Origin of the sequence: Mycobacterium sp. E3251 (genome assembly GCF_001666835.1) — a bacterium.
GTDB lineage: Bacteria > Actinomycetota > Actinomycetes > Mycobacteriales > Mycobacteriaceae > Mycobacterium.
Map to the genome: position 1 here is coordinate 1 of NZ_LZJF01000184.1, position 57049 is coordinate 57049.

A 57049-nucleotide genomic window follows, 5' to 3' on the forward strand; every position below is an offset into this window, starting at 1 on the left:
ATGGCCAGGTGCGCCGACCCGAACACGAGCATGAACACCAGCCCGTAACTGATGACATTCCAACGCAATTCGCGGTCCTGGTTCGCCTCCACAATCAGCAACGCGGCGACGGTGATCACTGCGGCGAAGCACAGCAGCAGCAGCTCGGCGTTGCGACGGGTGGGCAGCGGAGGTGTGACCGCGACTGGCGGCTGGAGTTGTGTCGTCATGCCACCGTCCGGCAATCAATGCCCGGTTGCAGTGGAGGCGCTGGAAGCGCGGTGACCGTCTGGGAAGTGGTCGTGGGGCCCGCCGGCGACGGGGTCGCGGGGCCGGCTGTGGCGCTGGTGGGGCCGCTAGGGCCGGGGGAAGCGGTGGTCGGTGCGGTAGTGGGGGTTGGCGATGCAGCGACACTTGATTCGGGGGTGCCGCTCCCGGTGGGCGGGGAGCCCGGCGGCGACGTGGCGCGTGGCGACGGACAAGTAGGAAGCAGGTATTCCGCCAGCAACTGTCGTAACTGGGATTCGGCCTGGTCCAGGCTGCCGCCCGGGAGCCCGGTCTGAACCTGAACCTGGCCCGGCCGGCGAAGGTCACGCAGCGTCATCAGCTGGCAGTTCGGATGACCGGCTTCGTTGTAACCGATCAGGGACAGCTCATTGCGGGCGCTCAGGCACGCCACCAGGTACGGCTGCTGCAGGGGCACGCCCAACAGGGATCCCTGAATGCCGCGGACGACCGATACCTTTCCGTCGTATTCGGCGACGTAGTAATTGCGCTGGATGACCCACCATCCGATGGCCATGCCGGACAGAACGAACAACACCGCCAGTGTCGCGATGAAGAACATCCGCCGCCTGGGCCACCGCGGCCGGCTGGGCGTTTCAGGTTGCGGCGCAACACGTTTGGCGGCCTCTTCGCGGGGCCTGATCGCGGAGGCGCGGCCCGCGGAGGTGTTCGGCAACGTCATCTGGTCGTCGTCGCCGGAAACCGCGCCCGCCAGAATCGGCTGGGTTTGGCCGTAGTCGTAGTCGACGACGTCGGCGACCACCACCGTCACGTTGTCCGGGCCGCCGCCGCGCAACGCCAATTCGATGAGGCGGTAGGCGGCTTCGGCCACGTCGGGGATCTGCAGCGCCTCGAGGATGGTCTCGTCGCTCACCGGATCGCTGAGCCCGTCGGAGCACAGCAGGTATCGATCACCGGCCCGGGCCTCGCGCATGGTCAGGGTCGGCTCGACCTCGTGACCGGTCAGCGCGCGCATGATCAGAGACCGCTGCGGGTGGCTGTGTGCCTCTTCGCGGGTGATCCGGCCTTCGTCGACCAACGTCTGGACGAACGTGTCGTCCTTGGTGATCTGGGTGAGTTCACCATCGCGCAACAGATACCCACGCGAGTCACCGATGTGTACCAAGCCAATCCGGTCGCCCGCGAACAGGATTGCGGTGAGCGTGGTGCCCATCCCCTCGAGCTCGGGCTCGGCCTCCACTTGCGCGGCGATCGCCGCGTTGCCGGACCGCACCGCGGCGTCGAGTTTGGCGAGCAGGTCGCCGCCGGGTTCGTCGTCGTCGAGATGGGCCAGCGCGGCGATCACCAACTGGGAGGCCACTTCACCGGCGGCGTGGCCGCCCATGCCGTCAGCCAGCGCGAGCAGCCGCGCACCCGCGTACACCGAGTCTTCGTTATTGGCGCGCACCAGGCCGCGGTCGCTGCGCGCGGCATATCGCAGAACCAGCGTCACGGGCGCAACTCGATCGCCGTTTTGCCGATCCGAATCGGCGTTCCTATTGGAACTCGTACCGCAGTGGTCACCTTTGCCCTGTCAAGGTAAGTGCCGTTGGTCGATCCTAGATCCTCGACATACCATTCCGAACCGCGCTGAGACAGTCTGGCGTGCCGCGTCGAGGCGTAGTCGTCGGTGAGCACCAGGGTCGAGTCGTCGGCCCTTCCGATCAACACCGGCTGCCCGCTGAGTGTGATGCGCGCACCCGCCAACGCCCCTTCGGTCACCACCAGGTAGCGCGCGGCGGTGCGGCGTTGCCGCGAAGGCAGCAGGGTGCTGCGCAACGCCAAGCCCCGGCGCACCATGACGGCGCCGGTGGGTGCGTAGATATCGGTCCGCAAGATCCGCAACACGGACCAGATGAATACCCACAACAACATTAAAAATCCGGCACGCGTCAGCTGCAGTACGAGTCCCTGCATCTGGCGTCCTTTCCGTACTGCGTCGTCCCCCTGGCGCCCGTGACCCCGAGCACATCGGCAACGTCACGATACTTGGACGGCGGTCGACGCGGGGCGAAGCACGGCAGCGTTGAGCCCAGCGGGTTTAGTGGATCCGGACGATGATCTCCGAGTGGCCCAGACGGATCACGTCGCCGTCCGCCAACTGCCACTCCTGCACCGGCGCGTTGTTCACCGTGGTGCCGTTGGTCGAGTTCAGGTCCGAAAGGAGCGCCACCTGCCCGTCCCAGCGGATCTCGAGGTGCCGCCGGGACACCCCCGTGTCGGGCAACCGGAACTGCGCGTCTTGTCCGCGGCCCACGATGTTGGAGCCCTCACGCAGCTGATAGGTCCGGCCGCTGCCGTCGTCGAGCTGGAGGGTGACCGTCGTCCCGGCCGCGCCGTAACCGCCGCCGTAGCCGCCGTAGCCCCCGGCCGGCTGCCCGTAGTCGGCGGGCTGGCCGTACTCACTCGGCTGGGCGTAGTCGGCCTGCTGGCCATAGTCGTAGTCACGTTGGGCGGGCTCGGCGTATCCGCCTTGAGCCGGGTATCCCCCGCCGGGGACGTTCTCGGCGTACTGCGTGTAATCGCCGGGGCCGTAGTCTTGCCGGCCGTATCCGCCGCCCTGCTGATAGCCCTGCTCGTAGCCGCCGCCCTGCTCGTAGCCGCCGCCCTGCTCGTATCCGGCACCCTGCTCGGGATAGGCGGGCCGCTGTTCGGGCGGAGCGTAACCACCCTCTTCGGGGCGGGCCGGTGGGCGACCGTATTCGCCGTACCCGCCGTAGCCCTGCTGGCCGCCCCCGGGCGGGCCGCCGGCGGGCGGGCCGTACCCGCCGCCCTGGCGGTACCCCTGGTCGTAGCCTTGACCGCCGTACCCACCGGGCGCAGGAGGACGCTGTTCGTACTGCGGGGGGTAACCGCCCTGCTCGGGGTAGCCGCCCTGGCCGCCCTGGTAGCCGCGCTGTTCGGGGTAGCCGCCCTGGCCGCCTTGGTAGCCGCGCTGATCGGGGTAGCCACCGCCCGGGGCTTGGTAGCCACCTTGCTCGGGGTAACCGCCCTGCTGCTCGGGGTAGCCGCCCTGCTCGGGTTGGCGGGGTGGCGGGTAGCCCTGCTGCGGCGGATAGCCGCCCTGCTCGGGCGGATACCCACCGCGTGGATCAGGTCCCCCCTGCGGTTCCGCGCCACCCTCTTGCGGACGCCCGTAGCGGTCGTCGTAATACTCATCGCCGGGCCGTCCCGGCCCCTGAGCCCCGCGGTAGCTCGAATCGTCAGTCATTGGTGCTACTCCTCGTTCTGCGCCGAACGCACTATTTGATTGTGGCCGGACGGGATCGTCGACCGTCGGGCGGGGCTGCACATCGGGGTTGACAGCACCACGGGCGCGGTACTGGCCGGTTCGCAGGTTCGACGACTGCTCGAACCGGACGACCACCTCACCATACGTTTGCCACCCCTGTTCATGGATGTAGTCGGCCAAGTACCTAGCGAAAGCGCCCGACGTGAGATCTGGGTCGGCGCCCACCTTCTCGAAGTCGTGCCTACCGAGGGTAATGATGTATTCGTTGGGGGCCAAAAGGCGATTGCCCTGCAGGGTCTGGACCCCGTCGCGGGCTTCGCGGCGCAGCAGGGTCTCGACCTCCTGCGGAACGATCGAGCCGCCGAACACCCGGGCGAACGCGTTGTCGACGGTCGCCTCGAGTTTGCGCTCGATCCGCGCCGCCAGCCCCCGTTGGCTACTCATGCGCCGGCGTTGGCCCGCACTTGCCACGGCCTGTCGCCGGTGCGCGGCAAACGATTCACGCCGTCAGCTCCCACTAGAGCATCGTATCGGGACAGCACGATGCGGCGGCACCGTCGAAACTCTGAGAACTGCGTCGGCCCTGTTCAGACGCGTTGTTCCCCAGCGCCCCATGGCGTCTGGGCCCGACCAGGCGGGTTGGGGAATGCGGCTATTAAAGTGGTATGGTCCATCGGTTGTTTTTCCGGGCGAGTGGCGGAATGGCAGACGCGCTGGCTTCAGGTGCCAGTGTCCTTCGGGACGTGGGGGTTCAAGTCCCCCTTCGCCCACATTTGAGCGGTTCTACGAACTGCGGTGCTAAAAGGTCACGAGCTCGAAAGAGGTCGTGACCCTTTGCGTTAGTGCGGATCAGCGGTCTCTCATGCCCGCCGCAGGCGGAGTGCTTTCGGTAGGTCGTGGGCTCAGGGCGCTCGGCCAGCGTCGGGGTGCTCGTCGCCGTCCTCATCCCAGTACGCCCACTCCGGGAGCGGTGTATTCGGCATCGTGCCGTGGGCGGAAGCCACGTAGCCCGGTTGCGTGCCGCCCACCTTCCAACGGGGATCCAATCGGTTCGCCCGCGAGCGCCGGACCGCGCGAACGACCAGAGCGACGGCGCCCCCAACGATGAAGGCGATCAACAAAACCTTGAGGGCCAGCAACAGCACCGCCATAGCCTCGGCTCCTCGGGATCGGGTGAATTGACGTCTGCAATCGCATTAGTAGCGTAATTGCCAGCTCCTGAAGGGTGGCAATGATCGTGCGGCGCGTGACGCTGCGCAGCTACGGGTGATGCGATGCAGCTGCGGTATATAAGCATTGCGGCGCTTATCGCCGAGGCCGGCGGTGATCCGTGGGCGATCAACAAGAGCTTGCAGTCCGGGAGCCCAGGGCAGATCTCGTCGCTGGCGGAGGTCTTCCACCGGGCCGGCCGATGTACCTCTGAGGCGCAGCACGCCTTCGAGCAGGCCCGCAAGCGCTTCAGCGCTGCATGGGACCGCCGGGATGGCGGTCATCCGATCAACGACTCCGCCGAAGTGCAGCGAGTGACCCAGTCGCTCGGCACGCAGTCCCTGCAGTTGCCCAAGATCGGCGTAGACCTGGAAAACATCGCCGCATCCTTGGCTGAGGCGCAGAAGTCCGCAGCGGCAGAGGTCGCGACACTCGAGGCGCAGTTGCAAACGCTCGACGGCTTAATCGGCCAGGCCGTCGAAATGGAGCAGAGCGGCCACCTCAGCACAGAGGATAAGCACACCCTCGATGCTCTTATTCGCAATTGCGAGAGGGATGCCATCGATGACACCAAAGCCGCACTCGCACAGCTGCATTCGATACGCAATGGCTACTCCGATGGCTTACGCAATGCGCTGGGCAACTTGCGAACCGACGGATACGATCCCGCTCCCCTCCGCGATGTCGACGCCGACGGTTCGCCGAAGCCCACCGAACTCCAGCTACAAGCGCTGGCCGATCTCCGTCGGATCACCGACCAAGCGGTGGTCGATCAAATCGGTAAGGTACGTGCCGCGCAGGAAGCCTTGAACAAGGCGATGGCTGACCTCTATACCCATGGCCCTGGGTCACCGGAAGGGGAGGCCGCGAGCGGGAGGCTGCCCAAGCTGAAGGCCGACCTGGCTCACGCGCTCGACGACTTGGGCAAGATCCCCGACTACAAGGACGTCGACCCCGCGTCGATAACGATCACTCCCGACGGCCGTTTTATGTTCACCCACACGGTGGATGGGCAGCCGGTGCAGGTCTATGGACAGCTCAAGAACGGCGCGGGCGAATTCTTTGATCAGGCCATGAGCACGTCCTATACCTTCAGCGGCGGCAAGTTGACCGGCATGCGCACGCTGGATCCCGGGAAGGTAGAAGCCACCCCCGAGCCGCTGTGGAGCGCCATCACCTTGGCCGTCGGCGGGCCTGAACTCAAGGCCGGCGGGGAGGTGGCCTGGCAAGGCCTGAAAACACTTTTCAGTCGCGAAGCGCTGCAAGGCCTTTCCGCCGACAACGTCCTCCCCCGGGCACTGAGCGCGGCCGAGATGCGCGCGGCAATGGCCGAAGCGGACCTTCCCCCGCATGGCTCGCCACTACCGGATGTCAGCGGACAACCCGTGCCGGGCGTCGCCCATCCAGGACCACCACCCGTGGTTGAGCACGCGCCGCATCCGGCTGGTGGTGACATTCCGCCCGAGCATGCTCCCGCGGGCCCGCATGTACCTGTGGCACCAGACAGCGCCCCGACGCCGACGGCACCACTCGAGCCGCCGCCGCCGCTGCCTTCCGACCACGAGTTGTTCCACGGGTACCACCCGATCGACCCAGGCCCGGAATTCAGGAACCCAGACGGGAGCCTGTTCTATCCCGATGACACGCTGCCGACCAAGCCCTACGCGGTGCCGGGCACCGTGATTCCCGACGCGCCTCTCAAACCCGGGGCGGTGCTCGGCCGTTTTGGTAGCCCGTTTGGTTCCTACTTGGCCCCTGAAGGAACACCATTTGCTGAACTGTCGCTCCCGCCCGAAAGCGCTCTCAAACCCTATTATCAATACGTAGTTAAGGACCCGACTGCCCTACCACCCGGCTACCACGTTGAACAATCCCAAGTGGCGCCTTGGTTCCATCAGCCGGGCGGCGGAATCCAATACCGAGTGATTGGACCAGATGGAAACGACGCCCCAGTACAAGCCCTAGAGGACTCCGGATTCTTAGGAGACATGCGCAACCAATGACCGACTTTTCGCGAATTTCTGCAAGCTGGATTGAGTGGTCTAGCCTCGCACGCCTGCCCGACGCGGCGGTATCGACGAAATGCGATGATTGCGAAATCGCTTTCACTTCTACGGATTTCTCGGTGCACCTTCGCCACGAGGCTGACTGGTGGATCGTTGATACGGTTAATGACCGCGGACAACGTCGCAATGACACAGCCAAGCTATCTTCACTCGAACTCGCTGAAAAGTACCTGCTCTGGATTTGGTCCTCGCTTGCCCGCGGGGCCGTCGGTGCACCCCCTTTGGGGCCGGAGCTCTATTCTTCTGGTTTCAGTCCGGACGTGGAAGTAACCCCTATAACTGAGGGCATCGCAGAACTGCGATCACCAAGTGGAAAAGCAATTTTGATGGAGCCGTACGCGACCATTTTCAGCCACCTTATGTCCAAGTCAGTAGGCGAACTCGGGCGCATGGTTGCGGCAGGACTTGCGTGAGCTGTCTTGGAATCTGGCCCAGCATGGCCCCTTGAAGGACGTAACCAATCAAGCAACGTATGCCAAGGGTGCGGCTGGACTTAATTTTGCTACGACGACTGCAACCACCGCTGAATATCCGGCGTCACGGCATCGGTGATGTCGTCGTACTCGGGATGCTTTTTGAGCACCGTGCCGATCATCGAGCACACGGGGACGATGCGCTTGCCTTCGCCCCGAGCCTCGTTGAGCGCCTCCTCGACGAGGATGGTCGCCAGGCCGCGTCCGCCATACGCCGGGTCTATTTCGGTGTGGTAGAAGACGCGCTGGTCACCGCGGTCGGCGAAGTCGGCGAGGCCGACCTGCTTGCCTTCTACGGCAATGGTGTACCGGCCCTCCTCGAGGCTGACGGTCGCTTCTGCTCCGGTCTTATCGGCGGTCATAGTTGCTTTCCTTTCCTTGCGGTACGGGTCGGGGACGCAGCCGAGCGGTCGGCAGCGGCGGGGCGGGCAGTCGGGTGAGCGAACCCCGGTAGCCATGGACGGTCCCGAAGCGTTCGTCGCCGTCCTCCCACTGTTCGCGGTATCCCACGATGTCGTCGTGGCTTCGCCCGACGAAGTTCCACCACATCACCAATTCTTCGGTGAACGGTGTTCCGCCGAGCAGCAGCACCCGGGCGGGCTGATCCCCCGCGTTGCTCAGCCGCAGCGACGAAGCGCCGGGACTCAGGTAGGCGAGCTCGGCAACCGACAGGGCGGTCTCTTCCACACGGACGGCGCCCAGATCGCAGAGCACACCGTGCTCGAATGCCGGGTCGACATCGACGTCCAGGTGAGCGCCGGCATCGAGATCGATCTGGGCGCCCAGCAGGGGTGTGAAGGTGCGCACGGGCGACCGGCTACCGGCCAGCCCGCCGAGGAACACCCGCGCCGTCGCGCCGGCAAGCGACACCGGCTCGGGCACGTAGTGAGCGAAGTCGCGGCCGGTGTCGCGATCGGAATCGGGAAGCGCCACCCAGAGCTGGACACCGTGCAAGGCGGCCGGCGACATCACCGACACCTCGGAATGACAAATTCCGGCACCCGCGGTCATGAGGTTCAGCTCGCCCGGCCGCACAGCGGCATGCACTCCGGCGCTGTCGTTGTGCTCCACTTCACCACTGAACAACCAACTGACCGTTTGTAGTCCGGTGTGCGGATGGGGTGGAACGTCCATGCGCGCCGACGTCGGGCCGTAATGGTCGATGAAACACCACGCACCGATCAGCGAACGGTGCCGTTGCGGAAGCGTGCGTTGCACCCGCATGGCCCGCGGGCCGCCCAGCGGAACTTCCCTGGGCGCCAGCACCTCGGTGCCCCCGCCTGGTGCGGTAGCGCAGGCGAGTTCGGCGGGTGTCGGCTCAAGGTTGCTCATGGTCCAATCGACCGTACCCAGCACTCGCTACTTGCGCGGCGGTCGGAGCACCTTCATCGCCAGCCGCATGACGGGTTCGGGCACCCGATCCTGCATGGAAAGCGCGGTGTCGGCGACGCGGGAGCGCAGCGGAGTGCCGCGACCGAAAACCCGGTTCAGCGGACCGCCGGACGGCTCGAGCACCACATGCAGTGGCGGCGTGCCGACAGCGGCACCCAGCGCGTTGGCGATTACCATCCGCTGAATCTCGCTCGTGCCCTCAAAAATGGTGTACAGCTTGGCATCCCGATACCACTTCTCCACCGGGTGGTCGGTGATATAGCCCCAGCCGCCCATGGTCTGAATGGCGCGTTCCGTGGCCTTGACAGCCACCTCGCTGGCGGCCATCTTCGACATCGAGCCCTCCCCGCGCTCGAAGGGAATGTTGTTGGCCGCCATCCACGACGCACGCCAGGTCAAGAGCCGCGCCGCGTCGATCTGGGTGGCCAGCTCCGCGAGCGGGAAGGCGATGCCTTGGTTGTCGATGATCGGTCCGCCGAAGGCCTCGCGCTCGGTGGCGTACGCCGTCGCGTACTCCAGCGCGGCGCGCGCGATTCCGATTGCCTGGGCGGCAACCATCGGCCGGGTCTGCTCGAACGTGCCCAATGTCGCGGAGCCCGACCGCTTTGCGCCCGCGACCACTTCGCGCGCTTTGGCGAGCTTGTGCTCTAATTTGTCCTGTCCCCCAAGCAGATTGGCGCCCGGTACGCGGACGCCTTCGAACAGCAACTCCGCGGTGTGTGACGCACGGCAGCCCAGCTTGTCCAGCTTGCGCACGAGCTTGAGCCCCGGCGTGCCACCGGGCACCACAAACAGCGCCTGACCGCGATGACCCAGCTCCTCGTCGACCACCGCGTTGACCACGTGCACGTTGGCGATCCCGCCGTTGCCGATCCACATCTTGTGGCCGTCGATGATCCAGTCGTCACCGTCCCGGCGCGCGTGAGTGCGCAGATTCCGTACGTCGCTGCCTCCCTCGGGTTCCGAGATCGCCAGCGCGGCGAGCTTGAGATCGCCTGGGGTGCCGAAGCATTCGGGCGCCCATTCCAACATCTGCTCCGGCGATGCCGCCTGTCCGATCGCCGACAGGGCCAACGCCGGCATCACGATCGCCAACCCGATCCCGGCGCAGCCCCAAAACAGCTCCTCCATGAACATCGGCAAGGAGAGCCCGGTCGGATCGCCGATCAGGTCGCGGTAGAACAGGGGGCTATAGAAGCCGCGCTGGGCCGCCTCCTCCAGGACCGGCCACGGAAACTCCTGCCGTTGGTCGTAGTGGAGCGCCACGGGGCGGATCACTTCTTCGGCGAACTCGTGGGTCCGCCGGGCCAGGTCGTGCTGCGCCGCCGTCGGGGTCAGGTCGAACGTCATGGATCGCGCCTTCGGGTCGACAGACTCGTTTGTGCCGAAGCTCTACCCCGTTGGCTGAGTCGACAAACGGCCTTACCCGGGATGGACCGTCAGGCCGCGGAACGCGGGCCCACTTGCGCGAGGGGCAGGTGCAACACCACCGCGGCCACCGGAACGGCCTCATGTTCGTGGTTGGCGAGCAGGGCCGCATTCTCCGGCAGCTGGCGGGAGTTGATTTCGCCGGACGCGATGCGCCGGAGGACATCGTGGGCCTGGGCCAGCTGCTCGCGCTTGCGGTACTGGCCGCCGGGAAGTTTGACGCCGGCCCACACGCCGTACTCCTCGCGGTGCGCGATGGCATGTTGGGCGCACCGACGCTGCTGCGCCAACGGGCAGCGCCGCAGGCACTGGATGCGCGCCTCGACGGCCGACCGCTCGTATGCACGGGCCTTGGCCGCGCCGTCGCCACCGTCGTCGTCGGGGTAGCCGAACCACAGTTCCGGGTTGCTAGCGCAGGGGTGTCCCATGTCGGTCTCCTTGTCGAGCTTGAAACGTAGGCAAAAGCGTATACAGACATGAGCGCCTAGCGCAAGAGAAACGTGACAAAAACGTATATACAGAGCGATACGCGACTGCGTGTGTACTATCCGGCCTATGGCCGGAGCCTGCGGTGAGCCGTGAATCGGCAGGCGCGGCGATCCGTGCTTTGCGAGAGTCGCGCGACTGGTCGCTAGCCGACCTCGCCGCCGCGACCGGTGTCAGCATCATGGGGTTGAGCTTTCTGGAGCGCGGCGCCCGTAAGCCGCACAAAAGCACAGTTCAGAAGGTTGAAAATGGTTTAGGCCTTCCGCCGGGGACCTATTCCCGGCTGTTGGTGGCGGCCGATCCGGACGCCGAACTGGCCCGGCTGATGGCCGCGCAACCGCCCGCCGCCGTCCCCGCCAGGCGCACCGGGCCGGTGGTTGTGGACCGGCACAGCGACACAGAAGTGCTGGAAGGCTATGCCGAAGCCCAACTGGAAGCCCTCAAATCCGTCATCGATCGCTTGCCTGCGACAACATCAAACGAATATGAGACGTATATTCTGTCTGTGATCGCTCAGTGCGTGAAGGCAGAGATGCTGGCCGCCGGCTCCTGGCGGGTCGCCGTGAATGCGGGCGCGGACTCGACGGACCGGCTGATGACGCACCTCCAAGCCCTCGAGGCGACGCGCACGGCCCTGCTGAAACGAATGCCGACCAGCTTGAGCGCCCGCTTCGACGGGGCATGCGCACGGTCATCCCTGCCCGAGACGGTCATCGCCGCATTGGTCGGTGTCGACGTCGAGGAAATCTGGGACATCCGCAACCGAGGGGTGATCCCGCCGGGGGCACTCCCCCGCGTGCGTGCCTTCACCGACGCCGTGGAGTCGGGAGGCCAGCTGGGCGAGGGGGCGACGTGACCCAGAGCGAGATCGAGGTGCTGAGCCGTGCTCATGACATGTTCGCCGGCGGTGGCCGCCCGTCGCCGGTGGACGCGGGCACCGGGCATTACCACAACCTGCTGCAGAGGGCGGCCGGGCTGAACGACGTTGTGGCGCGCGGCCGATATCGGCTCGCGGTCGACCACAGCCGGCAACGGCTCGCGGCCGCCGCCGCCACGGACGCCGCAGCGGCGGGCGTCATCGCCCGAGCCCACCGCGATCGGGCCGAGGCTCACGATCTGACGAGGGGCGTCCTTGACGCAGCCCGCGCCGACGCCGGGGAGGTTCCGGCGACACCCATGGCGCAACGCGAGGCGATGCGTCGTCGGGCGGCGCGACTGCGGGCCCAACGCGCGCATGTCCTCTCGGCCCGCTTCAGGGCGCGCCGGCGCCTCGCCGAACTGCGGGCACTGCGGTACCAACTCCTGCGACACCGCCCCGCCGGATTGAACGGGCGTGCCGCCCTCGCGGTGCGCGCCGCATTGTCGCGCCTGGGCCGGCCTTACGTGTGGGGCGCGACGGGCCCCGACCAGTTCGATTGTTCGGGGCTCGTCCAGTGGAGCTACGCACAAGCGGGAATTCACTTGGACCGCACCACTTATCAGCAGATCAACGACGGGATCCCGGTGTCCCGTTCGCAAGTCCGGCCGGGTGACCTCGTCTTCCCGCACGCCGGCCACGTCCAGCTGGCCATCGGCAACAATCTGGTAGTCGAGGCGCCCTACTCGGGCGCCTCGGTGCGGATCAGCCCGCTAGGCCCCAACGTTGCGATTCGCCGACCACTATGACAAACAAGGTGAGCCGATGACGGAACAAGCAGGACCTTCAGTGGCCGCCATGCAGGCGCGGCAGGCGGCTCTGGCCGGCCAGCATGGCACGACGGCCGACGCCGACCGCGTGCTGGCAGAGGTGCTCACCAGCGCGCATGCCGCAATGCGAGAGGGCGCCAGGCGTCTGGATGCCATCGCCGAGCAGATCGACCACGCCACCGTGCACCAAGCGAACCTCGCGCTCGATACGCCCATGGGCGCCCGCGAGTTTCAAAGGTTCCTACTGGTCAAACATCGCGAGATCACTGCGGTCGTCGAGGGGGCGCGCGAACTGAGCCGAGCGAAAAAGGCTGTGCTGGAAAGCCTCCGGGACCGGTACGCCGCGGGCAACGCCTAGCATTGGCGGCGATTTCGGTGTCATCCACAACGGCCCCGCATAGTGAATTGTTGGCGGGGAAAGGCATGGGTACTGTCGCCGGGCATGGAGGGGTCGCAACGCATTCCGCGAGGACTTGCGTAGCTGATGTCGGCGCACGAGGAGTTGCTTGCGGCGGTGCAATATGTCCGAAACCGTACCGGTGACCCGAACGCGTGGCTGGCGGGTCTGTCCAAAGGTGAGCTGGCCGCGGTGATCACCCCGACGACGCGTCCGGAACAGCTGCGGGCGATCGCGGGCAAGATCCGCGAACAAGATACGGCTGCACCGGACCGGGAGGCGGGTGAGGCGGCGGAAGCCATCGCGCACGCCGAAGTTGCTCTGTCACACCAGAATTCGGCGAGCTCTCAGCTGGACATGCAGGTCATCACGGCGATCTTGAACGCCCACCTCAACGCCGTCGAAGGCAGCCAAGCGCTGACCAAGCTGCAGCAAGACACCGAAGCCGCGGTGCGTACGCGATCGGACCTGGACACTCCGGCCGGAGCGCGCGACTTCCAGCGGTTCCTTATCGGCAAGCTCAGAGACATTCGTGCGGTGGTCCTCAACGCCAGCCTCGACGACACATCGAAGTCGGCGCTGATGGCCGCTTGGACATCGCTATACGACGCCTCCAAGGGCCAACCGAGCGGTCCCGACGAACGGCCGTCGGCCCAGACGGTCGGCGCCGACGCCGCTACGACCGAGGACCCCGGGTGGGACCCGCTGCTGGATTCGTTGTTCGCCGACGATCCGGGCGCCGCGGCGGACGAGCTGTCGGCAGGCGCTGCGCCGGACGTAGCGACCGCTCCGGCGCCGCCCATGGCTCCGGTGCTGCCGCCGATGCCGAACTTCGGCTCGGGACTGCCGAGCTTCGGCGCGACGCCGGCCGGGCTACCACTTCCCAACCTGCAGGGCGACAACGCCACGGAGCCGGAGTTGCAGGGCCTCGACGACGAGGGCGTGCCGGATTCCGAGGACCATGCGGATCCCAAGAACGACGGTTCGTCAGATCAGCCAGGCGACACCAACCAGGACGCTGCGACGGTCGAGGACGAATCCCCACCGGCGGGCCCCACCACGGTGACTTTGCCCGATGGTGAAACGGTGACGGCGGCCAGCCCTCAGCTGGCCGCGGCAATCAAAGCCGCGATTGGCGGAGCTGCGATACCAGATGCCTTCCAACAGCAGGGAATAACGATCCCACCGCCGGGCACCGCGGTCACCCACCCGATCGACCCCGCGCACGTCACTCCGGCCGATATCGGAATGTTCATCGACCGGCACGCGCTCGCCCTCGGCCCCGGAAAAGCCCTTCTCGATGGCCAAATTCAAGACATCGCCACCGTGAGCGGCCCGAGCTTTCTAGGCTGGGAACATCCGCCGGGCGCGGCCGCGACCGCGCCGGCGAAGCCCGACACACCGACACCCACGCGGCCGGCGACCTCGTCGACCACCTGACAATAGTGACCTCGCCGGTCTGGCCGGCGCCGTGAACAGGAGACAGCGGATGGCAGATTCGATCCATGTGGTCCCCGCGCACTTGCGTCAAGCCGCTGCGCGGCACCAGGAAACCTCCGACTACTTGCGCACAGTCCCGTCGTCGCACGAGGCGATCCAGGAAAGCCTGGATTCGCTGGGACCGATCTTCGGTGAACTTCGCGACGCCGGCCGGGAACTGCTTGAGCTCAGACGACAGTGCTACGAGCAGCAAGCGGCGGACCACGCCGACCTGGCGGACAAGTTAGCGGCCTCGGCGATGATGTGGGAACAGCACGAGCAGGATGCGGCGCGCAGCCTCGGCGGCATCGCTGACCGCGGTCGATGACGGACGCGAATCCCGCTTTTGACACCGTTCACCCGAGTGGGCACATCCTCGTCCGCTCCTGCCGCGGCGGGTACATGCACAGCGTTGCGCTGAGCGAGGAGGCGATGGAGACCGACGCCGAGACGCTGGCACGAGGCATTTTGCTGACCGCCGACGTCTCGTGCCTGAAGGCATTGCTCGAGATTCGCGACGAGATCGTGGCGGCCGGACACACCCCCTCGGCCGAGGTACCGACCCCGCGAGACCTCGATGCGGCGATCGAGAAGCTACTGGCGCACAAACTGCGCCGTCGCCACAGCGCGATCTAGACGGTCTACAACAGCCAGGTTTTGGCCGCCTCGGGGTCTGGAGCGATGTCGGTGGGCGGCTCTACGGGGTTGGGGCCGAACAACTCTCGTGCGCGGGCGAGTAAGGCCCGCACCTCATCGAGTTGCTGCTGCAGGGCAGATTCAGCCATATCTGCACGGTACCCAGGCCGTCAAAGCTGCACAATTCACTGACCGAATAAGCCATCCCTCGGATGCCGGTACGCTGAGCCGGTGGCGATCTTCGGTCGGATGACGGCGCGTCAGCGCCTCCGGAGAGCTACCCGGGAATCACTGGCGATGCCGGCCTTCAGCTCTCCCATCGATTGCACCCCGTGGGTGATCGGTGGGCTTTGGCCTGCCGAGTTGTCAACGATCACCGCCGAAAATGCCCCGCTTGCAGACTATCTGAAGACGGACCTGCAACGGATTGCCGACAGCGCCAACGAGCAGTTGAAAATGATCAAGCGGGCGGGTTTGGCCGATCTCGCGCGTCAGGCGCAGGAGGCCCGGGTCATCGACGAGGCGCGTGCCCGCGCCGCGCGCCGAGTCGAATCGACGATTCGTCAGCTGCAGGCGGCGAAGTCCGGGGTGATCGCCGGACATCCCCGCCCGCAGGCCAGCGAACCGCAGTCATCGGACATGGACCAGACCCAGGTCATCCCTGCCGTCCCGAACCCGCGGCCTTCCGAAGCGCCCACCAGGGACGTGCGCCGGCCGCGCTGGCGGGTCGCCGACAAACCGGCCCCTTCGGTGCCGCAAGGCGTGGACGAGGCCGAGGCACCTGTTGATGACACCGTCAGCGAAGAGAACGCCCTCGCGCCGGATATGGAGGAGACGCAAGTCATCCCCGCTCTCACGGAGCTGGAGCCGACGGTCGACGCGCCGGTCGATAATGCCGAGCCCGATTGGGAGGAGGCCGCCAACGGTCGCCACCACTTGGAGCTGGAGGAGCCGGCAACCCACCAGGATCAGCCCGAATGGGGATCCCAGATCGAAGCCGAGGAGGCTGCTGCCCCGCTGTCCTCGATGGAGGAGACGCAGGTCATCCCCGCCATCGCCGAGGCCGAAGCCGTGGTTGACGTGCCGGATCGCCAACACGTCACCGAGGACGAGACCCCGCCGTCCTCGATGGAGGAGACGCAGGTCATCCCCGCCATCACCGAGGCCGCACCCGCGGTTGACGAACCCGTCGCGAACGGTCGCCACCACGCCGTGCCCGAACAGCAGGCACCGGCCCAGGACGAGGCGCTACCGCCAGCACCCGTCGAGGAGCCGGTCGCCTCGATGGAGGCGACGCAGATCATCCCCGTGATCACCGAGCCCGAGCCCGTGGTCGACCAACCGGCCGAACCTTCCGAGCCCGCCGTCCAGCCTCACAGGGAAAAGGCCACCACCGCAACGAGTTTCGACATCGACCGGCTGAATCGGCTGCTCGAATTCGTGGTCCGCCAAGAGTCGCGGCTCAACTGGGCGGTCGGCGATCTTTTGGATGGCACGACCGTCCTGGTCACCGACCTCGCGCACGGCTGGATACCGGCAGGTATCAACCTGCCGGCCGGCGTGCGGTTGTTGGAGCCCGAGCGACGTACCGGCAGGGTGTCCGACTTGATCGGCGACGCGGCCCGCGTCGTGACCTACGCTCCTGGTGATTCGCTGCGCCGCTCGCCCGATTTCGCCGCCACGAAATCGTCGCTGGAACCGCGCGAGCTGCCGGCCATCGAGGATCTGGCCAGGGTGCTGAGCGAAACCACGCGCCGCTTCGACGGACTCCCCCGCATCGTGCAGAGGCTGGCGGACGCGGCCGCCGCGGACGCGGTTGTCATCGACCAAGAGGTCGACGTGCTGCGCGTGCACCTCGATACGGCGCGCTACCAGCTTTTGGTCCAGTCCCCGACCGTGAACCCGGCCCTCCTGCTCAAGTGTCTGTTGATGGCCGCCACCGAAGGCATCGCGAGCGGAGACACGGTATCGGCCAACTATCACCTCGCCTGGTACCAGAAACTCGCCACTCAGCCGCCGGGCCCGTAGCCGCCACGGGTGCGCCGGTCACCCGCGAGTTTGAATTGACGCTGGTTGGAGGGGGCGACGATACTGTGATCGTGTCGGATTCGGGCGGTCGCGCGAATCTCAGCGACAAGGACCTCGTCGAATCAGTTCTCCGCGAACTCAGCGAGGCGGCCGACAAATGGGAAGCCTTGGTGGCAGAGGCCGAGGCCGTCACCTACAGCGTCGACCTCGGTGACATTTATGCCGTGGCGAATGCCGACGGCCGATTGCTCAAGCTGACTCTGCACCCCGGCGTGATGACCGGATACGCGCACGGCGAGCTCGCCGACAGGCTGAACCTCGCGATCTCAGCGCTGCGCGAAGAGGCCGAAGCCGAGAACCGGGCAACTTACGGCGGGCCGCTGCATTAACCCCGCGCTCATCGACCGGCGCTTGGGTCGGATGGGCGCCGGCTCTCTTCGCGCGTGCGCGCTCATCGGCCGGCGCCGGGAGGGCCCGCGAAAGCTTGTGCAATCTCCAGCCAGCGCTGCGCGTCGGGCCCATCGGCGGTGATGTCGAGGGCGCTGAGCGGACGCCGCTGAGTGACCAGAAAGCAGAAGTCTTCGGCGGAACCGGTGACCCGTTGCGAGGCGTCCGGCGATCCCCAGCTCCAGGTGTCGCCGCCGGGTCCGCGCAGCTCGACCAGGAACGGCTCGGCCGGAGCGGGGAGATTGTTGACGGCGAAGGCGTAGTCGCGCGTGCGCACCCCCAAGTGGGCGATGGAGCGCAGCCGGTCGGTGGCCGCCCGTTTGATACCCAGCGCGTCGGCGACGTCCAACCCATGCGCCCAGGTCTCCATCAACCGCGCGGTGGCCATCGACGCCGCACTCATCGGTGGCCCGAACCAGGGGAGCTTGCGTCCGGCAGGAACCATCAGCAGCTCTTCGTGCAGACGCGCACGGGTCGAGCGCCAGTCGGCGAGCAGCTCGGCCGGCGCCAGAGCTGCCAATTCTTCGGCACCCGCGTCGACGAAGCCTGTCGGGTCGGCGGCGGCGGCCTTGAGCTCGTCGGCGAACCCGGCCTCGTCGGTGACCGCGGTCAGCGCGACGCGGTCGGTCCACAACAGGTGCGCGATCTGATGCGCGATGGTCCAACCCGGCGCGGGCGTCGCTTCGGCCCAGCGTTCGGCTGGCAGCGGCGCGACCAGGGCGTCAAGCTCGTCGCTTTCGGCACGTAGGTCGGCCACAATCTGTTCCGGACCCGCCATCATTGCCTCCGATCGTCGCTCGCCCCTGCCGGGTAGCGATTATTCGCCTGTTCGCCGCGCCGGCCCAAAACGCCGTGCATCGCCAGGCCGGCCAGGTAGAGCCCGGAAGCGACCAGCACGAATACTGGCGCATGCCCATCCGCGGGAATCAACGCCGCCGCCGCCGTGATCGCGGCGATGAAAGCCACCCAGAACAGCGCGTCTTGGACGGCGAACACGTGCCCGCGAAGGGCGTCGTCGACGTCCATCTGCATTGCCGAGTCGGCACACAGCTTGACCATCTGGCCGGTCACACCGAGGAAGAAGCCGCACCCCACCATGATCGGTAGCAGCAAGCCCGCGCCGGCGACCTCGATGATCGCCGAGGCCGCGAGCGCGCCGTTGACCGTGGCGTAGCGGCCCCAGCGACGAACCGCCGGCGGGGTCAGCACGTTGGCCAGAAAAGCGCCCAATCCGGTGGCACCGAAAAACACCAGCGCGGTACCCAGTCCCCCGACCGCGGGGTCGGTCAGGTGGTGCACCAGCAGCAAGACCAGCAGCGAGTTGATGCCGATCACCATTCGGTGCGCGGCCAGGCCCGACAGCGTGGCGGCGACCGTCGGTCGCTGTGCGACCGTACGCGCACCGTGCAGCCAGCCGGTGACCACGGCGTAGAGGACCGGTCCGTGGATCGCCCGCTTGGTGTCGTCCGGGCCCAGCACGCGGGACCCGAACCGTAGCGACAGAAACAAGGCGATCGACACGGGGACCGCGGTGAGGAAGATGATCGCCGAGGCGCCCTTGTCGCCCGCACCGACCAGGAACCGCGGAACCAGCATGAAGTTGGCACCGATGAAGGCGGCGACGGCCCCGGACGCGTTGGCCAAGGCGTTCATGGTCACGACCTGTTCGCGGGGCACGACGTGCGGCAGCGACGCCGACAGCCCGGACGCGACGAACCGGGCCAAGCCGTTGGCTAAGAGCGCGCCCAACAACAGCGGCAGGTCGCCGGCTTTCACGGCGAGGATCGTGCCGATGGCGGCGATCAGGATGAGGCGGCCGACGTTGGCGCCGACGAGCACCAGCCGCCGGTCCCAACGGTCCATCAGCGCGCCGGCGAACGGCCCCAGCAGCGAGTACGGCAGGAAGAGCACGGTAAACGCCCGTGCGATGGCCATCGGATCGGCGGCACGGTCCGGATTGAACAGCAACGCTCCGGCCAGACCGGCCTGGAACAGGCCGTCACCGAATTGACTCGCCATGCGCACCTGCAGCAGCCGCCAGAAGTCTGGCAAACCCCGTACCGACCGCCAGATTTCGACGGGTGCGCTTGAGTGCATCCGGGATTGGATCACGAAACCGACTTCCAAAGTTGGGGCTAGCAAGCTCGTCACCGTCCGAGCCGACGTACCAACAGTACAAATCTTCGCGCCCCGCGCTCGATTCCCCCGGGCGGCAGGCGCCGGATGCGATGATGGTTGGGTGCCGCCGCCCGAGGACCCAGAGGACTATGTCGCGCCGGCCGCGCAGCGGGTGCGCGCGGGGACGTTGCTGCTTGCCAACACCGATCTGTTCGAGCCGACTTTTCGGCGCAGCGTGATCTACATCGTCGAACACAACGACGGAGGCACGCTGGGGGTCGTGCTCAACCGCGCCAGCGAGACCGCGGTGTACAACGTGCTGCCGCAGTGGACCAAATTGGCGGCCAAGCCGAAGACGATGTTCATCGGCGGTCCGGTGAAGCGGGACGCGGCGCTATGCCTGGCGGCGTTGCGGGTTGGCGCGGATCCGCAAGGGGTGGCCGGGCTGCGGCATGTGGATGGCCGGGTGGTGATGGTCGATCTCGACGCCGACCCCGACACGATCGCTCCCATGGTGGAGGGCGTCCGGATTTTCGCGGGCTACTCCGGTTGGACCATTGGGCAGCTGGAAGGTGAAATCGAACGCGACGACTGGATCGTCTTGTCCGCGTTGCCATCTGACGTTTTGGCGGGGGCGAGGTCCGACCTGTGGGCGCAGGTGCTGCGCCGCCAGCCGTTGCCCTTGTCGTTGCTTGCCACCCACCCGATAGACCTGAGCCGCAACTAGCGCCCCTCCCCCGCCCGCGGGGGTCCAGCGGGCTTCAGTGGCAAGACTGCGTGCAGCCGGCGCAGGTTCCCCCGCAGCCGGGCGCCGCCGCCTCTCGCTGCAACGCGAAGCGCGCACTCTGCCATGACCCGGCGCCCACCGTTCCGAAGGCGCCCGCGACACAGACGATCAACACCACGAGTGCGGTGTGTGGGGAGGCTGCCAGCGCCACCACACCGCCCGCGGCCAGCATGATCGCCGCCGCCAGTTGCGCCGGGGCCATGGACCGCAGCGCGAGCGAGGTCGGGTCGACGTTCTGGGTGCGCGCCAACGACCAAGTTCCGAACCCGGCGGAGGCCACCGCCGCACACATGCACAGCACTCCCGCAATAAGCATGGCCTCACAATACGAGCCCGGACACCGGTCCGCTCAGTGGGCTCCAGCGGAGCCGCGGCACCGCTCAGTGCTGCAAGAACGAGAAATTGGGGAGTGGGGGGAGGCCGGGGACCAGGGCTAACAGGTTCGGCGTGGGCTGACGGCTGGGCATCGGCGCCGGGGGGAGGCCCACCGGGGGAGCCGTTGCCGATGTTTGCCGGAGCGGAGCCACGGCGGGAGCCTGAGCAACCGGAGCTGTGGCGGGCGCCTGCCCGACCGGAGCGGTGGCCGGTAGCTGGCCGACCGGAGCCGCGGCGGGAACCTGCGGAGCGGGAACCTGCGGGGCGGGAGCCTGGGCCGGGGTCAGCCCGACCGGCGAGGCCGCCGGGGTCTGGACCGGCGCCGGCGCCGGGGCCCCGGGAACGGTGATGCGGAAGCCGTTCACGATGGCGTCGGTGGCCGGTGCGTCGGCGACGGCTACCGCACGATCGGTGGTCACCGCGAGCGACACGAGGTACTTGTCGCGCCCCGAGGTGGCGATGACGTGGCGCCGCGAGGTGTTCAGCGTCATGTCGCCGTCGCGGTATGTGCCTTCGACGATCGAGGACGGGAAGCCGCCGAAATCGGCCATCGAGGCGTTGGTGGGCTGCCAGGCCAGCAGCTTCTGGCTGTCGACGTAGCCGTGGCTGATGGCCTCGCGAGGATCGAAATCGCCGACCAGCTTGTACACCACCACTTGGGCATTCGACGAGTAGATGCTGCTGCCCTGCCGGTCGGCGATCACTGCGAACGCGTCGGGCACGTTCGGGTCGGGCACCTGAGTCCAGCGGGCCGGCACCGGCAAGGTGATGTCAAGTGCCTTGAGGTCCTGGGGTTTTTGCGCCTCGAGCTTGACGCCCTTCGACTGCAGGTATTCACGGATGGTCCCGGAGGTGGCCGGAGCCGGAGTGACCGCGGGGGCCACCGGCGCGGCGGGCGCGGCCGCCGCGGGCACCGTTGCACCCGGGGCCGTCGGAGATGCGACGGGATTCTGCGCCGGCGGGGCGGCAAGGAACCGGTTGGTCGGCGCCTGCCCGGGCGCGGCTGCGACGTTCTGCGGCGCCGGGACGGCGGGAGCGGGTGATGGCGCGGGAAGTAAGGGGTCTGCCGATGCCTGGGCGCCCGTGACAACCGCCATGCCGATCAGGCCGGCGACCATACCCCCGAGGAGCGCACGGCGGGCGGGGACGATCTCAATCATCTGCCTCGGTCCTTCCAATGGCGCACTGCCAGGTCATTAGAGGCCGACTGTAACTACAGGTCAAAGGCCATGGATAGGCTCGAAATACAGCTGGGATGAACCCCTGATCGGTGCGCAACGGAACCGAGATCATCCTGTGGCCGGCGGTCGGCTCGAGGCGTCCCTTATACCCTGTTCAGGTGACCGAATCCCCGACCACCGCCGCCGAGAGCAACTCCGGTGCCGTTCAGACGGACCCCGATGCGCCGACGCATCGCTACACCGCGGCGCTGGCGGGCCGTATCGAGAGCACCTGGCAGGAGAACTGGGCGAAGCTCGGGACGTTCAACGTGCCCAACCCGGTCGGTTCGTTGGCTCCGGCGGACGGCAGCCCCGTCCCCGCCGACAAGTTGTTCGTGCAGGACATGTTTCCCTATCCCTCCGGCGAGGGACTGCACGTCGGCCATCCGCTGGGTTACATCGCCACCGACGTATACGCCCGCTATTTCCGGATGACCGGACATAACGTCCTGCACGCGTTGGGTTTCGACTCGTTCGGGCTGCCCGCCGAGCAATACGCCGTACAAACCGGCACCCATCCGCGCACCCGTACTGAAGCCAACGTCGTGAACTTCCGGCGTCAACTGGGTCGGCTGGGCCTCGGCCACGACAGCCGGCGCAGCTTCTCGACCACCGATGTCGAGTTCTACAAGTGGACACAGTGGATTTTCCTGCAGATCTACAACGCCTGGTTCGACACCGCGGCCCGCAAGGCCCGACCGATCTCCGAGCTGATCTCCGAATTCGACTCCGGCGCGCGGCGCCTCGACGACGGACGGGACTGGGCCACGCTGTCGGCGGGGGAGCGGGCCGACGTGATAGACGCCCACCGATTGGTCTACCGCGCCGACTCGATGGTGAACTGGTGTCCGGGCCTGGGCACGGTGTTGGCCAACGAAGAGGTCACGGCCGACGGCCGCAGCGACCGCGGCAACTTCCCGGTATTCCGGAAACGGTTGCGGCAGTGGATGATGCGTATCACCGCCTACGCCGACCGGCTCCTTGACGACCTGGAGCTGCTGGACTGGCCGGAGCCGGTCAAAACCATGCAGCGCAACTGGATCGGCCGCTCCACCGGTACCCGGGCGCTGTTCTCGGCGATCAACGCCAGCGGCGAGACGGTCGACATCGAGGTGTTCACCACCCGGCCGGACACCATGTTCGGCGCCACCTACCTGGTGCTGGCCCCCGAGCACGACCTGGTCGACGGGCTGGTCGCCACGAGCTGGCCCGAGGGGACCGACGCCCGATGGACTTACGGCGCCGCGACGCCGGGGGAGGCCGTCGCCGCGTACCGGCGGGCGATCGCGGCGAAGTCGGACCTCGAGCGTCAGGAGAGCAGGGAGAAGACGGGCGTCTTTCTGGGGAGCTACGCCACCAATCCCGCCAACGGCAAGCCGGTGCCGATCTTCATCGCCGACTACGTCCTGGCCGGGTACGGCACCGGCGCGATCATGGCGGTCCCCGGCCACGACCAGCGCGACTGGGACTTCGCCCATGAGTTCGGCCTTCCCATCGTGGAAGTCATTGCCGGGGGCGACATTTCGGAGGCCGCGTACACAGGCGACGGCGTGTTGGTGAACTCCGGCTACCTGGACGGAATGGACGTGTCGGCGGCCAAAGAAGCGATCACCGCCCGCCTGCAGGCGGACGGTCGCGGCTGGGCCCGGATCGAATTCAAGCTGCGGGACTGGCTTTTCGCCCGGCAGCGCTACTGGGGCGAGCCGTTCCCGATCGTCTACGACCGCGACGGACGCGCCCACGCCCTCGACGAGTCCGCGCTGCCGGTCGAGCTGCCCGATGTGCCCGACTATTCGCCGGTGTTGTTCGACCCCGACGACGCCGACAGCGAGCCGTCCCCGCCACTGGCCAAGGCGACCGAGTGGGTGCACGTCGAGCTGGATCTCGGCGACGGTCTGCAGCCCTATACTCGCGACACCAACGTGATGCCGCAGTGGGCCGGCAGCTCCTGGTACGAACTGCGCTACACCGATCCGCACAATTCGGAAAGGTTGTGCGATAAGGAGAATGAGGCCTATTGGATGGGTCCGCGGCCGGCCGAGCATGGCCCGCAGGATCCCGGCGGCGTCGACCTGTATGTCGGCGGCGCCGAACACGCGGTGCTGCACCTGCTGTATGCGCGGTTCTGGCACAAGGTGTTGTACGACCTGGGCCATGTCAGTTCCCGGGAGCCGTACCGCCGCCTGGTCAACCAGGGCTATATCCAGGCTTTCGCCTACACCGACTCGCGCGGGTCGTACGTTCCGGCCGACGAGGTGGTCGAGCGTGGGGGACGATTCTTCCATCCGGGCCCCGGCGGCGAGATCGAGGTCTTTCAGGAATTCGGCAAAATCGGTAAGAGCCTGAAGAATTCGGTCTCCCCCGACGAGATCTGCGACGAATACGGCGCGGACACGCTGCGGGTGTACGAGATGTCGATGGGTCCGCTGGAGGCATCTCGCCCGTGGGCCACCAAGGACGTCGTCGGGGCACACCGCTTCCTGCAGCGTGTGTGGCGACTGGTGGTCGACGAGCACACCGGCCAGACCCGGGTGCTCGACGTGGCCGGACAACAGGAGCTGGACACCGCCACCCTGCGGGCGCTGCACCGCACTATCGCGGGGGTCTCGGAAGACTATGCCGCACTTCGCAATAACACCGCGGCGGCCAAGCTGATCGAATACACCAACCACCTCACCAAAGAACACCGCGACGCCGTTCCCCGGGCCGCGGTCGAACCGCTGGTGCTGATGTTGGCGCCGCTGGCCCCGCATATGGCCGAGGAGCTATGGGCGCGGCTGGGCCACACCACGTCGCTGGCGCGCGGTCCGTTCCCGCAGGCCGATCCGGCCTACCTGGTCGACGACAGCGTCGAATACCCGGTCCAGGTCAACGGCAAGGTGCGTGGGCGAGTGGTGGTGGCGGCCGACGCCGATCAGGACACCCTAAAGGCCGCGGCATTGTCGGATGAGAAGGTCCAGGCATTCTTGGCGGGCGCCAATCCCCGCAAGGTGATCGTGGTCCCCGGTCGGCTGGTGAACCTCGTCGTCTAGCGGGTCGCGAGTCACCGGCCCGCGGGCCGCAGCACCACTTCGTGGACGTGGCCGTCGGGCGGCGTCGCCAGCACGTTGGCGACCGCCGCCGCGACGGTTTCCGGCTTGAGAAACTTCGCCGGGTCGTACGTCCCGCCCTCGAATGCGACGAGTTCGCGCTGCATTTCGGTGTCGGTGCGGCCGGGGTAGACCGTCGTCACCCGCAGCTGCGGTTCGTCTGCTCGCAGCGAGTCGGCGAAGGCGCGCAACGCGAACTTACTGGCCGAGTAGGAGGCCATGCCGGGCGAAACGTTGCGCCCCGCACCGGAGTTGATGAAGACCACTTGGCCGCGGGCACTCCGCAACGCCGGTAGCAGCGCCAGCGTAAGTCCTACCGGTCCAAGCACATTCACGGCGAAGGTGGCGCGCCACTCATCGACGTCGGAATCCGCGACATGACCGGGTATCGACACCCCGGCGTTGTGCACCAGCACATCGAGTTCGTCCACGATCTCGCAGGCGGCCTCGATCTCCGCAATGTCGGTCAGGTCCAGTGGGAACGTCGTCGCGTCCAGTTTCTGGGCAACGGCGTCGAGCCGGTCGGAGGGCCGACCGGCCAGCAGCAGAGTGTGAGTGGGGGCCAGCGCCGTGGCGATCGCGGAACCGATACCGCCGCCGGCGCCGGTGATGAGTGCAGTTGGCATGCACCGCAGTCTACGGGCTCCGCCAAAATCATTGAAGCGCAGGTACTTTCACGCCTCTTTACAGGCGGGTGACTCACCGGCGGGCGCGGACGCCGGCTCGCCGCAGGCCAGCCGCTCGAGCGGCGCCAACGCCTGCATCAGGGTGCCGAGGTCCGACGCGGGCAGTTGACTGAGCATCGCGGCCAGCGAGGCACGCCGGTTGGCCAGGGACTCGCCGTGCACGGCACGCCCGCGCGGGGTGATGTCGACCAGCACCGCCCGCAGGTCGGACGGATCGCGCGAGCGTTTGACCAGGCCCAGCTTTTCCAGCCGGCGGATCGCCACTGTGGTGGTGGGAGTGCGCACCCGTTCATGGGCCGCCAGGTCGGTCATCCGAATCGGTCCCTGATCCAGCAAGGTGACCAGAATCGACAGTTGCGCCAACGTCAATTCGCCCGCGGCCGCGGTGCCGCTCGGGTCTCCGCGCCGCAGAATCGAAAACAATTTGGACAGCGCACGGTGCAAACCTTCCGCAAGCTCGGTCACCTCGGCCGCGGTGGATTCGCTGTCCGCCATAAACGGGGAGTCTAACGCGATATCAGGCGCGTACAAGCTAGCTAAGCCTACTAATTAGTAGCATTGGGGCCGTCAAAGTACTTGGGACAAGAATCGCTGTAGCCGTTCCGTCTGCGCAGCTTCGAAAATCTGCTCCGGGGGCCCGGATTCCACCACCTTGCCCCGATCCATGAAGACCACGGCGTCGGATGCCGAGCGGGCGAAGCCCATTTCGTGGGTGACCACGATCATCGTCATGCCGTCGGCGCCGAGGTCTGCGATGAGTTGCAGAATCCCTTTCACCGTTTCCGGATCCAGCGCCGAAGTCGCCTCGTCGAAGAACATCACCTGGGGCGCCATGGCCAGCGCGCGGGCGATGGCGACCCGTTGTTGTTGGCCCCCGGACAGCATGCCGGGCCGGGCATCGGCCTTGTGCTTCAGGCCAACTCGCTCCAATTGGTTCAGCGCCAGGTCGCGGGCCTCGTCGGCCGGCAGGTGCCGCAACTTGCGCGGCGCCATCGCGACGTTTTTCAGCACGCTCAGATGCGGGAAGAGGTTGAAATGCTGAAACACCATGCCGATGCGCTGTCGTAGTTCGTTGGGATCGTCGCGTAACACCGATCGCCCGTCCAGCAGGATGTCGCCGCTATCGGGTTCGTACAACCGGTTCAAGGTGCGCAGCAGCGTCGACTTGCCCGAGCCGGACGGTCCGATGACCGCGGCGGTGGTGCCCGCCGGAGCCTCGAAATCGACGCCACGCAGCACTTTGTTCCCGCCCAGTGTCTGGTGAATATCCTTGGCGGCCAATGAAACCGACCGACGGGCCGGGGCGCTCACGTGATCTCCTGGCCGAACTTCGTCGCCAGCAGCTCGGCATTGTCGTCGAGGTCGGGGGAGCCCCGGCCCCGGCGCAGGCGCGCGTCGATGTAATTCACCAAATGCGTCAACGGAATGGTCAACATCAGATAGAAGAGGCCGGCGGCCACCAACGGTGAGAGGCTGCCGGTCTGGGCATTCAAATCCCGGCCCACCTGAAAGAGTTCCCGCTGATCGGCGATCAGGCCAAGGAAGTACACCAGCGCGGAGGCCTTCAACAACCCGATGAATTGATTGACCAGTGCCGGCAATACCCGCCGTATTCCTTGCGGCACCACCACCAGCCGCATCGCGGTCGTGTAACTGAACCCCAGCGCGCGGGAGGCCTCCAACTGGCCGGGGTCCACGCTTTGTATTCCGGAGCGCAGGATTTCGCCGATGTAGGCGGCGGCCATCAACCCCAGCGCGGCTATTCCCAAGGGGTAAGGGTTTTTGTTCGTCAGTCCGCCGACCAATGGCCCGATGCCCATCCCGATCAGCAGGATGATCACCACTTCGGGCAGGCCGCGGAAGATGTCGGTGTATACCCGCGCCGGCCAGCGCAGCCAGCGCCGGTGCGAGATGCCCGCCATGGCCAGCACCATCCCCAGCGTCAGGCCGATCACGATGGCGCTGTTGGTCAAAATCAGGGTGTTGGGCAGCCCGGTCGTGAACAGAACGGGAATGGCTCGGCGGTACATCTCCCAGTCGAAGAACGAATCGCGCAACTGTGCCAGCGCCGATTTGGGCGCGGCCGGACCTGTCGGCGCACGGTGTTGGCTCGCGACGATCGCGGCGAAATCCGGCAGATTCGGGACCGGCGCCGCTTTCGACCCGGGCTTCCATCCCGGCGGCAGCGTGCGCGGCACCCAGTCGCAGTACAGTTTGGCCCACGTGCCGTCGGCAATCACCGCGTCCAGCCCGGAGTTCAGCGCGTCGATCAGCGGCTTGTTCTCCTTCGCGACCGCGTAAGCCACGAAATTGCCTGGGCTGAAAGTATTCGCGACGGTCACCGCGGGATCGCGCGGCCGAACGACGGTCGAGGCAAGCGTTCCGGGCGCCACCCACGCATCGATCTGCCGGGTCTTGAGGCTGGCGTACAGGGTGGCGAAGCCGGGATACTTCACCGGCTGCAGATGCAGGGTGTCGACGACGTATGACTCCTCGACGGTGCCCTGGACGACGCCGATGCGCTGGCCGACGGCCAGGTCGCTGAACTTGTGGATCGGTGAGCCCGGGGGCACCACCAGGGAGTAGAAGCCGAAGTCGTAGCCGTTGGTGAACGCGACGGTGTGCCGGCGTTGGTCGGTCGCTTTCACCGACGCCGATCCGACGTCGAAGCGCCGGGACGCCACCTGGGCGAGCAACGCGGAGAAGTCGGTGCTGACGAAGCGCAACTGCAGATGCAGCTTGTCGGCGATGGCGCGCAGCAGCAAGTTGTCGAAGCCGCTGAATTCGCCGGTGGGATTGATGCAGATGTTGGGCGGGGCATCCGACAGCGTGCCCACGGTCAGCACGCCCGGCGTGCCGAGCCCGAGCGCTCCGACGTCAACCGCGGTGAGCGGTTCGACGGATTGTGTGGTGTCCCGGTCTTCCCGGGGCTTGGGCTCGGTCTCGGTCAGATCCTTGGGCAGGGCCCTTGCGCTGTCCAAGCCGGCCGGCGCGCATTGATTCCAGTCGGCAGCCGCGGGTGCGGCCGGCCCGCCTAATGCCATGCCGCACACCAGCACCGTCGTCGCGGCCAGTCCGAACAGCCTTGCGCGGCGCTGGGTGCGCCGGTCCACGCGCGCATTCATCCCTGCCACCGTATCGACAGGGCGGCCGCTTCGTCGGGTGAGCGTGCTTTACAGCGCCAGCGACGGCGCGACGCCTACGGCTTCGGCGTCGACGAGCACCTCGAGCGGCTCGGGCACCACGGGGCCCACGTCGTCGGGTGCGGTGAACACCCTGCGCCTCGAGAGTTCGGCCAGCATGGTCTGGGCCATCAGGTAGGAGCGGCCGACGCACGCGGCCCGGGCGGCCTCGGGGTCGCGCCGGTGTATCGCGGACGTCTCGTCTTCGTAGAACGGCAGCATCTCTTCGCGGCTGCCCTGATAGATCAGCCAGAACACCCGGGGCACCAGGTTTTGCGACGCGCGGATCGTGGCGTGCAGCCTTGGTCCGGCGTATTCGTCGTTGATGGTGCGCCGGTACTCCGCGGCGATGTCGCAGAAGGCCCGCGAATCCTTCGCGGTGCGCAGTGATCGCATGAAGGCGTCGAGCTGACCCAGGATCCGCGGGGTGGGGCTGGTGGCGGCGCGCGCGGAGGCGATGCCGTTGAGCAGACCCTCGAGCTCATGGTGTTCGAGGACGGTGGCTTCGTCGAACCGCTCGACGAACGCCCCGCGGTGATATCGGGTGGAGACAATGCCGTCGTGTTCGAGTTGGACCAGCGCCTCTTGAATGGGGACGCGGCTTACGCCCAGCCCCAGCGCGATCTCATTGCGATCGACGCGGTCACCGGTGCGCAACTTGCCCGTCAGCAAGAGGTGCAGGATGTGCGAAACAACCAGGTCCTTTTCTTTGACCCCGTATTTCTTCGGCATTTCGTCGTTGAGTCTCTTTCAAACAAACCCGATGCGGTCATCAGCGCGAGAAGTTTCTCACGAGCGGGCTCGTATTTTCCGGGGTTTCACCGATAAATGGTTGGCGACGGGGCTAACGACTATCCCGCCACCGGCACAGCGCTTCCGCCGCGCCGAGGTTGTAATCCGGTCCGTCGCACGCGACGGTCAGCAGCGTGACTCCGAGGCCGACAAGCTTCTCGGCATTGTCGACCAGCCCGCCGCCGTCCTGCACGGCGGCCGAGCGCTCGATGCTCGCCGGGTCGCGGCCGACGTCGGCGCAATGCCGGGCCAGGACGTCCGCCTTGGCCGGGAACTCGTCGGCGGAGGTGAAACTGTGCCACAGGTCGGCGTATTCGGCGACCAGTCGCAGCGTCTTGCGCTCACCGCCCCCGCCGATCAGGATCGGGATTTCGCGGGTCGGCCGGGGGTTCAGTTTCGCTAGCCGTGCCTTGATCCGGGGGAGCGCGCCCGCGAGGTCGTCGAGGCGGCTGCCCGCGGTGCCGAACTCGTAGCCGTACTCGTCATAGTCCTTCTGCTTCCAGCCCGAGCCGATCCCCAGCACAAGCCGGCCGTCGGAAATGTGATCGACCGTGCGGGCCATGTCGGCCAGCAGCTCAGGATTCCGGTACGAGTTACACGTGACCAGCGCGCCGATCTGGATGCGCGAGGTCTGCTCGGCCCACGCCCCGAGCATCGTCCAGCATTCGAAATGCGCACCGTCGGGATCGCCGTAGAGGGGGAAGAAGTGGTCCCAGTTGAAGGCGATGTCGACGCCGATGTCCTCGCAGCGACGCACGGCGTCCCGGATTTGGCGATACTGCGGCGCGTGCTGAGGCTGCAGTTGCACGCCGATGCGGATGGGGCGGTCAGGGCTCATGAGACCACCGTAGGCTCAACCCGCGTCGAGCACCCCGCGCAGCAGACCGATGAGGGCGAGGGGCTGGTCGCTTTGCACGGAATGACCGGAATCCTCGACGACGTGCGCCGCGCGGAAATGCTTTGTGCGACGGCTGAGTTCGGCCGCGTCGTCGTCGCTGACGAATCCCGATTTGCCGCCGCGGATAAGTGTGATCGGCGCCGACAGCTTGTCCACGTCCTCCCACAGGACGTCGAAGTCGGGGAACTTGCGGATGGCGTCGTAGCGCCACGTCCAGTTGCCGTTGTCCAGCCGGCGCGAGTTGTGAAACACGCCGCGGCGCAGCGCCTTCACCTCGCGGTGTGGCGCCGCGGCGATCGTCAGGTCCAGCATGGCCTGGAAGCTTGGGAATTCGCGTTCCCCGTGCATCAACGCCACCGTGCCCTGCTGTTCCTTGGTCATCTCCGAGTGCCGCTGCAGCGCCGAAGGGGTGACGTCGATCAAGACCAGCTCGTTGACGAGTTCGGGCGCCACGGCGGCCAGCCGTAACGCGGTCAAGCCGCCCAGCGACATGCCCACGACGAGATCGGCGTCGGAGGCGTGTTCGCGTAGTGCCGGCAACAGGGCGTCGGCGTTGATCTGTGGCGAGTAGTCACCGTCCTCGCGCCATGCCGAATGGCCGTGCCCGGGAAGGTCTACGGCCAGCGCGGGCTCGCTGAGGCCGACGATGACCGTGTCCCAGGTGTGCGCGTTCTGCCCGCCGCCGTGCAGAAAGACGATCCGCGGGGGAGAGGCACCCCAGCGCAGCGCGCTGATTTTGCCCTCGGCCGTGCCCGATTCGACCCGCTGGACGTCGGGCAGCGGACCCTCGACCCCGGCCTGCTCGGCGTTCTCGTGCAGCAGCGAGAACTCAGACAGTCCGTCCAGTTCGTCTCCGGAGATTTCGGTCACGATCTACAGACACTAGCGCCGCCGCTTAGAGGCCGTAACGACGTCGGCCATCGGCGGGCCAGAAGGGGTGCGTCGCTCGGCCATCCGATGGGGCGATCGGTAATCATTCGTGCTTCTGCCGCAACGCCATTCGCTGCAGGGGGCGCGACGAATCGGCTGCAACGACCGCGAGCGTAACGCTGCGGCGAATCCAAAGGAGAAATCGCCGTGGCGTTACGCCCGCGGGTCGGTAGTTCGAACCGAGTTAGCCCTCGATGATGAATTCTTCGAGCTGCGTGCGCGCCACGTCATCGGGCAGCTGCTGCGGCGGGCTCTTCATCAGGTAGGCCGACGCCGGGATGACCGGGCCGCCGATGCCGCGGTCCTTGGCGATCTTGGCCGCCCGCACCGCGTCGATGATGACGCCCGCCGAGTTCGGCGAGTCCCACACCTCGAGCTTGTACTCCAGGTTCAACGGCACGTCACCGAACGCGCGACCCTCCAGTCGCACGTACGCCCACTTGCGGTCGTCGAGCCAGCCGACGTGGTCGGACGGGCCGATGTGCACGTCTTTGGTCTTGAACTCGCGCTGCAGGTTAGAGGTGACGGCCTGCGTCTTGGAGATCTTCTTGGACTCCAGCCGCTCGCGCTCGAGCATGTTGAGGAAGTCCATGTTGCCGCCGACGTTGAGCTGCATGGTGCGGTCCAGTTGCACGCCGCGGTCCTCGAACAGCTTGGCCATCACGCGGTGGGTGATGGTGGCGCCGACCTGGCTCTTGATGTCGTCGCCCACGATCGGCACGCCCGCGTCGGCGAACTTCTTGGCCCACACCGGGTCCGAGGCGATGAACACCGGCAGCGCGTTGACGAACGCCACGCCGGCGTCGATGGCGCACTGGGCGTAGAACTTGTCGGCCTCTTCCGAGCCCACCGGCAGGTACGACACCAGCACGTCGACCTCGGCATCCTTGAGCGCCTTGACCACGTCGACCGGCTCGACGTCGGACAGCTCGATGGTGTCGGCGTAGTACTTGCCGATTCCGTCCAGCGTCGGGCCGCGCTGCACGACCACGTTGGTGGGCGGCACGTCGGCGATCTTGATCGTGTTGTTCTCCGAGGCGAAGATCGCGTCGGACAGGTCGAAGCCGACCTTCTTGGCGTCCACGTCGAACGCGGCGACGAACTTGACGTCGCGCACGTGGTACTGGCCGAACTTGACGTGCATCAGGCCGGGCACGGTGCTGTTCTCGTCGGCGTTCTGGTAGTACTCGACGCCCTGTACCAGCGAAGACGCGCAGTTACCGACGCCGACAATGGCGACTCGTACCTCCGTCGACGCGATTGGCGCGTTCTGGTCACTCATAAGGGCGTTCTCCTAACTCCATAACTCTGTGTCGCAGCTGATGAATTTCGTGCAGGGGTTTTACGTCTGCTCGGAGAGGCCGGGCATCGCCCGCTCCGCAGCAATGAGCTCGTTGAGCCACTTCACTTCGCGCTCACTGGACTCGAGCCCCAGTTGGTGAAGTTGGCGGGTGTAGCGGTCGAACGAGTTACTGGCCCGCGCCACGGCTTCGCGCAGGCCTTCTCGCCGCTCCTCGACCTGACGGCGGCGGCCTTCCAGGATGCGCATCCGCGCCTCCGCCGGAGTCCGGTTGAAGAACGCCAGGTGCACCCCGAAGCCGTCGTCGGTGTAGTTGTGCGGGCCGGTGTCGGCCACCAGCTCAGCGAAGCGCCGACGGCCCTCGTCAGTTAGCTGGTAGACGCGCCGGGCCCGCCGAACGGGCGTTCCGGCCGGGGCGGCGTCCTCGGCGATCAACCCTTCGGCCTGCATCCGCCGGAGGGCCGGGTACAGCGAACCGTACGAGAACGCACGAAACGCACCGAGGAGGCCGGTCAGCCGTTTGCGCAACTCGTAACCATGCATCGGCGATTCGATGAGAAGGCCCAGGATGGCGAGCTCAAGCATCGAATCACCCCCTTTGCACGGTTGGTTACGACGGTTCGACGCCTCGCGTAATCGTATCGTCTCGATATATTCGCCACAACACCACCGAATGTTCGTCCGCTATTGGTTCGGGTGCGCCGAAATCGAATCGCGCCGGGGACCGGCTGGCTAAGACGGCAGATTGAGTTGCTTGACGGTGCCGTCACCTGCGAAGACGATGTAGCCACCACCGTAGTCGCTCGAGACATACAGCGATAGCGAGAGCGCGCCGGGGGTGGTGGGGTCCGTCGCCGGTTCGATGTTCAGGTACTCGGTTTTGACGTCCGACGGCTTCATGTGGAGGGTCTGCGGGGCTCCGCGCATGATGCCCACCGTCGCCGTGACGTCGAACTTGCTCAGGTCAACCGCAAGGGGAGCGTCCGCGGAGCTTTTCGCCGAGCTGCTCGGGTCGCCCCAGCCCCCGCGGTAGGTGTAGGCCAGCACCCGGCGATCGTCGGAGGGGTCCGGCCGGTCGAGGACGGCGTAGGTCGGGTAGATCACGAGTCGATAGCCCACCGCGTCGCCGAACCGCTTGCGTGTTTGCTCGATCAGGCCCGTCAGCCCGCCGACCGAATGCAATTGGGTGGGCGGGGTCAGCACCACGGGGCCGACACCGTCGGGCTTGGCTCCGGGGTCGGTGGTGAAGTCCAGCGGTGATTGGGTGTTGCCGTACATGCCCCACCCGATGCCGACGCCCAACAGCACCGAGACGACGAAGGCGGCGGCAAGAACCCCCCAACCGCGGAGCTTCGGCGGCACCGGCCGGGCTTTGACCACCGGCGTCTGAAGCGCGCTGCTGTCGGTTTGCAGGTCGGTCACCAGGGCCTGCAGATCGCCGAGCGTGATCGCCTTGGTGGCCGCGCTGACCCGTTCCCGGTGCTCCTCCATGGAGAGCTCGCCGTCGGTCAGGGCGTTGTCCAGGATCTTGCAAGCGTCCTGCCGGTTGATGTCTTTGGCGCGGGTGTTCGCCGCCACAGCGCCGCCCAACGACGTCCCGAGCCATTTCGCCACGGGGATGATCGTAGAGTCCGGCCCCGGTCCGGCACAGAATTCACCCGCCTGTACTCGGCTCGGGCCGCGACGGGTTTGGTTGCGTATCGGTGGTCCGGATGGCGACGTACTCTGGTGGGCGTGCGACTGCAGCGACAAGTGGTGGACTACGCGCTCCGGCGGCGAGCACTGCTGGCCGAGGTGTACTCGGGCCGCACGGGCGTGTCGGAGGTGTGTGACGCGAACCCTTATCTGCTGCGGGCCGCCAAGTTTCACGGGAAACCAAGCCAGGTCATGTGCCCGATCTGCCGCAAGGAGCAGCTGACTCTGGTGTCGTGGGTGTTCGGTGAACACCTCGGTCCGGTATCGGGCTCGGCACGCACCGCCGAAGAGTTGGTCATGCTGGCGACCCGATTCGAGGAGTTCGCCGTCCACGTGGTGGAGGTATGCCGAACCTGCGAGTGGAATCATCTGGTCAAGTCGTACGTGCTCGGAGCGGCGCGCCCTCCCAAGGGCACCCGCGGTACGCGGACGGCGCGAAACGGCGCGCGCACGGCCATTGAATAACGACGGACGCCACAACCAGTCGTCCGGCGACGCGGATGGGTCGGCGACTGAGCGGGTGGGAAAACATGGAAGCGGCGAGCGCCCGCGTGGCGCGCCGTCGACCGCCGGCCAACGCCGAGGGGTTCCGCCCGATGACCGGCTGACCACGATCCTTCCGCCGGTCGTCGATGACCGGTCGCCCCGGCGGCCCGATCCCAGCATCGAGGAAGTCAAAGCCGCGCTCGACAGCCCTTCATCGACGCCCGTGCAGCGGGACGCAATCCAAGAGGTCAAGGCCGCGCTGGACAGCCGGACACCTCCGCGCCGCGCAGGGCCACCATCGGGAGGCCGGCCGCCGGAAGGGCCGCCACCGCCGCTCGGTCCGGGGGGTCGCCGCGGTGGGCCGGACGGTTTCGGGCCCCGGCCGCCGCGTGACGTCCACTGGACCCAGCAGATCAACTGGTTGTGGGTGCGCCGCGCGGCCTACCTGTCGGCGGCGGTGCTCGTGCTCCTGCCGATCGTCACGTTCGCCATGGCGTACTTCATCGTCGACATCCCCAAGCCGGGGGATTTGCGCACCAACCAGGTCTCCACCATCCTGGCCAGCGACGGGTCAGAGATCGCCAAAATCATTCCGCCCGAAGGCAATCGGGTTGACGTCAACATCAGCCAGGTGCCGGTCCACGTGCGCCAGGCGGTGATCGCCGCCGAGGACCGCAATTTCTACTCGAACCCGGGGTTCGATTTCAGCGGCTTTGCCAGGGCGGTGAACAACAACCTGTTCGGCAACGGCGATCTGCAGGGCGGGTCGACCATCACGCAGCAATACGTGAAGAACGCGCTGGTGGGCTCGGCTCAACACGGCGTCAGCGGCCTGATGCGCAAGGCCAAGGAACTGGTGATCGCCACCAAGATGTCGGGGGAGTGGTCGAAAGACGATGTGCTGCAGGCTTACCTGAACATCATCTATTTCGGCCGGGGCGCCTACGGCATCTCCGCCGCTGCCAAGGCGTACTTCAACAAGCCCGTCGAGCAGTTGACCGTCTCGGAGGGGGCGCTCCTGGCGGCGCTGATCCGCCGGCCGTCGTCACTCGACCCGGCCGTCGATCCGCAGGGGGCCCGGGCCCGTTGGAACTGGGTGCTCGACGGCATGGTGGAGACCAAGGCGCTGTCGTCAAATGACCGTGCCGCGCAGGAGTTCCCGCAGACGGTGCCGCCCGATCAAGCCCGCGCGGAGAACCAGACGACGGGACCCAACGGGCTGATCGAGCGCCAGGTGACCAAAGAGTTGATGGAGCTGTTCAACATCGACGAGCGGACTCTGAACACGCAGGGCCTACAGGTCACCACCACCATCGACCCGAAAGCCCAGCAGGCCGCCGAGAAGGCGGTATCGAAATACCTTGACGGACAAGACCCCGACATGCGGTCGGCGGTGGTGTCGATCGACCCGCACGACGGGTCGATACGCGCGTACTACGGCGGTGCGGACGCCCAGGGTTTCGACTTCGCGCAGGCGGGTCTGCAGACCGGTTCGTCGTTCAAGGTGTTCGCCTTGGTCGCCGCGCTCGAGCAGGGGATCGGTCTGGGATATCAGGTCGACAGTTCGCCGCTGACCGTCGACGGCATCAAGATCACGAACGTCGACGGCGAGGGCTGCGGGACGTGCAACATCGCCCAGGCCCTCAAGCAATCGCTGAACACCTCTTATTACCGGCTGATGCTCAAGCTCAAGGGCGGACCGCAGGCCGTCGCGGACGCCGCGCACCAGGCCGGTATCGCGACCAGCTTCCCCGGCGTGGACCACACGCTGTCCGAGGACGGCAAGGGCGGGCCACCCAACAACGGAATCGTGCTGGGGCAGTACCAGACCCGGGTGATCGACATGGCCTCGGCGTACGCCACGTTGGCCGCCTCCGGCGTGTACCACCGGCCGCATTTCGTGCAGAAGGTCGTCAACTCCGAAGGGCAGGTGCTCTTCGACGCGAGCAAGTCCGACAACAACGGCGAGCAGCGCATCCCCAAGGCCGTCGCCGACAACGTCACCGCGGCCATGGAGCCGATCGCCAGCTACTCGCGCGGGCACTCCTTATCCGGCGGCAGGCCGTCGGCGGCCAAGACGGGCACCACGCAGCTGGGTGACACCACCGCCGACAAGGACGCCTGGATGGTCGGGTACACGCCGTCGCTGTCGACGGCCGTGTGGGTGGGCACCGCCAAAGGTGATGTGCCGCTCGTAACCGCCTCGGGCGCACCGGTTTACGGCTCCGGGCTGCCGTCGGACATCTGGAAGTCGACGATGGACGGCGCCCTGAAGGGCACCTCCAACGAATCCTTCCCCAAGCCGACCGAGATCGGCGGATACGCGGGTGTCCCGGCGCCGCCACCTCCGCCGCCCGCGCCCTCGGTGACCGTTATTCAGCCCACCGTCGAGGTGGCGCCGGGCATCACGATCCCGGTCGGCCCGCCCACGACGGTCACTGTTGGGCCGGCACCGCCGGGCGGTGGCGGCCCTGGCGGTCCCGAGTCGGGCGTCCCGCCGGGTGGTCCGCAAGCTCCCGCGCCGGCTGGCCAGCCACCGCCGTGACCGGGGCCGAGCATCGCAGCACCACCATTTCTCCAGAGCCGCTCGCCGGCGATCTGCGCAGCGTCGACAACCGCGACTGCCCGAGCCGCACCGACTCACTGGGCGCCGCCCTGGCAGAAGTCGCCGGGGGGCCGGTGGGCAGGCACGCGCTGATCGGGCGTGCCCGGGTGATGACGCCACTGCGGGTGATGTTCTTGATCGGACTGGTATTCCTGGCGCTCGGCTGGTCGACCAAGGCGGCCTGCCTGCAGAGCACCGGCACCGGGACGGGGGATCAGCGGGTAGCCAACTGGGAGAACCAACGCGCGTATTACGAGCTGTGCTACTCGGATACGGTTCCGCTCTACGGCGCGGAGTTGTTGAGCCAGGGGAAGTTTCCGTACAAGTCGAGCTGGGTCGAGACCGACGGCAGCGGTACCCCGCAGACCCGCTACGACGGCCGGCCCGCGGTGCGCTACATGGAGTATCCGGTGCTGACCGGGATGTATCAGTACGTGTCGATGGCTTTGGCGAAGACCTACACCGCGCTGAGCAAGCTGGCTCCGCTGCCGGTGGTCGCCGAGGTGGTGATGTTCTTCAACGTCGCCGCGTTCGGTCTGGCGCTGGCCTGGCTCGCCACCGTCTGGGCGACGGCCGGCCTGGCGGGGCGCCGGATTTGGGATGCGGCCCTGGTGGCCGCGTCGCCGCTGCTGATCTTCCAGATCTTCACCAATTTCGACGCGCTGGCAACGGCATTCGCGATGGCCGGAGTGCTGGCCTGGGCGCGGCGCAAACCGGTGCCGGCCGGCGTGCTGATCGGATTGGGCGCCGCGGCCAAGCTGTATCCGTTGTTGTTCCTGGGTCCCATGGCGGTCCTGGCGATCCGGACGGGGCGCTACCGCGCTCTGGCTCGAACGGCGGTAACCGCCGCGGCCACCTGGCTGTTGGTCAACCTGCCGGTGTTGGTGCTGTTTCCCCGCGGCTGGTCGGAGTTCTTCCGGCTCAATACCCGCCGCGGCGACGACATGGACTCGCTCTACAACGTGGTGAAATCGTTCACCGGCTGGCACGGGTTCGACGCCAAACTCGGGTTTTGGGAGCCGCCCGCCGTGCTGAACACCGTGGTCACGGTCCTGTTCGTAACCGGTTGTGCGGCAATCGCATACGTCGCGCTGACCGCTCCGAAGCGGCCGCGGCTGGCGCAGCTGCTTTTCTTGGTGGTGGCCGTTTTCCTGTTGACCAACAAGGTGTGGAGCCCGCAGTTCTCGCTCTGGCTGGTGCCGCTGGCGGTGCTGGCCTTGCCGCATCGCCGGATCCTGCTGGCGTGGATGACCATCGATGCGGTGGTGTGGGTGCCCCGGATGTACTACCTATACGGCAACCCGAACCGCTCGCTGCCGGAGCAATTCTTCACGACGACGGTGTTGCTGCGCGACATCGCCGTAATTGGGCTGTGCGCCTTGGTGATCCGTCAGATCTACCGGCCCGACGAAGACTTGGTGCGCTGGAACGGCCGGGTGGACGATCCGTCGGGCGGTCCGTTCGATCGCGCGCCCGACGCCCCGCCCCGGTGGCTGCCGGACTGGCTACGACCGGCCGGCACGCGCCGCGCGCCGGCGCCCGAGATCGAGTCCCCGGTGCCGGCCGGCGTGGCGCCATGACGCTCGTCGCCGTCCCGTTATTCCCCCGGGTGACCGCGCTCGACGCGGTGGGGCCCTACGAAGTGTTGCAACGCATCCCGTCGGTCGAGGTGGTGTTCATCGGCCACCGCCGGGGCGAGGTGCGCACGGAAAACGGGATGCTCGGCCTCAGCTGCGACGCGAGATTCGACGAGGTCACCTCGCCGGACGTGGTGCTGGTCCCCGGCGGGATCGGCACGCGCCGGCTGATCCATGACGACACCATCCGCGAATGGTTACAAGCCGTACACCCGACGACGACCTTCACCACGTCGGTGTGTACCGGTGCGCTGCTGCTGGCCGCCGCCGGCTTGCTCGACGGGCTCACCGCCACGACGCACTGGCGCGCCAGGGACCTGCTCAACGAGCTCGGCGCCCGGTACGTGCCGGACCGGGTCGTCGAGCACCTGCCGCAGCGGCTCATCACCGCGGCGGGGGTGTCCAGCGGCATCGACATGGCCTTGCGGCTGGTCGAGCTCCTGGTCGACCGCCAGGCCGCCCAGGCCGCTCAGCTGCTCATCGAATACGACCCGCAGCCGCCCTTCGATTCGGGTGCCCTGGCCAAGGCCGATCAGGCGACGGTCGACAGGGCCACCGAATACTTGGACGCCCGGCAGTAGCCGGGTTGCTCGAGGGCCCGGATTCGTCGCGCTTTTGGAGGCCGCCGCGCCCATCCGGTAGCCTTGTGCGGTTGCCGACGCAGGCGACCCTCCTGCCACGGAACGACCGTGGCCGTGCAGACCAGAGGAGGTGGTGAGGTTTCCATGCGTCCATACGAAATCATGGTCATTCTTGACCCCACGCTCGACGAGCGCACCGTTGCTCCGTCGTTGGAGACGTTCCTGAACGTCGTCCGGAAAGACGGCGGGACCGTCGAAAAGGTCGACATCTGGGGCCGGCGCCGGCTGGCCTACGAGATCGCCAAGCACGCCGAAGGCATCTATGTCGTCGTCGACCTGAAGGCGGAGCCGGCGACGGTCTCCGAGCTCGACCGCCAGCTGAGCCTCAACGAGTCGGTATTGCGCACCAAGGTGATGCGCACCGACAAGCACTAACACCCGTGGCTGAGTCGCGGGCCCACGGTCGGTGGACTTGCGTAGGCTCAGCGAGGATACGTGCCATTCACCGTCGGAGAAGCGAGTAGCAGGCGGAACGAGGAGGAAACTGTGGCTGGTGACACCACTATCACCGTTGTCGGAAATCTGACCGCCGACCCCGAACTGCGGTTCACCCCGTCCGGTGCCGCCGTCGCGAATTTCACCGTGGCGTCGACCCCGCGGATCTATGACCGCCAGAGCGGGGAATGGAAAGACGGCGAGGCGCTCTTCCTGCGATGCAACATCTGGCGGGAGGCCGCCGAGAACGTCGCCGAGAGCCTCACCCGCGGCGCACGCGTGATCGTGACGGGCCGGCTCAAGCAGCGTTCCTTCGAGACGCGCGAAGGTGAGAAGCGCACCGTCGTCGAGGTCGAGGTCGACGAGATCGGGCCCTCGCTGCGGTACGCCACGGCGAAGGTCAACAAGGCCAGTCGCAGCGGCGGCGGCGGTGGCGGCGGCTTCGGCGGTGGGGGCGGGTCCCGTCAGGGCTCGGCGCCGGCGAGCAGCGCGCCCGCCGACGACCCGTGGGGCAGCGCCCCGGCATCCGGGTCCTTCGGCGGCGGCGACGACGAACCGCCGTTCTAAAAAACTTCAACAGTAAGAAACGGAAAGAAAGACAGTCATGGCTAAGTCCAGCAAGCGACGTCCGGCTCCGGAAAAGCCGGTCAAGACGCGGAAGTGTGTCTTCTGCTCGAAAAAGGGGCAAGCGATCGATTACAAGGACACCGCGTTGCTTCGCACCTATATCAGTGAGCGCGGCAAGATCCGGGCGCGGCGCGTCACCGGGAACTGCGTGCAGCACCAGCGTGACATCGCGATCGCGGTGAAGAATGCCCGCGAGGTGGCTCTGCTGCCCTTCACGTCCTCGGCACGATAGCCGCCGAATCCAAAGCGAAAGTACGAAAACGATGAAGCTGATTCTGACGGCCGACGTCGACCACCTCGGTACCGTCGGCGACACGGTCGAGGTCAAGGACGGCTACGGCCGCAATTTCCTGCTCCCGCGCGGTCTGGCGATCGTCGCCTCACGCGGTGCGCAGAAGCAGGCCGACGAGATCCGCCGCTCCCGCGAAGGCAAGGCGGTGCGCGACCTCTCACACGCCAACGAACTCAAGACCGCGATCGAGGCGCTGGGTCCCGTCCAACTGCCGGTGCGGACCGCGGCCGACTCCGGAAAGCTGTTCGGCTCGGTGACGTCCGGTGACGTCGTCGCGGCCATCAAGCAGGCCGGTGGGCCGAACCTGGACAAGCGGATCGTGCGGCTGCCCAAGTCGCACATCAAGGCTGTCGGCACCCACCCGGTGTCCGTGCACCTGCATCCCGAGGTCAATGTCGAGATCGCTCTCGAGGTCGTCGCGGAGAGCTAAGCCTCCAGCGTTTGCTCTTTCCCGGCGGCGGCCATCATCGGCCGCCGCCGGGCTTAGTTGTGCTGCAGTCACGCGCCCGGGCCGCATGGCGGGTGGTCGCGGACGCGCGTCCTAGCGAACTATCGCCCGGGGGTTCTCAGCGGACCCTATTTACCCGGCCGTAACGCTGCGAAAATATGGCCGAAAGCCAACACGCCCGGCGCAGTAACCTGCGACGACACGCCGTAGAGATTCTTGTCCACACGAATTTCGTCGCGTTACATGGCCCTTAACAGCACCGATGTCAGAGCCCCTTGAATTCATACACAGGTTCTACACACCCCACTCAACACAGGTGTCGATGGATATGCACACACGATGCACAGGTTCATGAACAGCGGCCCTTTCACCTACTAGCCAGCAACGTCTAACGTCGTCCCGGCGCATGGCGTGCGAGTGCTGTGGGGCGAAAGTGTCGGCTCCTTGACTTACGCTGACGAAAGCGGTTTTCGAATGTACGTTCGGATGCGTGGCAGGGGAGGAGGGATCCATGGCGGTCGTCGATGACTTGGCGTCGGGCATGGATTCGTCGGCGCCCAGTGAGGACTTCGGCCGTCAACCACCGCAGGATCTCGCGGCGGAGCAGGCGGTGCTGGGCGGCATGCTGCTGAGCAAGGACGCCATCGCCGATGTGCTGGAGCGGTTGCGGCCCGGCGACTTCTACCGCCCCGCGCACCAGAACGTTTACGACGCCATCTTGGACCTCTACGGCCGCGGCGAGCCTGCCGACGCGGTGACCGTGGCCGCGGAACTGGACCGCCGGGGGATGCTGCGCCGCATCGGCGGGGCGCCATACCTGCACACCCTGATTTCGACTGTGCCCACGGCGGCCAACGCGGGTTACTACGCGACCATCGTGGCCGAGAAGGCGCTGCTGCGCCGACTAGTGGAGGCCGGCACGCGCGTCGTGCAGTACGGCTACGCGGGCGCCGAGGGCGCCGACGTGGCCGAGGTGGTCGACCGAGCGCAGGCGGAGATCTACGAGGTTGCCGACCGGCGGACGACGGAGGATTTCGTTCCGCTGGAGGACCTGCTGCAGCCGACGATGGACGAGATCGACGCCATCGCCTCCAACGGCGGGGTGGCGCGCGGGGTGCCGACCGGCTTCACCGAACTCGACGAGGTGACCAACGGTCTGCACGCCGGGCAGATGATCATCGTGGCGGCCAGGCCTGGCGTGGGCAAGGCACTCGCATTGGATACGCCGTTGCCCACACCGACCGGCTGGACGACGATGGGCGATGTCGCGGTCGGTGATGAGTTGCTTGGCGCCGACGGACTGCCGACGCGGGTGGTGGCCGCCACCGAGGTGATGCTGGGCCGGCCCTGTTACGAGGTGGAGTTCTCCGACGGGACGGTCATCGTCGCCGACGCGGAGCATCAGTGGCTGACCGAGACGCGCGCGTCCCGGAAGTCGGCGCAGGCGGCCGCCGTCGGCTACAACCGGTATAAGAATCAGCGCACCTTTGCGGCGGTGCGAACGACTGCCGAGATCGCCGACACCGTGCGCTGCAACACGCTGGACCGGCGGCTGAACCACAGCGTGGTCAACGCGCGCGCACTCGACCTGCCGGATCGCGAATTGCTGGTTCCCGCATACACTCTCGGTGCCTGGCTCGGCGACGGCACCAGCGCCGCGGCCCAGATCACCACGGCCGATCCCGAGCTCATTATGCGGATCGAAGCCGACGGCTTCGTCGCGGTCCCATCGAGCTCCGCTCGATACCGTTACCAACTGCGCCTTCCCGCTGATGCCGAGCCGGCTCCTCGGCAGTGCGTGGTATGCGGCAAGGATTTCACCCCCCACACCAGCCAGGTGCGGACTTGCGGACGCTCATGCGGTGGCCGCGCACGGTTTGTCTCCGCTCCCGTGCCGGTTCCCACGTGCGTGCGCTGCGGCGGGCCCTCCTGCGGGCTGCGGTTGTGCCAGAGCTGCCACAACGCCGTGGGGACGTTGCAGGCGCGGCTGCGGACGCTCGGAGTGCTCGGAAACAAGCACATTCCGATGGACTACCTGCGGGCATCCGAGACGCAGCGACGCGCGCTGCTCGCCGGTCTACTCGACACCGACGGGACCGTGACGGGTGGCGGGGCCGTTCAGTTTGCCGTTACCAACCAGCGGCTGGCGTGCGATGTCGCCGAGCTGATCGTGAGCCTCGGCTATCGTTGCCAAACTTCGACCAAGCGAGTGCGAGGCCGCAGCGAATCGTCCAGCATCGCCTACACGCTGACGTTCTCCACCGACGACGCGGTGTTCGCGCTACCGCGAAAGGCTATGCTGCACAAGGAGCGCCGGGCCGCGACCGGAACCGCCCGCACCGGATCGCGCTTCATCGTGGATGTCCGCCCAATCAACAGCGTTCCCGTGCGGTGCGTCGAAGTGGACAACGACAGCCACCTGTACCTGGCGAGCAACGCCATGATTCCGACCCATAACTCGACACTGGGATTGGATTTTTTGCGGTCCTGCTCGATCAAGCACCGGCTGGCCAGCGTCATCTTCTCGCTGGAAATGAGCAAGTCCGAGATCGTCATGCGGCTGCTCTCGGCGGAGGCGAAGATCAAACTCGCCGACATGCGTTCCGGGCGCATGAGCGACGACGACTGGACGCGCCTGGCGCGCCGGATGAGCGAAATCAGCGAGGCGCCACTGTATATCGATGACTCGCCGAACCTGACGATGATGGAGATCCGCGCCAAGGCGCGCCGGCTGAAGCAGAAGGCCGACCTGCGTCTGGTGGTCGTCGACTACCTGCAGCTGATGTCGTCGGGAAAGAAGGTCGAGTCGCGCCAACTCGAGGTGTCCGAATTCTCGCGCCAACTCAAGCTGTTGGCCAAGGAGCTCGAGGTGCCGGTGGTGGCGATCAGCCAGCTGAACCGTGGTCCCGAGCAGCGCACCGACAAGAAGCCGATGCTGTCCGACCTCCGTGAGTCGGGATCGCTGGAGCAGGACGCCGACATGGTGATCCTGCTGAACCGGCCGGACGCCTTCGAGCGGGACGATCCGCGCGGGGGAGAGGCGGATTTCATTCTGGCCAAACACCGTAACGGCCCGACCAAGACAGTCACCGTCGCGCACCAGCTGCACTTGTCGCGGTTCTCCAACATGGCGCGGTAGGGCGCCGCGGCGCTCGGGGTCTCACGGAACATTTCGGAATCTCGCTGCTGGTGTTCGGCGGAGTCGACAGGTCATTGAAAGCATTCACGGAGCGCCCGCGCGTCAGGCGGATTGCAGGTCACTGCGACGGGGTGGCTCTGCCAGTACCTGTATCGCCAGGATCTTCCTGCTGCCCGGAAGGGCGGCCTAATTTGTTGTGACCGGTTCGCTGCTGAGCGAAGCGCCGCGCAACGAATGATGGAAGGCGACGCATGTCCGATGACCAATTCACCACGCATACCGGGCTTTTCGATCTGACCGGGAAGAACGCCCTCGTCACCGGTGGCACCAGGGGGATCGGAATGATGATAGCCCGCGGGCTTCTCCAAGCAGGTGCCCGCGTGATCATCAGCTCACGCAACGCGGACGCTTGCGCGGAGGCACAACAGCTGCTGTCCGAGTTCGGCGAGGTGCAGGCGATCCCCGCCGACCTGTCCAGGCACGACGAGTGTCAGCGTCTCGCCGACGTCGTCACCATGGGCTCCGACCGCCTAGACATCCTCGTCAACAACGCGGGGGCGATGTGGCGTGAGCCGCTGGCGACTTTCCCCGACGAGGCCTGGGATACCGTCATCGACCTCAACCTGAAATCGCCGTTCTGGCTGGTGCAGGCTCTGCTACCCGCGCTACTCAGCGCGGGCACCCCCGACGACCCCGCGCGGATCATCAACATCGGCAGCATCGCTGCCATCCACGTCGCGCAGTCGCCCAACTACTCGTACGCCAGCAGCAAAGCAGCACTGCATCAGCTCACCCGGGTGCTCGCCAGGGAACTCGGACCCCAGCACGTGACGGTGAATGCGGTAGCGCCAGGAGCATTTCCGTCTCAGATGATGGCGACCACACTCGATGCGATGGGCGATACGATCGCGGCGTCGGCCCCCCTGCGCCGGCTCGGCCGCGACGACGACATGGCAGGTGTCGCCGTCTTCCTCGCCAGCAGGGCTGGGGCCTATCTGACGGGCGCGATCGTCCCGGTCGACGGCGGCATAGCCACGACCGCGTCCGGCACGTAAGCGTGCACGCGGGCTGCCGTGGACACCGGAGCCACGGGCAGCGCAGTCACCGGGGCACCCGCAGGACCTCCCTTCGGTTGCGGGGCTGCCCTACGGTGAGGAAATGGCCACGACGGATTTGCGCACCGAGATCCGGGAGTTTCTCAGCTCGCGTCGCGCCCGCATCGCACCCGAACAGACGACCCTGCCCGCGTACGGCGGCAACCGCCGGGTTAAAGGTCTGCGGCGCGAGGAGGTAGCGCTGCTAGCAGGGATATCGGTCGATTACTACGTGCGATTGGAGCGCGGCGGCCTCACGAGCGCCTCCCCCGGCGTGCTCGACGCGGTGGCTTCTGCCTTGCAGCTCGACGAGGCGGAGCGTCTGCACCTGTTTCACCTGGCGCGTCGATCCGGGAATCCCAGCGGTACGCGCCGTCGCAAGGCGGACGTGACGGTGCGCCCGGCGCTACAACAGGTGCTTGACGCCATCACCGATGCACCAGCATGGATCCGCAACGCCCGCTTCGACGTGCTCGCCATGAATCAACTTGCCCGCGCGCTGTATTCACCGGTGCTGGCCGGTCCCCGACGGCCCGCGAACATGGCGCGGTTCGTGTATCTAGATCCCGAGGCGGCAAGATCTCTCTTCGTCGACTACGACCAGATCGTTTGTGATGTCGCGGCGAAGCTACGCATGGAAGCCGGCCGCAATCCGCACGACGACGAGCTGATCGCCCTAGTCGGCGAACTCTCAACGTGCAGTGAGCTATTCCGGCGGCGGTGGGCATCTCATGATGTGCGGGTACTGCGGTCCGGACGCAAGCGTGTGCACCACCCGATCGTCGGCCGGCTCGACCTGGACTACGAGTCCATGGAACTGGCCGCCGAACCCGACCTGCACCTCAACGTCTACACCGCAGCCGCGGGCACGCCGACCGCTGACGGTCTAGCCGTCCTGGCATCGTGGGCGGCGAGTCAAAAGACTCTCGCGACTGAGCTTTTGATGCCCAACGGATAGTTGAACAATGTGGTTGAGCAAGTCTGCTAGGCCCTAGTGACCTTAGGGCGTGGTCTCGGTGGTGCGCGTCCGGGAACTTGTCGGAGGCTGCGTGCATGCTGGTGCGCAACCACGACGAAAGGGAACGGCGATGTGCTGGCAATGCGACAATCCAGACGGCACAACCGAGCAATACCTGGACGCACTGCGTGCAATCATGCGCGAACGCGGTTGGGCGGTTCAGTATGTCGAGAGCGAAAATAGACCGTTCGCCTACACGGTCGGGCTACACGATCGAGGGCTACCAGAGTTATTGATGACAGGTTTGCCCGCCGACACGGCTTGTCGCGTGCTGAATTCCATTGCTCACATGATCGTCGACGACCACACCGTGCTGGCACCGGCGATGCACATCGACTACCAAGACAGGTTTCTTATCGAGGTGGTCGAGGTCGAGCATCCCGACGTCCACTTGAAGTTCGCGGTCGAATTCTTCGGCCCACGGGTTCGTGCCCTGCAATTGGTTTGGGCTGACGAGAAGGGCCGTTGGCCTTGGGATGCGCGGTGGGGACATGGCCGGCGTCGGCAGCCGGTCCTCGGCGTTCGCGCAGCTTGGCCAAGCTCGGCCGCCTAACCGTGGCCGCCAGCACCTGCAGTCGGCAAGCAGAAATTCCGCGCGTTTTGCTGCACCACCGCAGCAGCCGCTTGGGATGGTCAATCACACAGGCAATCAAGGTGTTTCGGGCCCGTGCGCCCGCTGACGCGGGCCGACTGCATACCGTCCCCGCGGGGCCGGTCAGCGGAAGCGGATGTTCAACGTCGCCAAGCCGAAGATTTTGCGGCCACCGGATTTAGCGCCGACGATGATCACACCGGCGCGGGTCTCCGGGTCCAGCGACTTGATCCGGCCGCTGTATTCGATGTCCGCACCGCCGGCGGCCGACACGACAGCGGGCTGCGACAATCGCACCGCATAGCGGGTCACCGCACCGGGGTCGCCCGACCATGCGGAGGCGAACGCGGCACCCAAACCCATGGTGAGCATGCCGTGGGCGATCACATCGGGCTGGCCTGCCAGCTTGGCGACGTTCTCGTCCCAGTGCAGCGGGTTGGCGTCGCCGGCCACGCCGGCATAGTTCACCAGGTCGCCGCGGGACAGCCGGGCGTGGTGCACCGGCAGCTCATCGCCGACCTTGAGGTCCTCGAAGCAGGGCGTGCCCGGGATGCGTTGCGTGCCGCCCTGAGCTATCCGCACGTCGGCCTCGGGACGTTCCGTCTTGCGGTATGCCGCTTCGGAGGTATCGATCCCGGCGAGATTCACGTCGTGCATCACCACGTTCTCCGCGGCAGTCAGCATCGCTGGATCGACGTCGTCCGCGGTGACTCCGACGACCGTCGTGTGCATGGTGTGCACCCGTTCGCCGGCCGAGTCCGTGAACGTGTTGGTCACAGTGATCAGATCCCTGCCGGCGATTCTGCGCACCGATGACAGCTCGACGTCAGTGTGCAGTTCATCGCCGGCCACGATCGGCCGGTGCTGCTCGAAGACTTCTTCGGTCTGGAGGTACATGTCGTAACCGACGACCACCGATTCGAACAGGTGCCGGTTGGCGACCATGCCGGGGATCGACGTGAACGTCAGCGGCGCCACCAGGCCCGAATAGCCGAGTTTCGCGGCGGCCGCGACATCCCAGTGCGCGGGGTGATAGTCCTGCACCGCGCGCGCATACTCGCGCACCTTCTCAGAGGAGACCCGGTAGCTGTCGTCGACTCGGTAGTAGTGGCCGACGCGTGATTCGAGCGTTGACTTTTCTGCTGCTGCGGTCATGAATTGCTCAACTTTTCTATCGCCCGGTTCGCGGCGGCCGACCAAGGCACCCTAACGTGCCGACATCCAGCCGGTAACGCCGCTGTGGAGCACCGGCCGGCTGCCGGCCATTATGCGGCCCGTAGCGTCTCCGACCATGACCGTTTATGCCCTGAACCTCTTTAATATCGCCGACGCCGACGAGTACCGCGCATACTCACGCCGGTCACCCGCCGAGGTGGCGAGGCACGGCGGTCGGGTCGTCGCGCTCGGGAGCTTCCAGCATGCGGTTGTCGGCGACATCGAGCCGCGGCAAGTCCTGGTACTCGTGGAATGGGAATCACGCGAGGCGTTCGACAACTACTGCAACGACCCGGAAATCGCCGATCTGCATCCGCATCGTGAGAACGGATCATCGGGATACGTTTGGCACCTATTCGACCGCCTCGACGACCTCAGGCCGATCCTGAACGCGGCTCGTTAGCCGAAGCCGGGAACGCATCGGGTGGTCGGCGCTACAGCTGATCCTTAGCGGGAGCACAGACGGTCCACCGTCCTTCTTCCTTGCGGAAGTACATAGTCTGCGAGTGGTTGTCCTGGAACAGGAGGTTTGCAGACGCCGCGTTGCCGCGCACCACGACCCCCCCGATCTTGAATTTTGGTTTGTCCGCGTTGGCCACCTCGCCTCCCGGGTCTGCTACGGAATCCAGATACGGCTCGGCTTCCTCGCGGCACATGAGCCCGGCGATTTCTTGCGGATTACCCTTGCTGACCGATTCGGAGAAGGCGTTGATCAACGCTTTGATCTTGGTGGAGTCGCTGTTGTGGTAGTGGTGGTACGCCGCGATGGTCGCGATGCCGCCGCCGACGGCGATCACGATGACCGCGAGCGCGGCATACAACCAGCCGTTTCTACGTCGGCGCGGCGGCGCAGGCGGGGGTGGCCCCCACCAGCCGCCGGCCGGCGGTGCCCACGGCCCGGGCTGCGGTGTGGGCGCCCCATATATCGGTTGCGGTAGGGGCGGCGGCCCATAGGGCGGCTGTGGCGGCCAGGACGCTCCGCCGGGCGGGTTACCGTGATTGGGCGTTGTCATATTGGGGCTCAGTCGATTTCATCGAATTGGGCGGTCATGGTCTCATCAAGCAGTGTGCCGAAATCCTCTGGGTCCTCGGGCACCCCGCCGTAGACGGTGACGGCCTGACCGGGGGGAAGGTCGGGTGAGAGGCATACGTGTGAGCCCGCGGTGGTGGCCAGGAGCAGCAGGCGCGTGGGGTCTACCGCGTCTCGCGGCCAGTTGGATTCCGGTAGCCCCTCTGGGCACCCCAGGTATTCGGCGTAGGTCTGCAGGTGCCGAGGTTGAATGGGGCCGTTGGACATCCAGTCGGGGCCGACGAAGCCTGCGTGCGTCTCGCGGTAGAAGCGGCGCACGACGTCGGGGATCGCTTCGGCGAACCGCAACTCGGTGGTGTTGCACAGCGCCGGGTCCCAGCCGATCCAGCAGACGACATGCCGCCGGCCGGCGTCGTAATGCTCGATGGCGTAGACCAGGACCGCTTCCCCCATGACGTGGCCGAGTCGGACGTCCGCGAGTTCGGTCTGGAATGCGCGGGCAAAGGTGGGAACCAGGTCCAGAAAGTCGTTGTTCCACAGCGACACCGCTGCCACGCGCCGGGCTTCCGCCGCATCGGACTGCGCGATCGGCCGCCAGGATTCCGGCACATCGGCAGTGCGTCCGATTTCGGCGAGGATGACCGGCTCGGAGTGGGTGACCCTTCCGAGAATCGCTTCGATTTCCGTGATTTCCACTGTCATCGGCTGGGCGGGAGTGTCGTGAGCAACTGGTTGATCAGGTCTTGCAGCGTCGCGCGGGTGTCATTCTCCAGTTGTATTTGCTCCTGGACCCACTTGGGGTCGGCGTCACCGATCCTGGCGACACTGTCCGAATTCTTCATGCCATTGGCATAGGCCGACAGCCATTGCAAATTTCGTGGCGAGTTGGCCACCACGTACATGTACTCGGCGGGCAGGTTGAGAAAGCCGGGCACGTACATCAGCTGAGCGATCGGAACAATATGGTCCACGACGACCGCGGGTCGCGAGGGATCGGTCGCCATGCCCGGTATCGGCGCGCCGTTGCGCGCCGGGTCGGGAGTGCCGACGCTCGGTTTGCTCTGCCCCTGCAGTACCAGATCATCAGGCCAAGGCCCCTTTTGACGCAGCTGCTTGAAGACTGGCTGCATCGGGGGAGCAACCGCTACCCCGCCCAGCGAATTCCTGGGCGGCGGGGCAGGCGGCGCATAACCCGGCGGCAGCCCGGCCTTCGCGGCGTTGATCTTGTCGATCCTGTCCTGGGAAGGTCTCGGCAGCGTTCCATGGTCGGCCAACTTGGCTATGACTGCCGCGCAACTGCTGAGATTCGCTTGCGCCTGACTGCCGCGAGCATTCAGTTGGGCAGCTTCGGCATCGTAAGCGTCGGCCGCTGCCTGCTCCCTCGGCACGACGAAGTCATGGGGTTGGGCGTTGTGGCGGGCGATCTCGGCATTGACCGAATCGAGGGCCCGCTGCTGAGACTCACAACCCTGCGGAGGTCCAGGTGCGGCAGCACCGGGCGCTATGGACATCCCACCCGTAAGGCCGAAGAGGAACAGGACCGCGGCCAGCACGACGACCAGCGACCGGACAGCCGCCGGCAGCGCCACCCGACTCATCGGCTTGTCACGCATCATCTCGATGCGAGGTTACCCATTTTAGGTTCCCGACCCGCGGTGACGTTCCTGCCGAAGGCTGCGAGCGGTTCGATCGCCGGGTCAAAGTGGTCGGAGTTTGCTGCCATTTCTTCGGCGCCCCTCGACAACGCCGCGCTATGGGACATCGATTCGCGATCGATGCGTCGAAGCACTACTTTTCCTATCGTGATCTCGTCAGCTGCCAGGACCCTCGCGCGGTGGGTTGCTCCCGTCCTGACTATCGCGGGCCTTATCAGCATGGGCTCCCTGCACGTTGCTCCAGCTCCGGCGGTGCGCTTGGCCAGCGACGGGGACCCGCTGGCCGGAGCGCCGTTCTACGTCAATCCGAATTCGGCCGCCATGCGCGCGGCGCAGAGCGCCGATCCGCCGAGTCCCGAGCTGACCGCCATCGCCAACACCCCGCAGGCGTACTGGATTGTCCCGGGCTCATCGGCGTCCACCGTCGGGAAATACGTCGGCGACGCGAATGCCGCCGGCGCCATCCCGGTCCTGGCGATCTATGGAATCCCGCACCGCGATTGCGGCAGCTTCGCCGCGGGCGGCATGGGGTCGGCGGACGACTACCGCGGGTGGATCGACGGCATCGCATCCGGCGTGGGCGCCTCCCGGGTCGCGGTCGTCCTCGAACCCGACGCGCTCGCTATGGCCGATTGCCTGTCGGCCGATCAGCGCCAAGAACGCTACGACATGATCCGCTACGCGGTCGACACACTGACGCGGGATCCCAACGCGGCCGTCTACGTCGATGCCGGTCACTTGCGCTGGCACAGCGCCGAGGACATGGCCGCGAGGCTCAACCAGGCCGGCGTCGGCCACGCGCGAGGTTTCAGCGTCAACACGGCGAACTTCTTCACCACCGAAGACGAAATCGGCTACGGCGAAGCGATTTCGGGGCTCACAAACGGATCGCACTATGTGATCGATACGTCACGTAATGGCGCCGGGCCTGCGCCCGACTCCGAGCTCAACTGGTGCAATCCCAGCGGCCGCGCGCTGGGCACCCCGCCGACCGCGGCTACGGCCGGGGCGCACGCCGACGCCTACCTGTGGATCAAACGCCCCGGCGAGTCCGACGGGTCATGCGGCAAAGGTGATCCCGCAGCGGGCACCTTCGTGAGCCAGTACGCGATCGATCTGGCTCGTAAGGGTGGCCAGTAGTCGCGAGGCTGCACACGGGCAGGCGCGGCACTCGCGCGTCCGTGCAGCTACCGTACGAACGGCTCGCAGAGTGAGGTTCTCAACCCCTAACCACTGACGGTGAACATTCTTGGCGGCAGGTTCAAACCGCCAGCGAGCGTCAATCGCTGGCGTTACGCTCGGTGAATCAGCCAGGAGATTCGAGTTAGACATGAGCCATCTTGAGCGTCTCATCGGTGGGTTCATTGCAGCCGTCGCGTTGCTGATCGCCGCCAGCAACTTCCTCGGGTTACCCACCGCGTCCGCTGATCCGGTCTGCGGTGTGCCGGGAACGCCGCCGTGTGCGGGTCCTAGTCCGTTGACGCCCGAGCAGCAGTGCGCCTTCATCGCGTGGCGATCGATGATGCCGTGCAACTGGCTTGGGGTGCAAGTGCCCGCGGGCACGCCCGGCAGTTGGGACAACCCGCCAGCACCGCCGCCTCCAGCGCCGCCACCACCGCCACCCCAGCCCTGACCCTCCGCCTGCCGGACGTCAGATCTTCAAATAGCCCTTGTCGGCGGGAATTTGGGCGGCGGTGACCAACGACGAGGCGTCGCTGGCAAGCCAGACCACGATGTCGGAGATCAGGCCGGGTGCCGCCAGTGAGTCCGTCGGCAGCGCGCCCGGCGAGAAGCTGTGGATGTAATGCGGATGGTCCTGGAATACCTGGTACATCGACAGGTCGTTGCCCATCGGGGTGTCGGTGCCGTACGGGTGCACCGAGTTCACGCGGATACCGAATTCGCCGAGTTCGATCGCCAGCGAGTTGGTGAGGCCGACCACTCCGAATTTGCTTGCACAGTAGTGTCCGCAGCCCGGGACGGCTTTGATTCCCGCCGCGGAGCTGATGTTGATGATCGATCCGCCGTTACCGGCCGCGATCATCGGCGGCACAACGGATTTCATGGTGTTCCACAGCCCGGTGAGGTTTGTGTCGATGATTTCTTGCCATTGCTTGGCCGAAATCTCCCACAGGCGGCCCCAATTCAGCACGCCGGCGTTGGCGACGACGATGTCGAGTCGGCCGAATTGCTCGATCGCATTCGCCACGACCCGTTGCTGGCCGGCCAAGTCACGCACGTCCACCTCCGCGGCGAGCATTTTGCGCCCCTCGCCTTCCACCAGGCTGACGGTCTCGGCCAGGTCTTCCGGGAGCGCGGGGGGATAGCCGTTGTGTTCGGCGACGGGCGCGCACGCGTCGATCGCGACGATGTCGGCGCCCGCCCGGGCGAGGCGGACGCAGTGGGAGCGGCCCTGGCCGCGGGCGGCCCCGGTCACGTAGGCGACTCTGCCGGCTAGCGGCGCGGCGGGATCGGTCATGCCGACAACTCCTTTGAGTACGACGCTGGCTTAAACTGGCCGCCGCGAACAGCCTTCGTCACCGACAGCTTCCAGCGCCATTTGCGCACCTTAGCGACACGTGTTCAAGCTGGTCAACGCTTCACTGAGCGGCCGACACAAGCGGGCACGTTTTCGATCACCGTGATTGCGATAGGAATGCCCGCGCGGGCGGATTGGTTGGTTGACCTTATGCCCACCGGAATCATTCTCATGGCCCGCCCTGATGCTGCCAACCTGGTCGACGACGTGATCGGCCAGGCCCGAGAAGCCTACGGACACGGAGTCACCCAGGTGTGGCTGCCTCAGCAGCAGAACTATGACGCGATCGCGCTAGCGGCGCTCGTCGGGGCTGCCGTGCCCGGCCTGGGCGTGGGAACGTCGGTGGTCCCGATCAATCCGCGCCACCCGCTGATCGTCGCTTCGTTGGCGCAAACCGCACAGGCCGCTGCGCACGGCAACTTCAGCCTTGGGCTCGGGCTGGGTGCCCGCCAGATCGAACGCGAGGCCTTCGGCACCGACTGGTCGAACACCATCACCCGATTGCGGGAGCATCTGACGATCCTCGGGTCGGTGTTCAACAACGCCGCAGTCGATTTCCACGGCAGCGAACTCAGCGCGAGCCCGACCTGGCCGGTACAGGTTCCGGGCGGGACGCCCATCCCCGTGTATGTGGCGGCGATGGGCCCAAAGGCGTTGCGGGTCACCGGCGAACTGGCAGACGGAACATTGCCGTATCTGGCCGGGCCCCGGACCATCGGCGAATTCATCGTGCCGGAGATCACGAAGGCGGCGGCCGATGCGGGTCGCCCCGCGCCGCGCGTCATCGCCGCCGTTCCGGTGCTGTTGTCCGACGATGTCGAGGCCGCCGAGGCCGTCGCCGCGCAACAGCTGAGCATGTACGAGAGCATCCCGTCGTATCGCAACGTAATCGCCAGGGAAGGAGTCGCCAGCATCACCGAGCTCGCCGCCATCGGACCCGAGGAACGTGTCGTGCGGCAGCTACGCCGTTATCGCGATGCGGGCGCCACCGACGTGGTGATCAGCCCGATCGACCGCTCAGCGTCTGCGGACCGGGCAGCGTTATGGAGACTCACCGCCGCGCTGTGAACCGCCACTCGCACCGGCATGGCCGTGCGACGGTTACCGGATGACAAGCGTCACCGTGCCGTCTGTCGCCGCAAGGATTCGAGCCCACGCCTTGTCCGACGCACCGGAACGATTCGCGCGCGAGGCCGCGCCGTTCGGGGCCATCACGTCGAATCGTCTGAGAGAGCAGGAAATTCGGCAGTGGGAGGCGCTGCGCCGGAGCTAGGGTTAGTCCGCGGCGGCCAGCACGTCACGCACTGCATCGTCGACCGTGCTCAACAATTCGGGATCTATGCCTGCGCGACCGCGAACCAGAACCGATGCGTTATTGGCCGGCGGCAGTCCCTCGGCCGGGCACAGCCCGTCGGGCAGCTTGCCGATCGTCGGCAGCAACGCCACTCCGAGGCCCGACCGTACCGCCGCGTACAGTCCGGACAGATCGCCGCACTCGGCAGCAATTTCATAGGGGATGCCGTGGTTTTCGAGGATGGCGAAGGCCGGCTCACGCAAGGTGCACGGCTCGAAAAAGATCACCAGTTGCAGTGGTTCGCGTGCGGGCACGGCCAGCGTCCGCGCCGAAATCCATTGCAGGCGAACGATCCCGGAGGCGTTGGCGCGGTCCAAGCCCGCCCCGTCGAGCATGATCGCCAAGTCGACCAGCCCGCGTTCGATCGAGTCGGCCAGGGACACGTTGCGGTCCAGTCGGAAGCGCACCCGCCGGTCGGGAAGCCGATCCCGCAGCACGCCGGTCAGTCCGGACAGCATCACGTCCGCGCCGTGCTCGGTGGCCCCGATCGTCAAAAGCTTGGGTTCGGTGGCGCTCAGGTCGTCAAGCGCGGTGTCGTGGGCGGCCAGTATCGCGCGAGCGTGTCGCAGCGCCTTCAGGCCAATCTCGGTGAACACGATGCCGCGCCCGGAGCGCTGGATCAGCGGCTGGCCGACCACGGTCTCGACTTTCCGCAGGTGCTGGCTTACCGCGGACTGACTCAGATGCAGCGCCGCGGCGGCGCGGTGAAAACCGCCGCAGTCGGCGACCGCGACGAGGCTGCGCAGCGGCGCGATGTCGAGCACCTGGGTCATAGCTGCACCATAGTCCGATTAGCAAATTCGATCAATCGGCACGTTGTTCAAACGAAATTCAAGACACGAACCGCGTTATCGATAAGGCATTGCGATCAATCGTGATCAGCAATAATCGTTGGACCGCGGGGGTCGGGCTGGGCCAGCATGGGTCGCATGGACTTGCCCCGGATGCCGCTGACCACCGCGTCGGCGGTGACGTTCTTCTACGCGCTCGGCTATCCCATCGGAGTGCTGGCGGTGACCGCCATGGCGCCCATGGCCGCGCTGGTGCTGCGATTCGGTTTGGCCGCAATGATTCTGGCGATCTGGGCCGCGCTGGCCAAGGCGCCCTGGCCGCGAGGAGCGCAGCTCGGCCACGTCGCGGTGGTCGGCCTGCTCATCCAAGCCGTGCAGTTCTGCTGCCTCTACGAGGCCGTCCAGCTCGGATCGCCAGCGGTGCTGTGTGCGGTGGTGATCGCGATGAACCCCGTCGCCACGGCCATCCTGGCCGCCGTGTTCTTGCGCGAGCCGCTGGGATGGCACCGGGTGGCCGCGCTCGGCTTCGGCGTCATCGCGGTGTTGGCCGCATGCGCGCGAAGGCTTGCGGCCACCCATGGGGTCGATCCGGTCATCGTGCTGCTTGGGGTTGGGTTGCTTGGGCTTTCGGCCGGCGGCGTCTATCAGCAGCGGTTCTGTGCCGGTGTCGACTTTCGGACGATGAGCGCACTGCAGAATGCGGTCGGGCTGCTTCCCGCCGCGGCGCTGGCGATGCTGACGCCGTTCACCGTGCACGACGGGCGGCAGGCCGTGATCGCAGTCGCCGGCATGGTGCTGCTGAATGCGACGTTGGCGGTGAGCCTCTACGTCCGCGCCATCAATACCCACGGAGCGGGGGCGGTGGCAATGCTGTTCGCCGTAATTCCAGCGGTCGCCGGGGTGCTGTCGTGGCTCATCCTGGGTCAACGACCGGACGCCGGCGTCGCGGTCGGCCTGGTCTTGGGCGGCTTCGCCTGCTGGCTCAACAGCAGGGCGTCCAGGCCTCGTCGCGCGACGAAGGAGAGTGCTGAATCCATCCGGACGTGGGAGGGGTCCCCGATAGGCCAGCCGATTCATGCGTCGTGCGGGCCGTCGACGTCGCGAAGGTAGCACCCGCTCGGGGCTTCGGATTTGCCGCGATGCCAAGCCATTCGGC

At 66.6% G+C, this 57049-nt stretch carries 57 protein-coding genes, 1 tRNA gene and 2 pseudogenes; 30 read left to right on the plus strand and 30 right to left on the minus strand.

Annotated elements, in window-relative coordinates:
- The 4 genes and pseudogenes from A5697_RS22355 to A5697_RS22370 all read right to left on the minus strand — a co-directional run.
- Positions 1–209 (minus strand): annotated as a pseudogene (locus tag A5697_RS22355) (cell division protein FtsW); the annotation flags it as partial.
- Positions 206–1717, minus strand: a complete 1512-nt coding sequence (locus A5697_RS22360) for a PP2C family serine/threonine-protein phosphatase (RefSeq protein ID WP_068012075.1) — start codon at positions 1715–1717, stop codon at positions 206–208. The gene A5697_RS22360 and the pseudogene A5697_RS22355, both read right to left, overlap by 4 nt.
- On the minus strand, positions 1714–2181 hold the full coding sequence (locus tag A5697_RS22365; RefSeq protein WP_067944720.1) for an FHA domain-containing protein: 468 nt from the start codon (positions 2179–2181) through the stop codon (positions 1714–1716). Before A5697_RS22365 ends, A5697_RS22360 begins: the two co-directional genes overlap by 4 nt.
- 124 nt (positions 2182–2305) lie before the next feature.
- Positions 2306–3940, minus strand: coding sequence for a DUF3662 and FHA domain-containing protein (locus A5697_RS22370; RefSeq protein ID WP_067944719.1), 1635 nt, complete (start codon positions 3938–3940; stop codon positions 2306–2308).
- A 243-nt stretch (positions 3941–4183) separates the two neighbouring features.
- Between A5697_RS22370 and A5697_RS22375 the strand changes: the two genes are divergently transcribed.
- Positions 4184–4266: transfer RNA gene (locus tag A5697_RS22375), tRNA-Leu, on the plus strand.
- Between the two features lie 132 nt (positions 4267–4398).
- Here the strand turns inward: A5697_RS22375 and A5697_RS22380 are convergent.
- A complete protein-coding gene (locus A5697_RS22380) occupies positions 4399–4647 on the minus strand; it encodes a hypothetical protein (protein ID WP_067944718.1) in 249 nt (82 codons plus the stop codon).
- A 123-nt stretch (positions 4648–4770) separates the two neighbouring features.
- Between A5697_RS22380 and A5697_RS22385 the strand changes: the two genes are divergently transcribed.
- Together A5697_RS22385 and A5697_RS27885 are read left to right on the plus strand one after the other, a co-directional pair.
- Complete coding sequence (locus A5697_RS22385) at positions 4771–6708, plus strand: TNT domain-containing protein (protein ID WP_068012076.1); 1938 nt, start codon at positions 4771–4773, stop codon at positions 6706–6708.
- Entirely contained in the window at positions 6705–7184 is a 480-nt protein-coding gene (locus tag A5697_RS27885; protein ID WP_156673410.1) for a hypothetical protein, read from the plus strand. Before A5697_RS22385 ends, A5697_RS27885 begins: the two co-directional genes overlap by 4 nt.
- A gap of 89 nt (positions 7185–7273) precedes the next feature.
- Here the strand turns inward: A5697_RS27885 and A5697_RS22390 are convergent, their stop codons facing one another.
- From A5697_RS22390 to A5697_RS22405, 4 genes are all read right to left on the minus strand, one after another.
- Positions 7274–7606 (minus strand): GNAT family N-acetyltransferase, encoded by a 333-nt coding sequence (locus A5697_RS22390; protein WP_067943065.1) that lies wholly within the window; start codon positions 7604–7606, stop codon positions 7274–7276.
- Positions 7593–8576: a pirin family protein gene (locus A5697_RS22395; RefSeq protein WP_067943087.1), complete on the minus strand. Its 984-nt coding sequence runs from the start codon at positions 8574–8576 to the stop codon at positions 7593–7595. The genes A5697_RS22390 and A5697_RS22395 overlap by 14 nt, the downstream gene beginning before the upstream one ends.
- Positions 8577–8603: 27 nt before the next feature.
- A complete protein-coding gene (locus A5697_RS22400) occupies positions 8604–9986 on the minus strand; it encodes an acyl-CoA dehydrogenase family protein (RefSeq protein WP_067943068.1) in 1383 nt (460 codons plus the stop codon).
- 89 nt (positions 9987–10075) lie between these two features.
- Positions 10076–10492 (minus strand): WhiB family transcriptional regulator, encoded by a 417-nt coding sequence (locus A5697_RS22405; protein WP_067943070.1) that lies wholly within the window; start codon positions 10490–10492, stop codon positions 10076–10078.
- Positions 10493–10635: 143 nt separating this feature from the next.
- Between A5697_RS22405 and A5697_RS22410 the strand changes: the two genes are divergently transcribed.
- The 6 genes from A5697_RS22410 to A5697_RS22435 all read left to right on the plus strand — a co-directional run bounded on the left by A5697_RS22410 (position 10636) and on the right by A5697_RS22435 (position 14748).
- A complete protein-coding gene (locus tag A5697_RS22410; protein ID WP_068012077.1) occupies positions 10636–11406 on the plus strand; it encodes a helix-turn-helix domain-containing protein in 771 nt (256 codons plus the stop codon).
- The gene (locus A5697_RS22415) at positions 11403–12215 is read left to right on the plus strand and encodes a C40 family peptidase (RefSeq protein ID WP_067943075.1); all 813 of its coding nucleotides are present in this window, start codon (positions 11403–11405) and stop codon (positions 12213–12215) included. Before A5697_RS22410 ends, A5697_RS22415 begins: the two co-directional genes overlap by 4 nt.
- A 16-nt stretch (positions 12216–12231) precedes the next feature.
- Complete coding sequence (locus tag A5697_RS22420) at positions 12232–12594, plus strand: DUF4226 domain-containing protein (protein ID WP_068012078.1); 363 nt, start codon at positions 12232–12234, stop codon at positions 12592–12594.
- Positions 12595–12720: 126 nt separating this feature from the next.
- Positions 12721–14073, plus strand: coding sequence for a DUF4226 domain-containing protein (locus tag A5697_RS22425; RefSeq protein WP_068012079.1), 1353 nt, complete (start codon positions 12721–12723; stop codon positions 14071–14073).
- A 49-nt stretch (positions 14074–14122) separates the two neighbouring features.
- Entirely contained in the window at positions 14123–14440 is a 318-nt protein-coding gene (locus A5697_RS22430) for an ESX-1 secretion-associated protein (RefSeq protein ID WP_067943081.1), read from the plus strand.
- Entirely contained in the window at positions 14437–14748 is a 312-nt protein-coding gene (locus A5697_RS22435; protein WP_067737733.1) for a DUF2694 family protein, read from the plus strand. The genes A5697_RS22430 and A5697_RS22435 overlap by 4 nt, the downstream gene beginning before the upstream one ends.
- Positions 14749–14753: 5 nt before the next feature.
- Here A5697_RS22435 and A5697_RS28185 read toward each other — a convergent pair whose 3' ends face one another.
- Positions 14754–14897 carry a hypothetical protein gene (locus A5697_RS28185; protein WP_167374087.1) on the minus strand — a complete coding sequence of 48 codons (144 nt, stop codon included), beginning with the start codon at positions 14895–14897 and terminating at the stop codon, positions 14754–14756.
- Between the two features lie 82 nt (positions 14898–14979).
- Here A5697_RS28185 and A5697_RS22440 point away from each other — a divergent pair, with 82 nt between their 5' ends.
- Together A5697_RS22440 and A5697_RS22445 are read left to right on the plus strand one after the other, a co-directional pair.
- Positions 14980–16776: a DUF5631 domain-containing protein gene (locus A5697_RS22440; RefSeq protein WP_068012080.1), complete on the plus strand. Its 1797-nt coding sequence runs from the start codon at positions 14980–14982 to the stop codon at positions 16774–16776.
- A gap of 68 nt (positions 16777–16844) precedes the next feature.
- Positions 16845–17165, plus strand: coding sequence for a DUF2710 family protein (locus A5697_RS22445; RefSeq protein WP_369806148.1), 321 nt, complete (start codon positions 16845–16847; stop codon positions 17163–17165).
- Positions 17166–17227: 62 nt separating this feature from the next.
- Here A5697_RS22445 and A5697_RS22450 read toward each other — a convergent pair whose 3' ends face one another.
- A complete protein-coding gene (locus A5697_RS22450; protein WP_068012127.1) occupies positions 17228–18001 on the minus strand; it encodes a TIGR03084 family metal-binding protein in 774 nt (257 codons plus the stop codon).
- Positions 18001–19320 carry an MFS transporter gene (locus A5697_RS22455; protein WP_068012128.1) on the minus strand — a complete coding sequence of 440 codons (1320 nt, stop codon included), beginning with the start codon at positions 19318–19320 and terminating at the stop codon, positions 18001–18003. Before A5697_RS22455 ends, A5697_RS22450 begins: the two co-directional genes overlap by 1 nt.
- A 142-nt stretch (positions 19321–19462) precedes the next feature.
- Between A5697_RS22455 and A5697_RS22460 the strand changes: the two genes are divergently transcribed.
- Positions 19463–20068 carry a YqgE/AlgH family protein gene (locus A5697_RS22460; protein ID WP_067950007.1) on the plus strand — a complete coding sequence of 202 codons (606 nt, stop codon included), beginning with the start codon at positions 19463–19465 and terminating at the stop codon, positions 20066–20068.
- Between the two features lie 34 nt (positions 20069–20102).
- Here A5697_RS22460 and A5697_RS22465 read toward each other — a convergent pair whose 3' ends face one another.
- Both A5697_RS22465 and A5697_RS22470 read right to left on the minus strand, forming a co-directional pair.
- Positions 20103–20444 carry a hypothetical protein gene (locus tag A5697_RS22465; RefSeq protein WP_067950009.1) on the minus strand — a complete coding sequence of 114 codons (342 nt, stop codon included), beginning with the start codon at positions 20442–20444 and terminating at the stop codon, positions 20103–20105.
- Positions 20445–20508: 64 nt separating this feature from the next.
- On the minus strand, positions 20509–21663 hold the full coding sequence (locus A5697_RS22470) for an LpqN/LpqT family lipoprotein (protein WP_067950011.1): 1155 nt from the start codon (positions 21661–21663) through the stop codon (positions 20509–20511).
- A 179-nt stretch (positions 21664–21842) separates the two neighbouring features.
- On the opposite strand from A5697_RS22470, the gene leuS reads away from it, so the two are divergent.
- Positions 21843–24755 (plus strand): leucine--tRNA ligase, encoded by a 2913-nt coding sequence (gene leuS / locus A5697_RS22475; protein ID WP_068012081.1) that lies wholly within the window; start codon positions 21843–21845, stop codon positions 24753–24755.
- A gap of 11 nt (positions 24756–24766) precedes the next feature.
- On the opposite strand, the gene A5697_RS22480 is transcribed toward leuS, so the two are convergent.
- From A5697_RS22480 to A5697_RS22525, 10 genes are all read right to left on the minus strand, one after another.
- Complete coding sequence (locus tag A5697_RS22480) at positions 24767–25438, minus strand: SDR family oxidoreductase (protein WP_068012082.1); 672 nt, start codon at positions 25436–25438, stop codon at positions 24767–24769.
- A gap of 48 nt (positions 25439–25486) precedes the next feature.
- Complete coding sequence (locus tag A5697_RS22485) at positions 25487–25993, minus strand: MarR family winged helix-turn-helix transcriptional regulator (RefSeq protein ID WP_068012083.1); 507 nt, start codon at positions 25991–25993, stop codon at positions 25487–25489.
- A gap of 72 nt (positions 25994–26065) precedes the next feature.
- Entirely contained in the window at positions 26066–26809 is a 744-nt protein-coding gene (locus A5697_RS22490; protein ID WP_068012084.1) for an amino acid ABC transporter ATP-binding protein, read from the minus strand.
- Complete coding sequence (locus A5697_RS22495; protein WP_068012085.1) at positions 26806–28623, minus strand: ABC transporter substrate-binding protein/permease; 1818 nt, start codon at positions 28621–28623, stop codon at positions 26806–26808. The genes A5697_RS22490 and A5697_RS22495 overlap by 4 nt, the downstream gene beginning before the upstream one ends.
- A gap of 48 nt (positions 28624–28671) precedes the next feature.
- Complete coding sequence (locus A5697_RS22500) at positions 28672–29412, minus strand: GntR family transcriptional regulator (protein ID WP_068012086.1); 741 nt, start codon at positions 29410–29412, stop codon at positions 28672–28674.
- A 112-nt stretch (positions 29413–29524) separates the two neighbouring features.
- Complete coding sequence (locus tag A5697_RS22505; RefSeq protein WP_068012087.1) at positions 29525–30310, minus strand: LLM class F420-dependent oxidoreductase; 786 nt, start codon at positions 30308–30310, stop codon at positions 29525–29527.
- Positions 30311–30325: 15 nt separating this feature from the next.
- Positions 30326–31240, minus strand: coding sequence for an alpha/beta fold hydrolase (locus A5697_RS22510; protein WP_067949266.1), 915 nt, complete (start codon positions 31238–31240; stop codon positions 30326–30328).
- 244 nt (positions 31241–31484) lie between these two features.
- Complete coding sequence (locus A5697_RS22515) at positions 31485–32582, minus strand: inositol-3-phosphate synthase (protein WP_055399549.1); 1098 nt, start codon at positions 32580–32582, stop codon at positions 31485–31487.
- Between the two features lie 60 nt (positions 32583–32642).
- Positions 32643–33185: a PadR family transcriptional regulator gene (locus tag A5697_RS22520; RefSeq protein WP_067949264.1), complete on the minus strand. Its 543-nt coding sequence runs from the start codon at positions 33183–33185 to the stop codon at positions 32643–32645.
- Between the two features lie 147 nt (positions 33186–33332).
- A complete protein-coding gene (locus tag A5697_RS22525) occupies positions 33333–34214 on the minus strand; it encodes a DUF1707 domain-containing protein (RefSeq protein WP_068012088.1) in 882 nt (293 codons plus the stop codon).
- Between the two features lie 120 nt (positions 34215–34334).
- Between A5697_RS22525 and A5697_RS22530 the strand changes: the two genes are divergently transcribed.
- The 12 genes and pseudogenes from A5697_RS22530 (at position 34335) to A5697_RS22585 (ending at position 47270) form a co-directional block, all read left to right on the plus strand.
- Positions 34335–34760 (plus strand): DUF5318 family protein, encoded by a 426-nt coding sequence (locus A5697_RS22530; protein ID WP_067949280.1) that lies wholly within the window; start codon positions 34335–34337, stop codon positions 34758–34760.
- A complete protein-coding gene (locus A5697_RS22535) occupies positions 34753–37326 on the plus strand; it encodes a transglycosylase domain-containing protein (protein WP_369806145.1) in 2574 nt (857 codons plus the stop codon). The genes A5697_RS22530 and A5697_RS22535 overlap by 8 nt, the downstream gene beginning before the upstream one ends.
- Positions 37323–38953: pseudogene (locus A5697_RS22540) on the plus strand (glycosyltransferase family 87 protein); the annotation flags it as partial. The gene A5697_RS22535 and the pseudogene A5697_RS22540, both read left to right, overlap by 4 nt.
- A gap of 9 nt (positions 38954–38962) precedes the next feature.
- A complete protein-coding gene (locus tag A5697_RS22545) occupies positions 38963–39604 on the plus strand; it encodes a DJ-1/PfpI family protein (RefSeq protein ID WP_068012129.1) in 642 nt (213 codons plus the stop codon).
- A 144-nt stretch (positions 39605–39748) separates the two neighbouring features.
- Positions 39749–40039 carry a 30S ribosomal protein S6 gene (rpsF, locus tag A5697_RS22550; RefSeq protein ID WP_036362157.1) on the plus strand — a complete coding sequence of 97 codons (291 nt, stop codon included), beginning with the start codon at positions 39749–39751 and terminating at the stop codon, positions 40037–40039.
- A 111-nt stretch (positions 40040–40150) separates the two neighbouring features.
- A complete protein-coding gene (locus A5697_RS22555; RefSeq protein WP_068012091.1) occupies positions 40151–40666 on the plus strand; it encodes a single-stranded DNA-binding protein in 516 nt (171 codons plus the stop codon).
- A gap of 37 nt (positions 40667–40703) precedes the next feature.
- Positions 40704–40958, plus strand: a complete 255-nt coding sequence (rpsR, locus tag A5697_RS22560) for a 30S ribosomal protein S18 (RefSeq protein WP_066950849.1) — start codon at positions 40704–40706, stop codon at positions 40956–40958.
- Between the two features lie 31 nt (positions 40959–40989).
- A complete protein-coding gene (gene rplI / locus A5697_RS22565; RefSeq protein ID WP_068012092.1) occupies positions 40990–41448 on the plus strand; it encodes a 50S ribosomal protein L9 in 459 nt (152 codons plus the stop codon).
- Positions 41449–41977: 529 nt separating this feature from the next.
- Complete coding sequence (gene dnaB / locus A5697_RS22570) at positions 41978–44605, plus strand: replicative DNA helicase (protein ID WP_068012093.1); 2628 nt, start codon at positions 41978–41980, stop codon at positions 44603–44605.
- Between the two features lie 251 nt (positions 44606–44856).
- The gene (locus tag A5697_RS22575) at positions 44857–45660 is read left to right on the plus strand and encodes an SDR family oxidoreductase (protein ID WP_068012094.1); all 804 of its coding nucleotides are present in this window, start codon (positions 44857–44859) and stop codon (positions 45658–45660) included.
- 103 nt (positions 45661–45763) lie between these two features.
- Complete coding sequence (locus tag A5697_RS22580) at positions 45764–46657, plus strand: helix-turn-helix domain-containing protein (RefSeq protein WP_068012095.1); 894 nt, start codon at positions 45764–45766, stop codon at positions 46655–46657.
- Between the two features lie 49 nt (positions 46658–46706).
- Complete coding sequence (locus tag A5697_RS22585; RefSeq protein ID WP_369806146.1) at positions 46707–47270, plus strand: DUF4262 domain-containing protein; 564 nt, start codon at positions 46707–46709, stop codon at positions 47268–47270.
- 162 nt (positions 47271–47432) lie between these two features.
- Here the strand turns inward: A5697_RS22585 and A5697_RS22590 are convergent, their stop codons facing one another.
- The gene (locus A5697_RS22590; protein WP_068012097.1) at positions 47433–48464 is read right to left on the minus strand and encodes a fused (3R)-hydroxyacyl-ACP dehydratase subunits HadA/HadB; all 1032 of its coding nucleotides are present in this window, start codon (positions 48462–48464) and stop codon (positions 47433–47435) included.
- Positions 48465–48600: 136 nt separating this feature from the next.
- On the opposite strand from A5697_RS22590, the gene A5697_RS22595 reads away from it, so the two are divergent.
- Positions 48601–48927 carry a DUF1330 domain-containing protein gene (locus tag A5697_RS22595; RefSeq protein ID WP_082953541.1) on the plus strand — a complete coding sequence of 109 codons (327 nt, stop codon included), beginning with the start codon at positions 48601–48603 and terminating at the stop codon, positions 48925–48927.
- A 31-nt stretch (positions 48928–48958) separates the two neighbouring features.
- On the opposite strand, the gene A5697_RS22600 is transcribed toward A5697_RS22595, so the two are convergent.
- From A5697_RS22600 to A5697_RS22610, 3 genes are all read right to left on the minus strand, one after another.
- A complete protein-coding gene (locus tag A5697_RS22600) occupies positions 48959–49345 on the minus strand; it encodes a hypothetical protein (protein WP_068012099.1) in 387 nt (128 codons plus the stop codon).
- A 200-nt stretch (positions 49346–49545) separates the two neighbouring features.
- Positions 49546–50256, minus strand: a complete 711-nt coding sequence (locus tag A5697_RS22605) for a hypothetical protein (protein WP_156673411.1) — start codon at positions 50254–50256, stop codon at positions 49546–49548.
- Positions 50253–51167, minus strand: coding sequence for a hypothetical protein (locus tag A5697_RS22610; protein ID WP_156673412.1), 915 nt, complete (start codon positions 51165–51167; stop codon positions 50253–50255). The genes A5697_RS22605 and A5697_RS22610 overlap by 4 nt, the downstream gene beginning before the upstream one ends.
- Before the next feature lie 189 nt (positions 51168–51356).
- On the opposite strand from A5697_RS22610, the gene A5697_RS22615 reads away from it, so the two are divergent.
- Positions 51357–52349, plus strand: coding sequence for a glycoside hydrolase family 6 protein (locus tag A5697_RS22615; protein WP_156673413.1), 993 nt, complete (start codon positions 51357–51359; stop codon positions 52347–52349).
- Between the two features lie 190 nt (positions 52350–52539).
- Positions 52540–52842: a hypothetical protein gene (locus A5697_RS27420; protein WP_082953542.1), complete on the plus strand. Its 303-nt coding sequence runs from the start codon at positions 52540–52542 to the stop codon at positions 52840–52842.
- A gap of 18 nt (positions 52843–52860) precedes the next feature.
- On the opposite strand, the gene A5697_RS22620 is transcribed toward A5697_RS27420, so the two are convergent.
- A complete protein-coding gene (locus tag A5697_RS22620) occupies positions 52861–53688 on the minus strand; it encodes a mycofactocin-coupled SDR family oxidoreductase (protein ID WP_068012102.1) in 828 nt (275 codons plus the stop codon).
- Between the two features lie 210 nt (positions 53689–53898).
- Here A5697_RS22620 and A5697_RS22625 point away from each other — a divergent pair, with 210 nt between their 5' ends.
- The gene (locus A5697_RS22625) at positions 53899–54816 is read left to right on the plus strand and encodes an LLM class F420-dependent oxidoreductase (protein ID WP_068012131.1); all 918 of its coding nucleotides are present in this window, start codon (positions 53899–53901) and stop codon (positions 54814–54816) included.
- 207 nt (positions 54817–55023) lie between these two features.
- Here A5697_RS22625 and A5697_RS22630 read toward each other — a convergent pair whose 3' ends face one another.
- Positions 55024–55875 carry a LysR family transcriptional regulator gene (locus A5697_RS22630; protein WP_068012103.1) on the minus strand — a complete coding sequence of 284 codons (852 nt, stop codon included), beginning with the start codon at positions 55873–55875 and terminating at the stop codon, positions 55024–55026.
- 171 nt (positions 55876–56046) lie between these two features.
- On the opposite strand from A5697_RS22630, the gene A5697_RS22635 reads away from it, so the two are divergent.
- The gene (locus A5697_RS22635) at positions 56047–57003 is read left to right on the plus strand and encodes a DMT family transporter (protein ID WP_082953546.1); all 957 of its coding nucleotides are present in this window, start codon (positions 56047–56049) and stop codon (positions 57001–57003) included.
- Positions 57004–57049 lie beyond the last annotated feature (46 nt).

Coding starts and splice junctions, on each gene's coding strand:
- A5697_RS22390 (WP_067943065.1), bottom strand. CDS start 7,606: ATGACCGCCGATAAGACCGGAGCAGAAGCGACCGTCAGCCTCGAGGAG.
- A5697_RS22485 (WP_068012083.1), bottom strand. CDS start 25,993: ATGGCGGACAGCGAATCCACCGCGGCCGAGGTGACCGAGCTTGCGGAA.
- A5697_RS22595 (WP_082953541.1), top strand. CDS start 48,601: ATGACCGTTTATGCCCTGAACCTCTTTAATATCGCCGACGCCGACGAG.
- A5697_RS22505 (WP_068012087.1), bottom strand. CDS start 30,310: ATGAGCCCTGACCGCCCCATCCGCATCGGCGTGCAACTGCAGCCTCAG.
- A5697_RS22430 (WP_067943081.1), top strand. CDS start 14,123: ATGGCAGATTCGATCCATGTGGTCCCCGCGCACTTGCGTCAAGCCGCT.
- A5697_RS22365 (WP_067944720.1), bottom strand. CDS start 2,181: ATGCAGGGACTCGTACTGCAGCTGACGCGTGCCGGATTTTTAATGTTG.
- A5697_RS22385 (WP_068012076.1), top strand. CDS start 4,771: ATGCAGCTGCGGTATATAAGCATTGCGGCGCTTATCGCCGAGGCCGGC.
- A5697_RS27885 (WP_156673410.1), top strand. CDS start 6,705: ATGACCGACTTTTCGCGAATTTCTGCAAGCTGGATTGAGTGGTCTAGC.
- A5697_RS22465 (WP_067950009.1), bottom strand. CDS start 20,444: ATGCTTATTGCGGGAGTGCTGTGCATGTGTGCGGCGGTGGCCTCCGCC.
- rplI (WP_068012092.1), top strand. CDS start 40,990: ATGAAGCTGATTCTGACGGCCGACGTCGACCACCTCGGTACCGTCGGC.
- rpsF (WP_036362157.1), top strand. CDS start 39,749: ATGCGTCCATACGAAATCATGGTCATTCTTGACCCCACGCTCGACGAG.
- A5697_RS22495 (WP_068012085.1), bottom strand. CDS start 28,623: ATGAATGCGCGCGTGGACCGGCGCACCCAGCGCCGCGCAAGGCTGTTC.
- A5697_RS22605 (WP_156673411.1), bottom strand. CDS start 50,256: ATGACAGTGGAAATCACGGAAATCGAAGCGATTCTCGGAAGGGTCACC.
- A5697_RS22455 (WP_068012128.1), bottom strand. CDS start 19,320: ATGCACTCAAGCGCACCCGTCGAAATCTGGCGGTCGGTACGGGGTTTG.
- A5697_RS28185 (WP_167374087.1), bottom strand. CDS start 14,897: ATGGCTGAATCTGCCCTGCAGCAGCAACTCGATGAGGTGCGGGCCTTA.
- A5697_RS22450 (WP_068012127.1), bottom strand. CDS start 18,001: ATGGCGGGTCCGGAACAGATTGTGGCCGACCTACGTGCCGAAAGCGAC.
- A5697_RS22420 (WP_068012078.1), top strand. CDS start 12,232: ATGACGGAACAAGCAGGACCTTCAGTGGCCGCCATGCAGGCGCGGCAG.
- A5697_RS22400 (WP_067943068.1), bottom strand. CDS start 9,986: ATGACGTTCGACCTGACCCCGACGGCGGCGCAGCACGACCTGGCCCGG.
- A5697_RS22380 (WP_067944718.1), bottom strand. CDS start 4,647: ATGGCGGTGCTGTTGCTGGCCCTCAAGGTTTTGTTGATCGCCTTCATC.
- A5697_RS22590 (WP_068012097.1), bottom strand. CDS start 48,464: ATGACCGCAGCAGCAGAAAAGTCAACGCTCGAATCACGCGTCGGCCAC.
- A5697_RS27420 (WP_082953542.1), top strand. CDS start 52,540: ATGAGCCATCTTGAGCGTCTCATCGGTGGGTTCATTGCAGCCGTCGCG.
- A5697_RS22370 (WP_067944719.1), bottom strand. CDS start 3,940: ATGAGTAGCCAACGGGGGCTGGCGGCGCGGATCGAGCGCAAACTCGAG.
- A5697_RS22575 (WP_068012094.1), top strand. CDS start 44,857: ATGTCCGATGACCAATTCACCACGCATACCGGGCTTTTCGATCTGACC.
- A5697_RS22520 (WP_067949264.1), bottom strand. CDS start 33,185: ATGCTTGAGCTCGCCATCCTGGGCCTTCTCATCGAATCGCCGATGCAT.
- A5697_RS22395 (WP_067943087.1), bottom strand. CDS start 8,576: ATGAGCAACCTTGAGCCGACACCCGCCGAACTCGCCTGCGCTACCGCA.
- A5697_RS22405 (WP_067943070.1), bottom strand. CDS start 10,492: ATGGGACACCCCTGCGCTAGCAACCCGGAACTGTGGTTCGGCTACCCC.
- A5697_RS22515 (WP_055399549.1), bottom strand. CDS start 32,582: ATGAGTGACCAGAACGCGCCAATCGCGTCGACGGAGGTACGAGTCGCC.
- A5697_RS22580 (WP_068012095.1), top strand. CDS start 45,764: ATGGCCACGACGGATTTGCGCACCGAGATCCGGGAGTTTCTCAGCTCG.
- dnaB (WP_068012093.1), top strand. CDS start 41,978: ATGGCGGTCGTCGATGACTTGGCGTCGGGCATGGATTCGTCGGCGCCC.
- A5697_RS22425 (WP_068012079.1), top strand. CDS start 12,721: ATGTCGGCGCACGAGGAGTTGCTTGCGGCGGTGCAATATGTCCGAAAC.
- A5697_RS22545 (WP_068012129.1), top strand. CDS start 38,963: ATGACGCTCGTCGCCGTCCCGTTATTCCCCCGGGTGACCGCGCTCGAC.
- A5697_RS22610 (WP_156673412.1), bottom strand. CDS start 51,167: ATGCGTGACAAGCCGATGAGTCGGGTGGCGCTGCCGGCGGCTGTCCGG.
- rpsR (WP_066950849.1), top strand. CDS start 40,704: ATGGCTAAGTCCAGCAAGCGACGTCCGGCTCCGGAAAAGCCGGTCAAG.
- A5697_RS22480 (WP_068012082.1), bottom strand. CDS start 25,438: ATGCCAACTGCACTCATCACCGGCGCCGGCGGCGGTATCGGTTCCGCG.
- A5697_RS22635 (WP_082953546.1), top strand. CDS start 56,047: ATGCCGCTGACCACCGCGTCGGCGGTGACGTTCTTCTACGCGCTCGGC.
- A5697_RS22625 (WP_068012131.1), top strand. CDS start 53,899: ATGCCCACCGGAATCATTCTCATGGCCCGCCCTGATGCTGCCAACCTG.
- A5697_RS22620 (WP_068012102.1), bottom strand. CDS start 53,688: ATGACCGATCCCGCCGCGCCGCTAGCCGGCAGAGTCGCCTACGTGACC.
- A5697_RS22435 (WP_067737733.1), top strand. CDS start 14,437: ATGACGGACGCGAATCCCGCTTTTGACACCGTTCACCCGAGTGGGCAC.
- A5697_RS22500 (WP_068012086.1), bottom strand. CDS start 29,412: ATGCCGAAGAAATACGGGGTCAAAGAAAAGGACCTGGTTGTTTCGCAC.
- A5697_RS22630 (WP_068012103.1), bottom strand. CDS start 55,875: ATGACCCAGGTGCTCGACATCGCGCCGCTGCGCAGCCTCGTCGCGGTC.
- A5697_RS22470 (WP_067950011.1), bottom strand. CDS start 21,663: ATGATTGAGATCGTCCCCGCCCGCCGTGCGCTCCTCGGGGGTATGGTC.